Below are 57,671 nucleotides of genomic sequence, written 5' to 3' on the forward strand. Positions count from 1 at the left end.
TGAAATAGACAAGTTGTGAACAAGGGAGGGTTTAAATTTAATTCGATGAAAAATATTTTTAGCGTTTATGGGTACCTGGCATTGTTGCTGATCTTGACTGTTGGCCAGGCAAACGGGCAGCAGCTGCCCCAATTCAGTCAGTACATGTTTAACGGCCTGCATGTCAATCCAGCTTATGCAGGGTACAAGGGGGAGCATTATATTCAATCCTCCTACCGGAACCAGTGGGCTGATTTGCCGGGAGCACCTACCACTTTCACGGTGACAGCGGACCTGAGTGCCAACGAGGGGCTGATGGGGTTTGGAGCGAGTATTTTATCCGACCAACTCGGACCGGCAAAGACCAATGCGGCTTTGTTGACCTATGCCTACCGGATTCAGACCGGAGAGGCCTCTTTCTTAGGATTTGGTATCAGCGGAGGCGTTTCTGAATATGCCATTGATGGCTCCCTCTTCGACCCGAACGATTTTGACGATTCGGAGATACCGGAGGGTAGAATCAATGTGTTCACTCCGAACCTAAATGCGGGTATCTTTTACCATAATCCCGGATTTTATGCGGGCTTTAGTGCCTACAACCTGATCGGTAAAAACGTCCTGGAAAACGAAGCAGTTGCCTTGGCCTACCATAACGTGCACTATTACCTGACGGCCGGAGGCCTTGTTCCGCTTTCTACTGAGGTACAATTCAAACCCTCCTTTCTGGTCCGGCATGGGGGAAGTGGACCTACTAACATGGATTTAAACGGCATGTTTTTATTTATGGACGGAATTTGGGCAGGAGCCTCCTACCGAACCAATGTAAAATTGGGTCAGGGTGAGTTGCCCACCGGATTGTCTGCCCGAAACGCCGTGGCCCTGATATTGGAATTGTTTGCCACTGAAAATTTGAGAGTAGGTTATGCGTACGATATACAAACGAATGCTCTCAGTGGGTTACGAAATAACTCGCATGAATTTTCAGTCGGGTACTATATTTCCCCAAGAAAAGTGACAATGAACAACCCAAGATGGTTTTAAATATGAAAAAGATTTTTACCTATCTAATACCCGCTATTTTCCTTGGAATGCTAGGCCTGCACGTTCAGGCCCAGCAGGGACTTTTGAGATATGCTGACAAAAAGGCTGCGGAAGAAAATTATTTTGAGGCTGGACAGGGCTATGTCGATGCCTATTCAAAAGCTCCCTCCTTTCAGGCGGCAAAGGGTGCCGCAAGGGCCTATGGCAATTTGAGAGATTACCAAAAAGCCTATGACTGGTGGAAAAACACCGTGGCCTTTCAGGAGGCAGGACAGGAAGAATTGTTGGCATATATTGCGGCTGCAAATCAGGCTGGCCAGCAAGAAGTGGTCTTTGCAGCGCTGGATACAATGGAAACCCGAGAACACGAAGCCATCGCTAACCTGCACCTGGATTCCCTGCAACACTGGTATGCTGTCGGGGGAAATACCGGCGTGAAAAAGTTGGAGGGGATCAATAGTTCAAATACTGAATTTGGATGGGTAAAAGGTGCTCAGGGAAGGGCCTATTTCTCTTCGGATAGAGGGGAAGCAGGAAATCGTGGTAGAAACAGCGTTCGTATTGATAAAAGCTATAAATATTATACCCAATCTTCAGACTGGACCGGTAGAAATTTTTTGAATATCTATTCCGTGGATGAGGAAGGTAAGATAAGTCTCTTTGATCCCCCGTTGCCGGATGTTTTCCATGCGACCGATCCTTTTCCGCTTCAGGAGCAGGAGGTGCTTTTTTACGCCGTGACCCGGGATATACGCCGTCCGCAGAATTACGAAGTACAATCCGAAATCTATTTCAGCCGGCTCGATGAGGCTGGAAACCCCCTTGATTTTGTAGGCTTGTCGGTGAATTCTCCGCTGGAGTATGGTCTAAAGAGTCCTTTTGTAGACGAGGCGCAAAACCGCCTGTATTTTTCTTCCAATATGCCGGGAGGCCAGGGAGGTTACGATCTGTATTATATGGATTACAATGCGGATTTTGAATTCCAGACTCCGGTAAATTTGGGCCCTTTGATCAACGGCCCTGGAAACGAAATCGATCCTTATATACAGGATGGGAAGCTGTATTTCGCATCCGACGGACACGTGGGAATGGGTGGTCTGGATCTTTTTGTTTCGGATTTCAAGGGAGATGAATTTTTGGGAGTAAAAAACCTGGGTTTGCCATTCAATTCTCCCCAGGATGACTTTGGTTTTTTCGAGACCAATGATGATAAAGTACTGATTTCCTCCAATCGTCTCCAGAGCACCGGTTGGGATGATATATTTGAGCTGGAAACGTTGGAATTGGATTTTCTGGCCAGGGTGTTGGCTTGTGATGGCACAGCCGTAGCAGGCCCTATGGAAGTGAAGTTGGCTGAAGGGGAGGATAAAACCAATGTACCTGTGGAGAAGCAGGGGGAAGGATTGTTTCAGGCAAAAATCAGTCCTGAGGAAGATCAGCAGATCCAAATTTCAAAGGCCGGTTATTTTGCCGTTCAGGATAAGACGATTACGAGCAAAGGATTGGAGAGCGGAACCTTGGAGAAAACCTACCAACTGATCAAAATTCCTTACCAAACAGCCGTACATGTAGATTTGGTTTACTATAATCTGGATGAATCCGCCATTAGAAAAGATGCTGAAAGTGCTTTGGACCGGGTAGGGGAATTGTTACGTTCCTATTCATTCCTGAATATTGTGGTTCGTTCCCATACGGATGAGCGAGCCAGCGACGAATACAACGAGAAGTTGAGTGAAAAACGAGCCGATGCGGTGCGGGAGTACCTGGGAAACTATGGAATTGCCGGTTCCAGGATAGAGGCAGAGTGGCTTGGGGAAACGGAATTGACGGAGGATTGCGGAGAGGGAGTTCCTTGCGCAGAGGATCGTCATCAGCTCAATCGAAGGACAGAGTTATTGTTATTGGCCTTTCCGGAAGTGGGTAAATCCTATCAGGTGCCGCTGGAGTTGCAGGAAGTGGATTTATGTGATGTCAGCAATATGCAACTGCCTACCGAATTGCCCACCATTTATTTTGGATTTGATGAGGCGGGCCTTTCGCTGGCAGACAAGATGGCCTTGGAAAGGGTAGCGCTGATGTTACGAAACATGGTACAGCGTCGTCTAGCCATCACTGGGCATACCGATTCCAGAGGCTCGGCATCCTATAACGAGGAGTTGTCCAAAAGGAGGGCACTGGTAGTCAAAAATTACCTGGAAGGGAAAGGAATTGCTTCCGACAGGTTGGTGTATGAGTTTTTCGGAAAGACCAAACCCGTGAACGACTGTGATGAGGTTCCTTGCACCGAAGAGATGCACCGGCAAAACCGAAGGACGGAACTGCAGGTTCCCAGTAGCAGCCTCCCCAATTTGAAAAAAAGTTGGTCCATCGAGAAATAGCATAGTATCTATTGAAATAAAAAAAAGGAGCTGATTCAGCTCCTTTTTTTGTTTCTCGGATTATTGGTTGGGGATTTTTCCAATTACCCATCGAAAACTTTTAATGTATCGGCTGGGAATGCATTGTTTTTTTCGCTTTCCAATCAGTTTACAACTACTCATTTTTAAGTCGGTTTTCAAATATTTCGGCCCTTCCCGATACCTGGGACAAGATCAGGCCTAATACCTCATTCAGGATTCTTCAAAGTGAAATAACGCATATTATTTGGAATACCATTTTAGCCATTGGCCGATAGAAAACTGTCTTAAACGCTCAAAATATTTGAATAGCTTAATTTTAACTTTGATAAGTAAAAAAACCTGATCGACAAAAATTAAACTTTTAAAAATCGGAATAAAATAATATGAAATAAATTTTAACAGAATATAAATCCGTAATTAAGCAAAATAAGGAAAATATACTAAATGTGATTTATATAGTTTAAAAAATAACCTGTTAGTAACAAAAATACATAAATATTAGAAAACTAGGTCTATAATAAAACCTAATAACAGTATAAAAACGATAAAAATGTAATTGTAGGGTAAAAAAACACCTTTAATATCAAAAATATGAAAATAATATAATTAGGAAATTAATAAAATATAACATTTTTTAATTGTATTAATAGCATATTTATAATTTAAAAAAATAATAAAAGCAATAAAATATTTAAATTAAAGTTTAGTATAGAAAAATCATTGATATCTTAGTTTAAAAAAATAATAGATGGTTTATTTTTTTGTTTTCCTTCTTGCCTATATATTTGATCAAGAAGGGTTTAGCAGCTGCCCAAATCTAAAGATTTAATTAGATCCAGACATTACAATCCTACTGTTTTTGTTATCTGATTAACTCACCTTCCTTCTAGCCCAATTTAACCTTACCCGGAATAATCGTTCAAACCTGAACTCAAGATTGCCTATACTAAATCCGGACTAATCCGGAAAATGCAATTTTATTAAACACTAACCACTAACAAATTATGAAAAATTTTACTCACGGAAGGAAACATTCTTCCGTTGGAATTAGACCATTGGGGATGGCTATTCTAATTCTAATTGGATGTTTCGTTTTTAATTCACTCCACGCGCAGGAGAAGACTGTGACTGGAAAAGTAATTGACGAAAATGGAGAGTCGATTCCCGGGGCCAGTGTACTGGTAAAGGGAACGACGAAAGGTGTAGCAACGGATATTAACGGTGAGTTCACCTTGAATTTATCGGAGTCGGAAAATGAATTGGAAGTTTCCTTTATCGGCTACAATCAAAAGGAAGTTAAGGTTAACAACCAAAGCAACATTACCATTTCACTCAGCTCTGAAGAGACCGCTTTGTCCGAAGTGGTGGTAACCGCATTGGGAGTAAAGCGGGATGAACGGGCCTTGGGATATACCGTGCAGCAAGTTGATACACAGGGGCTGGATGAGGCCAAAGAGACCAATATTGTTAACTCACTTACCGGAAAAATCGCTGGAGTTCAAATATCAAATTCCTCGGGAAACATAGGAGGTTCCTCTCGTATTACGATTAGGGGAATTAATTCAATCTCCGGCAATAACCAGCCATTATTTGTAGTGGATGGGACCCCTATAGATAATTCCAACTACAATTCTGACGATCAAGTATCTGGAAATGGTGGTAGGGATTATGGCAATGCGGCTCAGGATATTAATCCAGATGACATTGAGTCAATTTCTGTACTTAAAGGTCCAAGTGCCTCAGCCCTGTATGGATCCAGAGCCTCCAACGGTGTCATTTTGATTACGACCAAAAGCGGTGAGGCAAGGAAAGGAATCGGTGTAAGCATCAATTCATCCACCATGTTTAGCAATGTGTTTTTACTACCAGAAATGCAAAATGAGTACGGGGGTGGTTTTGCGCTTACATTTGATGAAGCCGTGGACCCGCTAGATGGACAAACGTATAAGGTGGTCAATACCAACGCAAATAACAGTTGGGGGCCAAGATTTGATGGTACCTTGGTACGGCACTGGGACAGCATGTACCCAGGAGAACCCAACTATGGTGAAGTTCGTCCATGGGTGGCTACACCCAATAATATTAAAGATTTCTTTGAGACCGGAGTCACTTTATCCAATAATGTGTCTATTAGTGGAGGCAATGACAAAAGCTCTTTTAGGCTATCCTATACCAATTTGGACCAGACGGGGACCATGCCCAATAGTTCTCTCAATAGGAATACCATTGCTGTAAGCGCGAATAGCCAGCTTTCTGATAAGTTTTCAGCCGGGGCGAAAGTCAATTACATTCGAACAGAGGCGTTAGGACGACCTGCCACAGGAGATTGGTCTCCCGAGAGACCTGTGAATGTATTAACCTACTGGTACGCCTGGACACAGCGACAGATTGATCCGGCCAGACTGCGAAACTATAAATCAGACAGGTATTACCATATGACCTGGAATACCCAAGGTTTGGGACGCCATTTGGAACAGAGTTATAACAATAATCCCTACTTTACCCTTTATGAAAGCTACAATAATGACTTGAAGGACAGGGTGTTTGGGAATATAAATATCTCCTATCAGATCCTGCCGGAGCTATCTTTGACGCTTTTTGCCAGAACGGATTTCTACACGGACTCAAGAGAAGACAGGGCATCGATTGGAGGGTATCTTCAAAATGCTTATGAAAAAGATCTTTATCATTTTCGGGAGGATAACTTTGAACTACTTGGTCAGTATAATGGTGACCTTGGCGACGATTTTAGTTTGGGGGTTACCTTTGGTGGAAATATTAGGAAAAACACCTTCAAAAATAACTATACAAGAACCCAAGGGGGCTTGAGCGTGCCTAATTTTTACAATCTGGTGGCATCCCTTCAGCGCCCGGAGATTAGAGACTTTACATCTGAGCGAGAGGTTCAGAGTGTCTATGCAAGCGGTAATATCGGCTACAGGGACTACCTCTTTTTCGAAGCCTCGCTTCGAAATGATTGGTCTTCCACGCTGCCGGTCGATAATAACTCCTATCTGTATCCAGCGGTTTCCAGTAGCTTTGTTTTTTCCAATTTGATGACCGGAGCCGATTTCTTTTCCTTTGGTAAAATGAGGATCGGCTGGGCTCAGGTGGGGAATGATACGGATCCCTATCGTTTGATCAATACCTACGCAAACGGCGACCCCTACGGCAATACCTCCGTATTCACGGTAGATGACGTATTGAAAAACAGTAACCTGAAACCAGAGATCGTTTCGAATATTGAGGCAGGTCTGGATTTAAGGTTTTTGGAAAACAGAATTGGGTTGGACTTTACTCTTTATAAAGTGAATACCTTTAATCAGATTCTGGCCCTTCCTGTTTCATCTACTACCGGATTTAAATCACTGATTGTAAATGCGGGGGAAATGGAGAATAAAGGAATCGAAGTAATGCTTAAGGGTACCCCGGTGGATCGAAGCAGTTTCTCCTGGGATGTAAACCTTAACCTGGCCCGAAACCGGAACATGGTCTTGGAGCTCGCCGAAGGTCAGGATAATTTTGAATTAGGTGGCAGGGACGGTACTAATTCGGTCAATGCAACGGTGGGACAACCCTATGGAACAATCATCACGCCTAACGTAATTTATCATGAAGAAACCGGGAAGCCAATCGTAGGAAGCAATGGATTTTACTTACGAAATCCAGGAGAGGTGGTAGGGAACATCATGCCGGACGTTACGGGTGGTTTTTCCAATACATTTACCTATCGGGGGATTAGCCTTAGTGCGCTGATAGATTTTCAGTCCGGTGGCGATTTTTGGTCCGAAACCGTTCAAAATGGTATTGCAAACGGCCAGTTTATCGAATCTGTGGGGGATAATGACAGAGGTGTTCCCATGAGAAACCCCGTTTCAGAGGGAGGAGGAATAAAAGCCGATGCTGTTTTCGAAAACGGAGAACCCAATACCGTATACCTGGAGGCCCAAAATTATTTAAAGCAGCAGTACAGTCTGGACGGGTTAAATGTCTACGATGCCTCCTATGTCAAATTACGTGAAGTGAGATTAGGGTACAGTTTACCAAGCAGGATGCTGAACAATATGTTTATTACCGCCCTTAGACTTTCCGTTTTTTCCCGAAACGTAGCATTATTACATAGCAATGTGCCTCATATTGACCCCTCAGAGATAGCCTATGGGTCGAGTAATATGCAAGGTCTAGAGGGAGCATCTTTACCTGCTCCCAGGGTGATTGGTTTTAATATCAACATAAAGCTATAATATTTTTGCGCGATGCAGTGTGCAGGGATTTTCTACTATCCCCTTGTACAACACTAGTTTAACATCTAAGAAACACTGAAATGAAAAAAATAATCAATATAAATTTGATCGTGCTGGCTGCAGGGTGTTCACTTTTCCTGTCTGCTTGTACAGAAGGCTTTGAGGAATTGAATATCGATCCCAATCAGCCTGTAATAGTGCCGACTTCAAGTCTGCTGACCGGTGCCCAGCGGGAATTGGTGGCAGATATATTTGGGAATCATAACGAGCTTGGTGGAGTTGGTTTGCCAGGTATGATCTATACCCAGCAAATGGCCAATTTAAGAGGGGGCTTTGACGATATTTATGCGACAGTCGAGGAAGATTTTTCCACGTTTTACACGAATGGCTTGAGGGATTTGCAAGAGATCATCGCACTCAACACCAATGCCGAAACGATGACCAATGCAGCGCTCTCAGGTCCAAATAATAACCAGATAGCCGTGGCCCGGATTCTTAAAGCCTGGGCCTTCCAGAACATTACGGATGTATGGGGGGATGTTCCCTACACGGAGACCTTGCAGGGAAATGAGTTTCCCCTTCCGATCTACGATACACAGGAATTCATTTATATGGATTTGCTGAAGGAATTAAGCGAGGCAGTCGAAATGATTGATGTAGCAGATGGGGATATCGCTGGCGATATTATCTATAACGGGGATATGGAAAAGTGGTTAAAGTTTGCAAACAGCCTTAAAATGCGTGTCGCCCTGCGGTTATCAAATGTGGCACCAGGAGTTGCAGCGAATTCCCTTTCGGAAGCACTTTCAGCAGGGCCGATGACTTCAGCAGAAGATAATGCTTTCTACCAGTTTTTGGAATCTCAACCCAATAACAACCCCTGGTATTTTAGATATGAATTGAGCGTACCCAATTACGGTATAGGAAGTACAATGGTAGACATGCTTAAATCACTAGACGACCCACGGCTTGAGAAATTTGCTGATCCAGCTTTAAATAGCAATTTAGGCGGTGGATATATCGGACAACCTGTGGGTTTAGATCGAGCCTCAGGTAGTGCCATCAGTGATTTTGCCGTATCCTGGCCGGATGCCGAAAATATATTACAACCTACTTCAATATTCACTATTATGTCCTATTCCGAGGTCGGCTTTATCCTGGCGGAAGCGGCAGAACGGGGTTGGATAACAGGTAGTGCGTCTGATTACTATACCACCGCCATCACTGCCTCTATGGAGCAATGGGGGATTTCAGACCCCGAGGTTATTACTGCTTATCTGGCTCAGGAAGAAGTAGTCTATGATACTTCCGATCCTATCAAATCTATTGGAAACCAAAAGTGGATATCGCTTTTCATGCAGGGTGTGCAATCCTGGAGCGAATGGAGAAGACTTCAAATCCCTGAGTTGGACATAGCAAGAGATGCGGTAATTGATGGGATCCCTAGAAGGAAAGGCTATCCACCAAGTGAAATCAATTTGAATAAGTCCAACTATGAGGCTGCAGTAGCCAGGCAAGGTACAGATGATCTCCTGACCAGAGTGTGGTGGGATAAGTAATAAGATCGTTTGAACCAAAATAGATAGTTGATATGACATTAAAAAAGAAAAATAGCAGGAGAGATTTCATAAGTTCGTCTTTTATGTTGTTTGGTAGCGGGGGGCTTGGGTTGAAGCCTCCCGTAACTACCGCAACTGCTTACAAAAAATCAGCTCGTTTTTATAAATCGAATCACCGCACCGAAGACCTCAAGTTTGCTTCTGTAGTTCAGATGGCTCAAATGATTCGTGAGAAAGAAATTTCTTCTGTCGAGCTGGTAACTACCATGTACAATCGGATCGCAGAAGTCAATCCACAGATCAACGCAGTTGTATTGACCTGTAAAGAGCGAGCGCTTGAGGAAGCTAAGAAAGCGGATGAGCTTCTAGCTAGAGGAAAGGTCTTGGGACCGTTGCACGGCGTTCCGATGACCATTAAGGATTCCCTCGAGACAGCTGGAATAATCAGCACCGGAGGTACCCTGGGCAGAAAAGATTACATTCCTGCTAAAGATGCTACCATAGTTGCCAGACTACGAGGCAGCGGAGCCATCCTTATGGGTAAAACCAATACGCCTGAATTTACCTTGTCCGGAACCACCGCCAACTTGATTTACGGCATGACGAGTAACCCCTACAAGGAGGGATATAGTTCCGGTGGAAGCAGTGGCGGGGCGGGAGCTGTAGTGGCAGCTGGAGGTTCGCCCTTTGATATCGGATCGGATTTTGGCGGGAGTATCAGGGGGCCTGCTCACTTCAATGGGATTGCCGGGATCAAACCGACAACGGGTTTGGTGCCCCGGACCGGTCATATAGTAGACTATGGTGGCCTATTCGATGCCTATCAGGTGCTTGGACCACTAGCCCGGTATGTGGAAGACTTGAAACTTATTCTTCCAATCATTCTTGGACCGGATCAGATTGACGCAGCCATTCATCCCGTTCCCTGGAATGATCCGGAATCTGTTCAATTAAAGAATTTAAAATACGCTTGGTTTATTGAGCATGGAAGCTCCAAGGATTGCGCCGAAGAAACCGTGGAAGCCATTGGAAAAGCTGTTGCCTCTTTGGAGTCGGCGGGGATACAACTAAAGGAAGATGCCCCTATTGAAGAAATCAAAGAAGCCGAGGAGGTTCGGTATGAGCTTTTCGGTGCCGATGGGCGGGCCTGGGTGAGTAGGCTGACTGAAAAATACGGCACTACGCAAACGCATCCGCTTCTTCGATTATCGGATCCGTCTACGGCCATTTCATCAGAAGAATTTACAGAATTGGTGGAAAAACTGGATGCCTGTCGTAGCAAGCTATTGCAATGGATGCAAGATTACGATATTGTCATCTGTCCGGTTCATTTTGACGGAGCAGCTCCTAATCCGGATGTGTTTGAGAAATCATCCTGGTCTGCCGACGAGTATGGCTACATGGGAATTTTCAACCTTACAGGTTGGCCAGCAGCAGTCGTAAGAGCGGGGACGAGCAAGGAAGGCTTGCCTATAGGGGTTCAGATTGTTGGACAGCCGTTCCAGGATCATAAAGTATTGGCGGTTGCCGAATATTTAGAAGCGCAATTGGGAGGCTGGCAAGCCCCACCGATGTGATTTTTCAACCCTAACCAAGTATTTCTCAAAAAAAAAATTAATGGAAAACCTGAAAAAAAGTGTCGCTAAAAAAGTAATAAAGGGCCATTCCAGAAGGGCTTTTATGAGCAAACTATCGGCAGGAGCCCTCGCCACAGCCTGCTTACCAGGTATTGCCAGGGGGGCTAGTAAGCCTTTGCTTATCCGGGAATTTGGTAAACCTGCCGAACCCTCTGAGATACAATATAAATCCGTAACGGCAATCGCAGAGATGATTCGGGAAAAGGAAGTATCTGCCCTAGAAGTGGTGCAGACCTATATCGCCCGAATCGAAGATGTGAATTACCAGCTTAATGCGGTGGTGATGGAATGTTTCGACAGGGCCATCGAAGAAGCTAAAAAGGCAGATAATGAAATTTCAAAAGGAAATGTCTTGGGAAAGCTCCATGGGGTCCCCTTGACTATCAAAGATTCCTTTATGACAGAAGGGGTGGTAAGCACCGGGGGTACGATTGGTAAAATGAATTTTGTGCCGGAGGAAGACGCTACTGTTGTTGCCCGTTTACGGAATGCAGGTGGAATGATGTTGGGCAAAACGAATACGCCTGAATTTACATTGATTGGCGGTGTTTTAGGAGTCAACTCTACCAATAATATCCTGTATGGGATCAGTAAAAACCCTTATGATCTAAATAAAACGACCTCTGGAAGTAGCGGAGGTGCCGGGGCGATTGTCGCTGCAGGTGGAGCTGCTTTCGATGTTGGTACCGATTGGGGCGGAAGTGTTAGGGGACCTTCCTGCACCAATGGCATTGCAGGTATAAAGCCGACGTCGGTAAGGTTGCCACGGACGGGTCATATCGTCGACTACGGTGGGCTTTTTGATTCCTGGCAACAGCCGGGACCGATGGCCAGATACGTTAAGGATCTTGACTTACTCACACCTATCATGGCGGGTCCTGATTTTAAGGATGCTGCTGTGGTGCCCATGCCTTGGCCGGATTACCAGAAAGTGGATATCTCCCAATTGAAAGTCGCGTTTTTCCCGGAAAACGGAATAGCCGATACAGACCCAGATACTATTGAGACTGTGAGAAAGGCAGCAAAGTGGATGGATGAGGTAGCACTGGATGTCACGGAAGATTGTCCACGGGAGCTATTGGTGGAGTTGGGTACGATTCGTCGGGAATTGATCATTGGAGACGGTTGGCAATGGCTTAAAAGAGCAACGGAACGAGCAGGTTCCAAGACCTATGGAGCATCCCTGAGAGAACGACTTGAGAATCAGGGAGCGGTCATTTCTACGGCGGAATACACTAAACTTTTGGAAATGCAAGATGCTAATAGAAGCAGAATGCTCCAATGGTTTTCTCAATACGATGTGATTATTTGCCCGACCACCAGTTCGCCAGCAGGGGATATCAATAGTGGCTATAACGAGGAATCCAGGTACATGGATAACCCCGGGGAGAGCTATACTAAACCCTTTAATACCTGTGGCTGGCCGGGTGCAGTGGTCAGGTGTGGTCAGAGTGCGGATGGTCTTCCCATTGGCGTGCAGGTAGTGGCACAGCCCTGGCGGGAGGATGTAGCACTTGCCGTAGCCAGTTACCTTGAATCTAAGTCAGGAGGATGGAAAAGGCCACCGATATAAAAATGATAAGTGCTTTTTAAAATAAGGCAAAACAAATTAACAGAGATGTAAGCAGGATGTGATTGAAATTCAAACCCTTTCTGTAAAGATCTCCCAAACCAAAACCAAATGAAAAAACAAACCACCAACAACCGAAGAAAATTTATTACTACGCTAGGTATGGGATCACTGGGAACGGTGCTTCCAACCTTTGGAAAGCAGCTGCCGAAGGGGGTAGTGCTTCCTCAGAAACAATTTGTCTCCTCAGATGAGACTGACGAACTTTTATACATGTCTGCTACAAAGGTAGCGGGGATGATCAGAAACAAAGAAATAAGCAGCCAGGAGGTAGTGGAGCTGTGTTTGGCTAGAATAGATGAGGTTAACCCCCAAATCAATGCGGTGGTTCAAATAGCCAGAGAACGAGCACTCCTGGAGGCCAAGAAGGCAGATGAAGCTGTCAGAGCAGGCAAAACCTTGGGGCTACTACATGGTGTGCCCATGACGATCAAAGATTCCTTTGAAACCGCTGGTATTATTTCGACCGCGGGCACCATGGGACGCAAAAATTACATGCCCGGAACCGATGCCACGGTGGTTAAACGACTGCGGGAAGAAGGAGCCATTTTACTAGGTAAAACCAATACTCCCGAATTTACCATGTCTTCTCACACCTTTAATCTAATATATGGTCAGACGCTGAATCCCTACGACCTTACTACCCACCCATCCGGGAGCAGTGGGGGTGCAGCGGCCATATTGGCAGCAGGGGGGGCTTATTTTGACATAGGTACCGATTCCGGGGGTAGTGTACGTGCACCTGCGCACGTTTGCGGTTTGGCAAGTATAAAACCCACTAGTGGCAGGATACCACAAACGGGTCATTTGCCGGATTATGGTGACCGATTCGGGAGCTACCAACAACCTGGTCCAATGGCCAGGAGAGTGGAAGATTTGTATTTGTTGTTATCCATTCTTTCGGGTCCTGATTATATGGATGCCAGCATCAGTCCGGTGCCTCTCAATGACCCCGCCGATGTGGATCTTTCAACATTGCGAATTGCCTATTACACAACCAACGATGTGGCGGAACCCATTCCTGAAATCAAAAAGATGGTAGTTGATTGTGCCAATCAGCTCAAACCATCCGTGAGCAGTGTATCAGAAGCCCGTCCACCGGCGCTTAAGGCACTTTCAGATAAAAGGTCCGAACTAAATAGCGCAGATGGTAAGGCTCACATTAAGCGACTTATCAAGGCTTGCGGTACCAAAGTTATTTCTCCGAACCTAAATATATCCGGTGAGGTGGTCTCCGCAAAAGAATACACGAAACTGGTTGAGGAGATTGATGCTTTAAAAAGTCAAATGCTTCAATTTATGGATGATTATGACATCATGCTCTGCCCGGTTACTTCGACAGCAGCGATGAAAGTAGAAGCCGAAAGGTTCCCGGGACATTGGTATACCTCCGAGTACAATGCTACCGGATGGCCTGCAGCGGTCGTTCGAGCGGGCACCTCCAATGATGGTTTGCCCCTCGGGATCCAAATTGTAGGTAAACCCTGGACGGAAGACAAGGTTCTGGCAGTGGCCGCTAACCTGGAAGAAACATTTGGAGGATATTCCAAACCGGAAAATATTTAACAACCCTTTCCAAGTCAATCTCAATGATTAATAATTTAAAACTGTACCCAAATGAAAAATAATATATCTGTACAAGGCAAAAGCAATCCGTCAAGAAGAAAATTTTTGGCACTGATGGGAGCAAGCAGTGCTGCGGCCATGACGTTTTCTCCTGCAAATCTTGCGGCCTCCAGTCTATCATCCAATTCTCCATACCGTGTCTCAAAGGATGAAACAGACGAATTGATATTTATGTCTGTGACAAAACTTTCAGAAATGATCCGAACCAAAAAGGTTTCGTCTGTAGAGCTGACTCAAGCGTATATTGATCGCATCGAAAAAGTCAATTACCACCTCAATGCAGTAGTGATGCAGTGTTTTGATAGGGCACTGGAAGAAGCCAAAGCCGCAGATGCCGCATTAAAGAAAAAGCAAATTAGGGGGCCATTGCACGGAGTACCCATGACTCTTAAAGATTCGTTTGAAGCGGAAGGTGTAATCAGTACGGGGGGTACACTTGGCAGGATCGATTATGTGGGTAAAAAGGACGCTACGGTATTGGCCAGGATGAGACAAAACGGAGCCATTCTTTTGGGGAAAACCAATACGCCTGAATTTACGCTGGCCGGTGGTGGTATGAGAGGTGTGCGTACTACGGGCAATATCATCTATGGTCTGAGCAAAAACCCTTATGATCTTACAAGAGGCACTTCCGGAAGTAGCGGGGGTGCGGGATCCATTGTAGCAGCAGGAGGTTCAGGGTTCGATATCGGCACAGACTGGGGAGGGAGTGTGCGATTGCCATCAAGCACCAATGGTATAGCGGGGCTCAAGCCTACCTCTGTCCGTTGTCCGCGTACGGGTCATATCGTTGATTATGGGGGCGTATTTGATTCCTGGCAACAGCCAGGGCCAATGGCTCGTAAGGTAGAAGATTTGATGTTGCTTACTCCATTAATGAGTGGTCCTGACGGTATGGACGCTGCGGTGGTACCTATGCCCTGGCCGGATCCCGAGCAAATTGACATTAAAAAGCTTAAGGTAGCCTATTACCCTTCTAATTTAATTGCAGATACAGCCGAGGAAACCCAAAATACCATTAAACAAGCGGCTAAGTGGATGGAAGAGGCAGGAGCAGAAGTCACCGAGGACATGCCTCTGGAAATTTTTACCGAGCTGGGAGAGATAAGAAGGGAGTTGGTTTCTGGAGATGCCTGGGCGTTTTTGAAAAGGGCAGGTGATTTACACGGAAGCAAAACCCTGAGTGAATCCATCCAAAATAGACTTGACAACGGCACACCAATCTCCGCAGACCGGTACTCTGAACTTTTGACGCTTCAAGATAAAAACAGGACAAGGATGCTGCAATGGTTTCAAAAATATGATGTAATTCTTTGTCCGACTACCTCTACACCTGCAGAAGAAATCGATCAAGGAATCGGTAGCGAATGGACTAGCAGCAAGCCCGGGGCAAGCTACTGTGGTCCTTACAATACTACCGGCTGGCCAGTCACCGTGGTAAGGGGTGATACCAACGGCACCTTGCCGGTTGGGGTGCAATGCGTGGCCCACCCCTGGAGAGAGGATGTTTCCCTGGCGGTAGCCCAATACCTTGAAAGCAGATCAGGGGGTTGGAGAAGACCCATGATTTGACAACCGACCTGCTTGATTATTTCCGGTTCGGATGTCATTACCTGTTTAGAATTGGCGTAATAATATTTTGTTCCTATCGAAATAAAATATGCCAATAGCCAGGTGATGGGTTAATCAACGCTTTGGTTTGAAAAAAAGCCAGGTCATTTAGAAGTTTCAGTTATTCGAAAGACATAAAATTAATTGTATAAAAATATGGAAATTAAAAATTCAAGAAGGGATTTTTTAGAAAAGTCGATCTTCGGAGGCACCCTTGCCCTTAGCGGATTACCTGGATTGGTTCTTGGCAAAGGGCTCAATAAATTTCCCGATAAAATTGGAAACCAACCTACCGGGAAGATCAAACCCGATAAGATTCTTCGCTCGTTTCCTGAAAATATGGTTTGGGGTTATTTTGGAGCGGATGTACCTCCAAAACTCACCGTAAAAGAAGGAGAAATAGTAGAAATTCATTCGATAAGTACCTCGGGTGTTTCCAGGGAAGACCCGGAGTCTTTTTTCAGGGAAAACAACCTGCCTTTGGACGATCATGCGAAAGAACTTATTGATATTATCCATAATGTAGCTCCGGAGCCTTCAGGGATTAGAGGGCATATGTTGACAGGCCCGGTCTTCATTGAGGGTGCAATGCCAGGCGATAGTATCGAAATACGTATCCATGATGTTCGGTTGAGAAGTGATTTCGGTGTAAATCATGTAAGGCCAGGCAGCCGGGATGATGTCCCACTGGAAATTACTAACCAGGAAAGCTTCGTTTATAAATACAATAAAAAAAGAACCAGTGCGGAGTTGCTTCCAGGGGTGGAAATACCATTAAAGCCCTTCATGGGAGTTATGGCGCTTTCGCCACCTTCTGAGACGGGACGTGTAAGCTCCATTCCACCTGATTTTTTTGGGGGGAACCTGGATTTAAAGCACTTGGTAAAAGGTACTTCCCTCACCTTGCCGGTGTCTGTAGAAGGCGGACTTTTCACAACTGGGGATGCTCATGGCGCACAGGGCAACGGGGAGGTGAGTGGCACGGCCATAGAAACTTCTATGATACTCGTGGCCGAATTCATTATACACAAAAAGACCATTCAACTGCCAGTGGCCGAAACGCCGGATCATTTCATCGTTTTTGGTCTTAATCCTGATTTGGACGAGGCAATGAAACAAGCACTCCGGCAATCCGTGGTTTTCATCCATGAAAAACTTGGCTTCACTTATGAAGAGGCCATGTCCATTTCAAGTACTGCGGTAGATTTTGAAATTACGCAAGTTGTTGATCGTACCGAGGGAGTGCACGGTATGATCCCTAAATCCATTTTCACCAACCACAAATTTGATTACTGGTACTCCTCTTAAACTCCACTAAGCATATGCAAACCACCAACCGATTTAGTATTTGCAATAAATTCGTACTATTCCTTCTGCTCTTTATTTGCTACAAAGTAGGTTATTCTCAGGAAAAGCCGCGTTTGGCGATCTTTTCCGGTCCCACTGCGACCATTCAGAACAGCTATCCGCTGATCACTAGTAACAAGGCGAGGGAGGAAAATGAACTGCCTTTGTTGACCAGCAGTGAGGGCGAAAAGATGCCTTTTGATCGATTATATTATCAACGGATAGCCGCCCCGGTAACGGTATATGTAGAAATGTTCACCGCCCATCCCCTGGAAAGTGATGTCAAAGAATTGTATGGGGCACCTGACGGGTACGTCGGCAAAGACCGAAAATTTCGAAAAACCAGAAGGGATCCTTCAGACAAGCCTGTTCTAAAAGTGGAATTAAAACCGGAAGACGGTTTGTACCCATTGCCGTACATGGCGGTTCAAACCAACGGTAAACCCTGGGACGCTACCTCTGCTTACCCGGGCTCGCCGTTTTCAGAGTCCAGACAGACCTTTTATCCCAATGCTTCCAGAATATTCGAGGAGATTGAACGGGCTGGTGGGAATATCTATGGAATGGCAGACTTTGACTTTTACAGGCCGGCTCCGGCTGGGGGATATACCAAAGGATTAGCAGCTGAAGAGCGAACAGATAATGGAGAAGGGGATATTCCACCCGAAACCTTGGGCAAAGACTTTTTCACTTATGGCCCCTATGGTGCCTCACAAAACCGCATGCAACTGGCAAAAGCCACAAATATGGTTCAGCGGGTGATGGAGTCCGGTGACTATGATGGCTCCATCTGGCTGGAAGGAAGTCCCAGCATTGAAAATACTTCTTATTGGATGGGCTTACTTATCGATTCGGAAGCCCCTCTGGTATTCAATGCCGCACAGCGAATGCGTGGTCTGGTGAGTGCCGATGGGGATCAAAATATTATTGATGGTATTCATTTCATTACTTCCGGCGTTTGGGCAGATGAAAAAGGGGTTAGCCGGATTGGCTCGGTAATGATCCAGGATCAGATAATATTTTCTTCCCGGGAAGTACAGAAGGGAGATGCAAGACCTGGAGGATATGTGATTACAGGTGGTTATGGCGGTATTATCGGATCCATGGGCTATGGCCCCAAATTGACCTTTTTGCCCTTAAGAAAACATACGCACCTTTCTGAAGTGAACTTCAACCGGATACCTGAATCCGTTCCAGGTATTACCGTATCGAATGAAGGGTCGCTTTCAAATGCGGAGGTTGCGGTGAAGGATGAAAATGGAGACTTAATTCCCGAGTCCATGCCGATGGTTACGATCTATAAAAGCGCGCGTTGGAAAACAGAGGATGACGGCAGCGACGATCCTGCGAGTGAAGTGGACATTCTTGCCAGAATACAGGATAATCTCAGCAAATATCCGCTTGCGGGATTTGTTGGAGAAGGAATGGCGCCCTATGGATCTATGATATCGCCAATGGATGCAGCACTCGAACTAGCGGCACTTCATGGGTACCCGGTTCTCAAGGCAGCCCGGGGCAATGCAGATGGATTTATGGATACCAACCCCGACAATTTATTTATTGAGGGGCATAATACCACCTCCACCAAAGGCAGGGTACTGCTAATGGCCTGTATTCTTCGGTTTGGAACCTATCCGCCGGCAAAAGACCCATCCAATCCTACCCCAGAAGAACTTGATGCCATCAAGGAAAAAATTAAACTGTATCAGGAAGTCTTCCACACTCACTAATATCAACTATGCGTACCAAAAATAAACTAATACAAATCTCGTTGGTTGGACTTCTGTTTTGGGTTAGTTGTACTTCCCCGGATAAAGAGGCAACCGATTTTCCTCTAGCTGAGGCCACCATAGCGGATATCCATGCAGCCATGGAGCGTGGCGATGTCACTGCTCACTATTTAGTCGAAGGCTATCTGGAGCGAATTGAGGCGTACGATAAACAGGGACCTTCCATCAATTCCATTATTTCAATCAACCCGGAAGCAATGGCTACTGCCAAATACCTGGATAGCATTTATGCAGAGAGTGGTATGGTAGGTCCCCTTCACGGCATCCCTATTATTGTTAAGGATAACTATGATTTTTTTGGCATGCCCACCAGCAATGGAACACTCGCATTAAAAGCGTCCTACCCGCCTGATGATGCTTTTCAAGTTAAAAAACTGCGTGAAGCTGGTGCCATTATTATCGCCAAGGCAAATTTGGCAGAATTTGCCTCCAGCGGTGAATTCTCGGTGAGCTCTGTCCTGCCTGGCTATTCCCGTAATCCCTATGATACCCGCAGAACCACTGCTGGTTCCAGCGGGGGTACCGGTGCATCCATTGCTGCAAGCTTGGCGGTCGTGGGTTTGGGCACCGATACCGGAAGCTCTATCAGGGGGCCTTCTGCCCACCAGGCCTTGGTTGGAATCAGGTCTACTATGGGCTTAACCAGCCGGGATGGCATCGTTCCACTGGCACTGACCAATGATATCGGTGGCCCAATGGCGAGAACTGTGGAAGATGCGGTGAGGGTGTTTGATGTCATTGCCGGATATGATGAGGCAGATACCGTCACTAAAGCTAGTATCGAGTCCAAAGAGGATTCCTATTTGCCTTTTTTGGATGCAAATGCCCTTGAGGGAAAGAGAATTGGTGTTCTCCATCAACTTTTTCCAAAATCTGATTCCGATAGCAGTGTTTATTCATTGATGACCGGCGCGCTGGAAGATCTGAAGAAGGGAGGAGCCATTTTACTCGATAGTGTGGAGATCCGGGATCTAGATTCATTGAATGAATCAGGTACACGTATCCGTCAACTCAAAAGGGACTACAATGCCTATCTTGCCAGCTTGGGAGATAGTTCGAAGTACAAAACGCTTCAAGATATCATCGACTCCGATGATTATCATCCCTATTTGGAAAAGAGGTTAATTGATGCCCAGGCTGAAGTGGACATACCGGAGGAACATCCCGATTGGGACAAAAATATGGCACTGAGACAAACGCTCCGGGAACGCGTGTTGGGAGTGATGGATAGTTTAAACCTGGATGCCCTTATTTACCCTGCTTTCACCTATCCTCCCCGGTTGATTGGCGATCTCAATGGGCCCAGGGGCGATACCAGCGGCAAGCTGTCGCCACCAACGGGTTTCCCTGCCGTAGCCGTACCTATGGGCTATTCCTACGGAAAATATCCGGCAGGTTTTCAACTTCTGGGTAGGCCTTTTAGTGAAGGCGTTCTATTTGCCATAGCCTACGGCTATGAACAGCAAACCAAGCATAGACGAGCTCCCGACGGTTTTGAAGAGCTTGACAAGTAGATGCATACCAACAGGTGACTCTTCTCCAGAAATCCAGTCCGGTTAAATTCACCGGGCTGGATTTTTAGTAGTTGGGTTTCGAGCACTGAACATCCGATCGATCGAAGTCCATTAAAATCTTGGATAATAACCCGATTCACTCAGGAATGACTAGTCAGATAAACCGTAAATCGGAAATGAGGCAAGAAAATGGTTCGGGTGTTACGTGTTTGGCTACCTGTGGCTACTTTTCAATTTTTTCTACTCACCCGAGAAAACTAGTATGTTTTTTAAGGTTTTGACGAGTTCTTTGACCAACAAAAAAAGGAGCTGATTCAGCTCCTTTTTTTGTTTCAGGTCAATTGGAATGGAAGTTCCAGATCTATTTTAATCCTGCTCGTTTGGATTCTGGGGATTGGGAGCCCTGACCTCCAGCACCAAGGTACCGAATCCCGGGAGGTTGGTATAAAATTGTGCATACCTACCGGTATAGCGGCCATCCAGGGAGGGATTGTAATTGAAGTACTGACCGTACTGTGAAAATTGCAGGCCTTCGCTGGTCGTAATTTCATACGTAATCCGAAATTCATCCCGGGATAGGTTAGCATCTGCTATCGAAGCCGGTGTCTCTCCAAAATACGCATAAGCCTCCGCTCCGGTCATGGAGATGGAAGAAGGAAAATCAGTAAAGCTGCCCAGGGAAACCTGATTGGAACCTCTGTTCAGAAACAATTCAATGGATGAAGCCGTGTGAACACCAAAACCTTCGTAGTTCAAATCAAAGGAGACTTCAGATTCTTCGAGTGCTTGAATATTAAACCAGTATTTTCCTGGTTCCAGGGTTGCATTTGCAATGATGCCCACTTCGTAATCAGGCTCTTTGATCGAACCCTCTTCCAGGCAGCTACTAAATACCAGGGCCAGGGCAACAATTATAATATAGGAATGTAGTTTCATTTTCTTTTGATTAAAGTGAGTGGATGATCGATCAAGGTTGGTCCCAGAATACCGGTTCAAATGGGTCCGGAGTATAGTCTGCCAGCGAAGGATTGGTTTCCAATTCTGAAACGGGGATGATAAATCGTTGCGGATAGGGCGGACTTCCCATGACCGGGGAAGTTTCTGCAAAATCAGGATACCCGGTCCTTCTGAAATTGGTGTAAGCCTCGATTCCATTGCCCCATAATGCCAATTGGTATTCGGTCATGATGATATTGAGTTTTTCCTCATCGCTGGCGGCAGCAGAATACTGGGACTGTACCTCGCTAATATAAGCAGAAACAGCTGCGTCTGACATTTCAAACGAGCTACCGGCTATGGAAGGCATTTCTTCAGAGCCGTAGTTTTTCACTTTCTGCATGGACAGTTCTATGCCTTCGCTTAAGAGGGCCAGTGGGTCTCCTTCCACGGCAGTGGTCAGGGCCATTTCAGCATGCAGAAATTTGATCATAAAGGATGTGAGCATGGGGAAAATCCCACGTCCGGTACCATCGGAAGCGGTGACGGTTTTTGGGGCATCTGTGTCGACCAGCCCACCAACGGGATATACCCCAAAAGTGGCGATAAGGGCACCTTCATTAGAAAAAGCCGAAGGATCACCAGCATCCCTTCCCAAATATCCGTTGCCGATCAGGCCTATGGGGCAGCCCCCTCCGGCGCAAGTCACCACCGAACCGCCCCCATCTCCCGGTACCTGACGGAAGACGTAATACCGAAGCCGGGGATCTTCCACGTTTCGATAGGATACAGGAAGGCCGGTTACACCGCTGATGGTACCGTCATTCAGTAAATTGGCCATGGTCCAATTGTCCATCCAATAGGCAGTAGCTTGATTGTAATGGTTTACGTGCAAGGGATGACGGTTTTGGTTGGGTGTCTGCTGAGAGCCGTACTTTAACTGAAAATCATCGGAAATGGTTGAAATCAGATCGCTGTTCAGCATCTCGGTAAAGCCCTGTACGGAATTAATAGAGGATTCTTTTCTTGTTTGGGCAAATAATTTCAATTTCAGGCTATTGCCCATTTTTACCCATTTAGTTAGATCACCCCCATAAATCATGTCTCCTTGTATGTTTTCAGAAGAACTTGACAATTCCTGAATCGCCTGATCAATTTCCAGCAACAGGTCAGCATAAATGGCTTCTCCACTGTCCACTGAAGGAAAGGTAACCTCAGGGTTCAAGGCTTCAAAATATGGGACGTCTCCGTAGAGATCCACCATGATGCTGAACGTGTACGCTTTTAGCAGCCTGGCAATGCCCCGGTAACCCGGTTCCTGTTCCGAAGTGCCATCCAGCACTGCCTGTAGGTTTGCCAACGGTCGGGAGTACATATTTACCCATGAATCGCTATACGTTCCCTGATTTTGCTCGTAGTTACGGATAGCCGTGGTATACCACATCCGGCTGAAAGAACCTGCATTGGTGTTGGGCTCTTCCAAGAGATTGGATACCAGGGAAACCTGAGCAAAGGCCAGCGTAGTGGGCAAGGCCAATTGGGTGGAGGTGTTGGGGTCATTATTTATGTCCAACAGGTCTTCGCTGCAGGAAAAGACCCCCAGACAGCTACCAATAAGAATTACTATAATAAAATTAAAATATCTGTTCATCTTAGCGATTTTTTAAAAGGTCACGGATAAATTCATGCTGTATCTTCTGGCCGAAGGAACGCCGATAAAGTCAATCCCTCTAAGTCCGGGAAACGAACTGGTTTCCGGATCTAGATTTAAGCCATCGTGAAAATTGGGTGTAACAAACCACAGATTTCTTCCGGACATGCCCAGACTGGCCGTGCCAAAGGGAGTTTTGTCCAGCCATTGTGATGGGAAGGTATAGCTCAAGGCTACCTCTCGTAGCCGGAAGACGGTGGCATCAAAGGTGTGAAACTCCTCTGCTGCGTTCCACCCGAAGCCTCCCCGGTCATACCACCAGTTGAAATTCGTAAGATTGATCGTATTCCGAATACGGTTTCCATTGGCATCCACTGCAGCCAGGTAATTTCCGTTTTCATCCCTTACCAGGCTTCCGTCTCCATTTCTTGCGGCGATGTACCCCGGCATAATCCGGGAAACCATCCGGTCACCAGCATCGTTTGTCAAACCCCTACCGACAATTTCACGGTTGGATTTAGAGTAGAGGTCTCCTCCCTGAACCCAGTCCAGCACAACTGAAAGTTGCAGGCCTTTGTAGGAAAAATCATTGGTAATGCCCAGCACAAAATCGGGGTTGGGATCACCGATTACCTGTGGCTCGGGGTTGTCGATGTATTTTCCGTAGGTAGTTCCCGGTAATCCGTCAATAAGCAAATTTCCTTCGGCATCCCGGAGGGCTTTTCGCCCTATCAGGATCCCAAAGGGTTGTCCGGTACGGTGCGCTATCTGAACAATTTCACTGCTACCGGCACTACTTGTGAGGACAATCTGGTCAACCCCATCCTGGAGTTCTAATACCTCGTTTCTATTCCGGGTGAAGGCAGTGAAAATGTCCCAGTTAAGGCCATTTTCCCGTTGCAGGACTTTTAGATTGAGCCCCACTTCCACACCTCTGTTCCGCACCTTTCCTATGTTTACTACCTGTGTGGCCGATCCGCTGGATGGAGGAACATTGATTGCCGTGATTCCGTTTTCAGTGGTTCGGTTGTAATAGGTGACATCCAGACCGATGCGTTGATTGAAGAATAGCAGTTCGGTGCCCAGTTCGGTTTCGGTTGTTAATTCTGGTTTCAGTAGTGGGTTTCCCCGGTTACTATTGATTGCAGAGCCGTTGGTGGTACCGTATCCATTCACAAAGGGAAACTGAGTGCTCCCTCCGGAGCTGTTTACCGGTTGATTTAGCAAAAAGTTATTTGTGGTTAGGTAGGGATCGGCATCGTTTCCTACCTGCCCCACTCCGGCCCTGATTTTAGCATAATCCAGATAAGAATTGTTCCATTCCAGCGCATCACTCAGAATAATGGAGGTACTGAGTCCAGGGTAAAAGTAACTTCTATTGTCTTCCGGCAAGGTGGATGACCAGTCGTTTCTGGCGGTCAGATTAACAAACGCCCATTCCTGATAAGCCAGGGAAATATCGGTGAACAGGCCGGCAAATCTCCTTTGAACAAAACGATCTTCGATGATAAATTGGGCAGAGGTATTGGAAAAGGACCGAATGCCTCTTTCAATAATGCCATTGCCACCAAAACGACTGGTGGAGTTCGTTCGTTGGTTGATATTCCATCCGGTAATGGTTCTTAGGTAAAAATCATCTGATAGGGCCTTGTTGATATTGATCAACAGGTTTCCATCCAATTCCGCATTGGAAAAGGTAGACCGCCGCATGAAGCCGGATTGCTGAATGGCAGACCCAAATCCTCCGGGCTCCATCATGAAAAACCGACGATCAGTGTAGGCATTGTAGCCGAGCTGGTACGCAACGGACAGCCAGTCAGTGATATCGTAACTCGCTTTGATATTTCCAAAATACCGATCCACGTTACTTTCATTCAGTGAATTATCGGCCACCCAATAGGGATTATTTGCCGTTCGGTAGTACATAGCACCCCCATCTTCTTCCCGCTGGTAGGGATATCCATCCAGATTGAAACTGGTAGGCATCCAAAGTACCAGTTGGGCAGCCGATTGATTGAAGCCTCCAAAATTTCCGCTGCCCAGTGCCGGATTACTTTGAACCGTACTGACATAATTCAGAGAGGCATTTAATTTCAATCCATTATCCAATTCCGCATTTCCGCCCACGTTCGCTGAAATCCGGTTGATGGATGAATTGGGAATGATACCCGAATTGTCCATCCAGGAAAGACCGGCAGAAAGGGATGTTTTTTCGCCGCCTGACTGGATGGATACCGCATGTTCCTGAAGCTTACCGGAATTGAAAAAATTCCGGTATTTGTCGGTAAAAGGTTGGTAGCGTACGTTGTCGCCCCTGCTGGCTACGTTTTGATAAGAAGGGGTGTTGAGGTAAGGGCCAAGCGCGGGATTGGTATAAGGGTGGGGAACTGAATCGTAGGCACTGTAGGGAGCACCGAAGGATCCGAAATAATTTTCAATATACACGTTTCCATTACCACCTTGTCCGTATTCATTTTGATAATCAGGAAGTTTGGCTACTTCTTCTACTCCAAACGAGGTGCTGTAGCTTACCTCCATTCCTTTGCGGGAGACACCGCTCCCGCTTTTGGTGGTAATGATTACCACACCGTTTTGCGCTCTTGAGCCATACAGGGCAGCCGCAGCCGCTCCTTTCAGGACGGTGACCGAAGCTACTATATTTGGATCAATGTCGAAAGATCGGTTGGTTACGCTATTTCCTTCCGAGTTTGAAAAACCCTGGGTGGAGTTATCGAAGGGGATACCATCTACTACAAACAGGGGTTGGTTATTTCCAGTAAGTGATGAACTTCCTCGGATGGTAATGTTGGTATTTCCTCCGGTGACACCACCTGATCCCTGAATAAGTACGCCGGCGACTTTTCCGTTCAAGGCCCGGACCACATCCGGTTCGGATCGTTGAGTGATGTCATCGGAATCCACTTCCGAAACGGCATAGCCCAGGGCTTTCTTTTCCCGCTCTATGCCTATTGCTGTAACGACAACCTCATTCAGGGCATTCGTACTGGGAGCCATGACTACATCAATGACGGATCGGTCGCCAATAGGCTCTTCCTGGGTTGTCATGCCAATAAAGGAATATACCAGCGTGGTAGCTTGCGAGGATACGTCAAGGGAGTAGTTGCCGTCCAAATCGGAAACGGTTCCAGTGGTGGATCCTTTGACCAGTATACTTACCCCTGGTATGGGGTAATTGTCTTCAGCGGATAGGATAGTCCCGCTGATCCGTTGGGTCTGTGCAAAAGAAAATTGCACAAAAGACCATAATAATAAAATTATTGGTAATTTCTTTCTCATGTTATAGTTGTTAGTGGAAGATTGAATTTAATCAATGTTTGAAATTATCAACCATTTTGAGATCAAAACTTGGTCTTTTGACAAAAAAAATGCTTTAAAAGGCGAAAAAAAGGGGTGTAGGATTTAAAAAGAGAAACGATCCGGGCGCCATAAAAAAATCATAAAACTTAAAATTAATGCATGAATCCCTACGGTACGGATAAAAAAATACGAAATTAAAATCTGTAGAAATGATTTTTAAATATATTATAGTTTTTATTTACTATAATATAAAGAATAATATATTTTATATGTAACGGTGGTTTAAAATAAACCCCTTCGAATTTAGACTAGGAAGGTAGGAAGAATTAAATAGAAGGAGATATAAAATAATCAGAATAATAATAGAATGGGGTCAAACGTTTGATGTCAATGGAGTTTCAACCGAATTATTAGTATTTCACTAATCAGAATGGCTGTTTATAAATAAAAAATGAATTTACAGCTGCGTTAAAAAATAAACTGAAAACACCCGTTGAGATGCTATTTTTTATCCCAACGGGTATTTTTTAAACCGGGCTACTTCGAGTAGCTACTTGTAAGTAATTCTGTTTTTTCGGTATAAGGGATAGCAGATAGTTTTCCTATTTTTTCTACTTTCACTTGTTCAAAAGCCTGTAGGTTTTCTGGTGCAATAGGTTCCGCAGGGGGGATGTCTTCCCGAAGCCAATCCACCTGTTTGCCATGTTTCCAGAAACGAAAGCAAAGATGCGGGCCAGTGGCAAGTCCCGTGCTGCCCACGTATCCGATGACCTGACCTTGCTTTACACGAGTGCCTTTTCGGATCCCCTTACCAATTTTAGACATGTGCAGGTACTGGGTAGAATAGGTGCCATTGTGTTTTATTTTGACATAATTTCCATTGCCACGGCTGTATCCGGCCTCCAGGACCGTGCCATCGCCCACGGTACGGATTTCAGTACCTCTGGGGGCGGCATAATCGGTGCCCAGATGGGCTTTATAGCGTTTTTGAACGGGATGGAATCGGCTTAGACTGTACCGGGAGCTAATCCGTGTGAATCGCAGGGGATCCCGGAGAAAGGCCTTCTTGAGGCTATTCCCTTCCTGATCAAAATAAGAAACGATCCCGTTTTGCTCAAAGGGAATGGCATGGTATCCCTGTCCCATATGCTCAAAATAGGCTGCCTCAATGTCCTCTATGCCAACTGTCTGGTTTTCAACCAGTTGCTCTTTGAATACTACTTTAAATTTATCGCCTTTTTGCAGGCGTTGGAAATCTACCACCCAGCCATACAAATCAGCAAATTGGTCAATGAGATCAGGGGTCAGCCCTAATTGGGTCATGTTTACGTAGAGGGAGGAATTGATCGTTCCGCCAATCTCCCTGTTAACAATTTCCATCGGCTTACTTTCCAGATAAATTTCCGGCCGGTCCAGCTTGAATACCACAAACTCGGTGGGATTGGGTTCGTAGATGAAAAATTGTGCCTGTAGCGAATCTTTTGGAGTCAGGACGGTATATTTTTTATTAAAAGCGATTTTTTTAACGTCAAAAATTTCTGCAGATTTCCTGGCTATTTCGTCTATTATCTGATAGGGAACATTAAAAGGAGCTAAAATGGTAGATAACGTTTGGTTTCGTTTAACAATCCCTTCGATAATATCCAACTCATCCACATTGATGCCATATAGGAGGTTTTCTTCTACGGGCACTATTTCTTCGACCAGCACTTTCTCTTCGGTTTCTACTTCCGAAGCAGGAATTTCCTTTTTCTGACTTATCCAATAGCCCATCCCAATAATCAATAGGATTCCACCGTATGTCCAAAATTTTTTCATAAAATCAAGATTAAATAATAAATGTTACACAAAATAAGTCAATTATCTTGATAAATTTCAATCCAATAGCCTTTTTCTTTTTAAATATACGCTTTTTCACTTATTTCAAAGCAGCCAATTGCTTCATCAAACGGGTAAAATAGCCCTTCTATTGCTTTATCTTTAACCTAAAATAGCAATCTCTCCATTGAATGTTTATCTTTGGCGATTAATTGCAAATAAACAGAATTATTTATGCTTAGAACACATACTTGTGGGGAATTGCGGTTGGAGGATTTGAATAAAAAAGTAACCCTTGCCGGCTGGGTGCAACGGGTGAGAAACAAAGGAGGCCTAATTTGGGTAGATTTGAGGGACAGGTATGGAATAACCCAGTTGATATTTGAAGAAGGAGAAGCGGATGCTGCGCTGCTGAAAAGTGCCGGGTCTCTGGGCAGGGAGTTTGTCGTGCAGGCCCATGGCAAAGTCATTGAGCGTACGGCAAAAAACACTAAAATTCCTACAGGGGAGATCGAGATAAAAGTAAGTGACCTGCAGGTACTGAACAAAGCGAAGGTACCTCCTTTCATCATTGAAGACGATACGGATGGAGGCGAAGACCTGAGGATGAAATACCGGTATCTGGACTTGAGAAGAAATATTATCCGGGAAAAATTGCACCTGAGGCACCGAATGATGCAGGAAACCCGAAAATACATGGATCTGGCCAATTTCATGGAAGTAGAAACGCCTGTGCTCATCAAATCCACTCCGGAAGGAGCCAGGGATTTTGTAGTTCCCAGCCGGATTCATGGCGGCGAATTTTACGCCCTTCCCCAGTCGCCGCAAACCTTCAAACAGCTATTGATGGTCAGCGGTTTTGACCGTTATTTTCAGATTGTAAAATGCTTTAGGGATGAAGACCTACGCGCAGACCGGCAACCCGAGTTTACGCAGATCGACTGTGAAATGTCTTTTGTGGAACAGGAGGATATCCTGGAACTATTTGAGGGCTTGATGCGGCATCTTTTTCAAGAGGTCAAAGGCATGGAGCTGGATGAAGTGCAGCGCATGAGCTATGCAGATGCCATGAGGCTGTATGGGAATGACAAGCCGGACCTGAGGTTTGGAATGACTTTCGTTGAGTTAAATGAATTGGCCCAGGGAAAAGGGTTTAATGTCTTCGATTCGGCAGAACTGGTAGCAGGAATATGTGCCAAAGGAGCCGCCGACTACACCCGAAAACAACTGGACGAACTTACCAATTGGGTGAAAAGGCCTCAGATTGGAGCCAAAGGCCTGGTCTATGTCAAGTGTAATTTAGACGGAACCTTTAAATCCTCTGTGGATAAATTCTATAGCCAGGAAGACTTGAAAAGCTGGGCTGAAAAGGCAGGAGCGGCCGCCGGAGATCTGTTATTGGTTTTGTCCGGAGCGCTTGATGCTACCCGAAAGCAGCTATCTGAATTGCGACTCAGAATGGGAGACGATTTGGGATTGAGGGATAGATCGGTATACAAAGCACTTTGGGTGTTGGATTTTCCATTATTGGAATGGGATGAAGAAACGGCCCGGTACCACGCCATGCATCACCCGTTTACCTCTCCCAAAACGGAAGACATTCCCTTGCTGGAAGCGGATCCGGGAAAAGTACGTGCCAATGCTTATGATTTGGTGATCAATGGGGTAGAAATAGGGGGTGGTTCCATTCGTATTCACGACAGGGAACGACAGCAACTCATGTTCAAACACTTGGGGTTTACAGAGGAAGAAGCCCAGTCCCAGTTTGGATTCCTGATGGAGGCGTTTGAATACGGCGCGCCGCCTCATGGCGGAATTGCCTTTGGGTTTGACAGGCTTTGCGCGATTTTTGGCGGGAGCGATTCGATCAGAGACTACATCGCCTTTCCAAAAAACAATGCGGGAAGAGATGTTATGATTAATTCTCCCAGCAGGATCTCAGACGATCAGTTAACAGAACTGTCACTGGCGATTCATCGGAAGAAAGACTAGGCAAAATCGCCATCTTACCCCGCACACGTGCTAACGCGGAGAAATCAGATGGCTTCGGATACCCATGATGATTAGAAGCTGTGCTAAGGTGTATGTACCCATGATCAGTACATCGCCATCTGGAATGGGTTCAAAGAACCTGTCCAGTGCCAGCAAGCCGTCCGAAATAAAAAACAGAAAGGCACCCAGAAACAATTGCCAAAAGCTGGCCGCATTGGTTCTTCCAAATCGTTCCCGGGCCAGCGTTAGCATCATGACCAGGACCAGTAAATACATCACTACAGGTATTTTTAGCTCATTTAGCTGCTTATGGATCAAAAAATAAACGAAGGCTGCTAAAATGTAAACCGGTAGGTTGTATAAAAACATCTTGATGAAGTTTACCTTCAAGGGATTAAAGAGATGATTCTGCGTAAGCTTGAAAGCGATGATATAGCAAATATGGGTCATAAAAAATGCACCAAGACCATAGAGAAACAAATTGGGGAAGAGGAGTAGGACATCGCCTGCCAGCGAAAAAAACAGTGCAGCAGAAACACTTTTTCTTAGCAGGCTTCCCCGGATAAGGGAGGTGGATTGAAGAAAATAACCCAGCAGGAAAGCCATAAGAAGTGGTTTGCTAAAAATGCGGTATTGGCTTTCAGAGTGGACAATCAATGCCATGTCTGCCAGAGCTGCAACTAAAAAAAGATAGAGCCAGACAATTCCTTTTTTATACATTTTATTGGTTTTCGGTGGGAAATTTCTATTTCGGTCCAAAAGATAAAGACTTTATAGGTAAAAATTCAAACCGGGGGTCGTAGCCGGCAAATTTTCCACAGCGGATTTTGAAAAGGGTTTGTTGAACGGAAATTTTAGGCAAATACCCTGTCAAATTGAAAGGGTATTTAGAAGTTTATAGGGCATTTTTGAAAATTTCAGCATAAAAACACGTTTTAGAAGTAGAATTGTAGGCCTTAAAAAAATTTACTTCTTAATTCTAAAGTTAGGGAATTGTTAACTACTTTTACGGGATAAATTGAAAACATAACAATTCGCAAAAAAGATAGTCTTAATATAAGGTTACCTTTGTACCTGCCCTAATAACCTGATTTCTTAACGAAAGTTTTCTAATTCTACCTAACTACTATTAAAATGAGGCAACTACTACGAAAAAGTCTTTTTGCGATGCTAACCCTTGTATTGATCTCGGGTTTAGCCTATTCGCAGGGAGTGACCACCGCCAGCATGCAGGGAACTGTTTCTGATGACACCGGGGAAACGCTGCCCGGAGCGAATGTGGTCGCGATCCACGAACCTTCCGGAACGCGATATGGTACCGTCACCAATATTGACGGTCGATTTAACCTTCCCAACATGAGAGTAGGAGGCCCGTATACGGTTACCTTTTCTTTCGTAGGTTTCGATGAAAAGGTGTTTGATGGCATTATCCTTTCTTTGGGCCAGAAATACACCATCGATGTTACCTTTACGGATGGGGTGGAGCTCGAAGCCGTAGAGATAATCGGAAGAAGAGACGGGATCATGAACTCCGACAGAACAGGTGCATCTACCTCCCTAAACAATGAACGAATAAACTCCATGCCTACGATCAGCAGGGGTATCAATGATTTCACCCGGCTCACTCCTCAAAGTAACGGTACCAGTTTTGGGGGAGCAGATCAAAGGTATAACAACTACACCATTGATGGGAATTTGTACAACAACAACTTTGGCCTGGGTTCCAGCCAGTTTGCCGGAGGCAATCCCATATCGCTCGACGCGATTGAAGAGGTTCAGGTAAACATTGCTCCTTATGATGTTACCCAAAGTGGGTTCACCGGAGCAAATGTGAATGCGATTACCAAAGCTGGCTCTAACGAATGGAGGGGCACTGCTTACACTCTATTTAGAAATGACCGGCTGCAGGGAATCACCGTAAATGGTGGCCGTGAAGTTCCGTTTTCCGAGTCGCAAACTAATATCCATGGAATTGCTTTTGGAGGCCCCATTATCAAAGATAAGTTATTTTTCTTCGTAAGTGCAGAAACGGAAATCAATGACCTTCCCGGCGACAACAGATTGGCCGCCCGACCGGAACAAGGGCTGCTTCCTGACAATCAGATTGTATCGAGAGTTCCTGCTGAAAGAGCGGAATTTGTCAGCCAGCAACTAGACCAGTTGTATGGATACCAGACCGGTGCTTACGAAAACATACCTTTCGCAGATGATGCGACCAGACTAAATCTTCGCCTGGATTACAATGTCAATGACAGAAATAAATTGACCGTAAGGTATAACCGTTTTCAGCAGTTAAGAGACGTGACGGTAAATGGAAACAGTATCAGGGGCCTTCCCGGAAGCTTACGCTATAGAAACACCAACAGAGGCGGAATCGAGGCATTGACGTTCAGAAACACCCATTACACTTCTGAGAATAATGTGTCGTCTATCGTAGCTGAACTAAATTCAACCCTTGGAGACAACATGGCCAATTCCCTGAATATCGGTTATACCAGTGCGGTCACACAGAGAGGGGTACCGGGCGGTCAGGAATTTCCGATGATCGAGGTGTTGGAATTTGACGGGAACACCCCCCTCTATTATCTTTCTATGGGAACTGAATTGTTTACCAGGGGAAATCTTCTGGACAACAAGACATTCAACCTGACCAACAATTTCAACTACTTTATGGGTAACCATACCTTTACAGCAGGGGTTAATTTCGAATACATGACGTTTGACAATGCCTTTAACCCCACATGGGATTCCTGGTACAGGTACAATTCCTATGACAGTTTTGTAGAGAGTGTGATTAATCAGAACCCGGATGTGATTCCTGATGGATTTGCCATCGGTTTCACTTATGATGCAGACAATCCATTTACCTTGCCTACCGATCAGGTAAGTTTCGGCCAAGTAGGTATGTACATCCAGGATGAATATCAGGCCACCAGAGACTTGAAAATTACCGGAGGTTTGCGGGTAGACTTGCCTTTCTATCCCATTGATGCCCCCAGAAATCCCCGGTTAGATGCTTTAAATATTTCAGTAGAAAACCCCAGGGAGCCTGGTCAGATGATCAGCCCGGATGTGAGTCAGTTTCCTCCGGTAAATCCTGTCTTCTCGCCCAGGTTTGGGTTTAATTGGGATGCCATGAGTGATGGTTCGTTACAGGTAAGAGGGGGTTCGGGATTGTTTGCAGCTAGACCTATTTTCGTTCACCTTTCCAATCAGATCAATGCCAATGGAATCACCAGAGGATTTGTGGGGAGAACCCCAGATCAATGGGCAGAAGGTGAATGGCAGGGCTTCCAGTCTGACATCAATTACTACCGACCAAATCCGGCAGAGCAGGAGCCTGATATCTCCAGCTCTGTAAACGTGACGGATGAAAACTTCAAATTGCCACAAACCTGGAGATCGAATTTGGCCGCAGATTATCAATTCGGAGACGGGTTTATTTTTACCCTGGAAGCCATGCATTCCAGCGACTACAACATGCCATTCTCAGCCAATCTGGCCAGTACCCCAACCGGTGAATCAGTCAATATCGGAGGGAATGCTTACCCAACTTACAGTCAGGGAATCAATGGCACGGGAATCAATGAGCTATTTTTACTAACCAATATCGATGTGGGTACTTACAACGCGCTGACCTTGTCTTTACAAAAGGATTGGGGATCAGGGATTTTTACCAGCCTGGCATACACCAGAAGCCAAAAAAGAGATTTTGGCCTGATCGGTGGCTCACAGGCAGCTTCCTTGTGGCCTACGGGGGTACAGACAGATAGAAATAATCCGGAGGAAGGTTTCAACCGCTTTGACCAACCGAACAGGGTAGTAGGTTTAATCTCTTTCAATACCAAAGGATTAAATGAATACAACAACACCCAAATTTCACTTTTTTATGAGGGTGGAGAGCAAGGCAGATACAGCTACACCTATTCCGGTAATTTTGGTGATGGCGGCGGTATCCGTTTGATGTATGTTCCTGAAAGCCTTGAAGATGCCCAGTTAGTGGACCGTGTCTCAGGAGGGGTAATCACCCAGACGGCTGCAGAGCAATGGGATATTTTGGATCAGTACATAGAAAATGATCCTTATTTACGAGCCAATAGAGGACAGGTAACCGAAAGAAACGGTGCCATGTTGCCCTGGTTGCACCGATTTGATTTCAGGTTGATACAGGATCTTCACCTGACCAAGGATACCAATCAGCATAAACTTCAGATTTCCCTGGATATCTTAAATGTCGGGAACCTATTGAAGGATTCATGGGGAGTAGGTCGGCAGGTGATACAAAGTAACCTGTTGGATCTTAATGGAGTAGATGACAACGGCAATGCCCAGTTTACCTTAAATAGTATTCAAGGTCAGTCCGGTGTTTATCCTACCCAGGTTTCCCAGTCCCTTTTTAACCTGAACCAGACCTGGAATGCCCAGGTTGGCTTAAGGTATATTTTCAAATAATCTGTGGTCCAAAGAAAACATTCCTATTATGAATCATACGTTTAATAATATCCTATTTCTTCTGGCAGCGGGCATACTGATGGCTGGCTGTATCGATGCGAATTACGAGGAGCCCGTGGCAGGGCGAACCGAAGACCAACTTCTCAGCAACTTGGTTGCGGCCCAATCAGAGTTGAGTATTTTCAATGAATTTCTGGACAGCGAAGGCTTACTGCCTTTGTTGGTGAGTCGGCAAACCCAGGATCAGCGGGCAGTCTTTGCTCCTACAGATGCTGCTATTGAGGCGTTTATGTCAGAAAATGGTTTTGAATCGGCAGATGATATTGAAGGCCTGGAAAATGTTCTGGCGTATCACATTGCAGAGCCGAATATCAGGCAATCTGATCTGAGTGATACCAATTATAATTTCATTCAAACCAATGCCGACCAGAATATCTTTGTCAACCGATCCGGAGGCGAGGTGAGATTTAACAACCAGACTGTCAATATCCTGCGTTCTGAACGTGGAAATGGAACGGTACACCTGATTGATGAAGTATTGCTCCCGAGGTCAAATGCCATGGCAGCCTTCCTGGATGAAAATCCGGAGCTGAGTGTATTTAAGCAAGTGGTTGAACTTTTAGGGCTGAACTCACAATTATCTACTAATTTCAGGACGTTATTTATTCCAGACAATCAGGCCTTTGCAGACTTATTGACTGCACTTGGAGCAGGGTCGTTGGAAGAATTGGTGGAGATGGTTGGCGAAGAAGCATTGGAAGAGATTGTCAGGTACCATATCGTAAACGATCTGGTCTACTCTGCCAATGTTTCCGATAATCAGACTCTGACTCCTCAGTTTACCGGAGAGGTTATGCCCATGATTTCAATAGATGGAGGGAATGTCATGCTTACCTATGGGGAAGACCATGCATCTTCTACCCTGGTGACCGTGAATGATGATATTTTCCAAACTGGCTTTGTTCACATTATCGATAAGGTGATGCTACCCGTTAGGGAAATTGACTAAAATAGAATTCCCTAATTTCAACTGAGAATACATGGTAATCGGGCCACCTTGATTGAAGCAGGGTGGCCTGATTTTCTGCTTATATGGTAGAACCTCCGATACCTGCTCGATTACGGGGCATTTATTACCCGCCATTGGTGTTCTCGATTTGCCTCTCGTGTTTATTTATTTCCTTATAATAAAAATATCAGTTAGTTTAGTAGTTCGTTGGAATGTTTTCAGAAGTAATCTGTTGCTTTTCTATATAGGAAGGCAGATGAAAAAATTTTAATTTCCAAAACGTTAAACAAAAGCGAGAAAATTTGATTCTTGTATAGTACCCATTTAGCCACTAAACCTAATTTTATACCAGCACCCGTAATGAAAAAACAGACCAAAATTATTTTGATAGTTATCATCGTCTTGGTGATAGGTGTCTTATTTTTTTACCCCAGAATGGATATTTTTAGCGGAGGGGAGGAAAAAGCGACCACTTCTCAAAACGGTGAAAATCAATCCAGTCTGCCGGTGAACGTGGTAGAACTTAAGCAGGAAAAGCTGGAAAATAACCTGAATATTACCGGTTCCTTGATCCCCAATGAAATTGTCACCTTGAGGCCGGAAGTAGCCGGGCTGGTAGAAAAAGTAGCCTTCAATGAAGGACAGTTTGTCAGAAAGGGGACCCCCTTACTTTACCTGAATGACGAGGAGCTGGATGCCCAGCGGGAAAGGCTGAGCTATACCAAAAAATTGTACGAAAGCCAGGAGAACAGGCAAAAGGAATTGTTGTCCCGGGAGGCGATCAGCCAGGAAGAATATGACATCGTCCTAAATCAGTACAATACCAATCTGGCTGATTTAAGGCTTATTGAGGCGCAATTAAGCAAGATGGTTATTCGCGCCCCATTTGATGGGGAATTGGGATTCCGGCAGGTTTCCGAGGGAAGCGTTATCGGAACTACGGACGTGATTTCCAATATTGTCAATGTGGATCCGATCAAGATCGAATTTTCTATACCGGAACGGTATGTCAATGAAATCAAACCGGGTTCACTCGTTTACTTTCGGGCAAACAACAGCAGTGAGGAGGCCGAGGGAAAAGTATATGCCATAGAGCCTAATGTGGATGCCGCCACCAGAACCCTTAAAATCAGGGCAAGGAGTCCTAATAAGGAAAAGAAATTTTTGCCTGGGATGTTTGTAAGGGTAAGGTTGGTATTAAATGAAATAGACAATGCGATCATGATACCATCTGAATCCCTTATACCCGAATTGGAGGGGTATAAGGTATTCATAGCCAATGAAGGAAAAATTGAATCCAGAAAGGTGACAATTGGTCAACGGACGGATACCAGGGTTCAAGTTTTAGATGGTCTGGCTCCGGGAGAGCTGGTGTTAACTACCGGTGTATTGCAAGCCCGGGAAGGTATGCCTGTCAACGTCAACCAAATTAATTGATCATCATGTCCAGTTTATCCACTATCAGTATCCGAAGGCCGGTATTGTCCATCGTCATGTCCTTAACCATCATCATTTTTGGTATTATAGGGATATCCTATTTGGGCGTCAGGGAATTTCCAAGTGTGGACCCTCCGGTGGTTAATGTCAGGACCACCTACGTGGGAGCCAATGCCGATGTAATAGAGGCCCAGATTACAGAACCCCTGGAAGAAGGGATCAATGGGATATCCGGAATCAAAAGCCTAACGTCCATCTCCAACGATGGAGGAAGCAGCATCACGGTGGAATTTGAAGTCGGAGCCGACATGGAGGCGGCGGCCAATGATGTCAGGGACCGGGTCTCCAGGGCCCGGCGTAATCTCCCCATAGATGCCGAACCCCCTATCGTTACCAAGCAGGATGCAGACACCCAGCCCATTGTTTTTCTGAATATCCAAAGCGATCAACGGAGCTTACTGGAATTATCAGACATTGCGGCCAATATTTTTAAAGAGCGGCTTCAGACCATCGACGGGGTAAGTGAGATACGGATCTGGGGAGAAAAGGAATATGCGATCAGGTTAAGGATGGATCCCCTGAGGATGGCATCCTATGGGATTACTCCCCTGGATGTGCTTACCAAAGTACAAAGTGAGAATGTGGAGCTGCCTACAGGAAGTATTGAAGGCCAGTCGATAGAACTTTCGGTGAGGACCAGGAGCCGGATGAGCACCCCTGAGGAATTCAACCGGCTGATTATCAAAGAAGAGGAAAACAATGTAGTACGATTTCAGGATATTGGCAATGCCGAATTGGCTCCCCTCAATGAACGAACGGTATTGAAAAGAGATGGAGTGCCCATGGTCGGGGTTGCCCTCGTTCCGCTTCCGGGTTCGAATAGCATCGAAATCATGGATGAATTCTACCGAAGATTGGAGTTTATTCAAAAAGATTTGCCCGAGGACATAAAATTGGGAATCGGCTTTGACACCACCAAATACATCCGAAGCTCTATCAGTGAAGTCCAGGAAACGATCTTTTTGGCTTTTGTGCTGGTAGTGCTGATCATTTTTATCTTTCTCCGGGATTGGAGGACCACGTTCATACCGGTGCTGACCATTCCGATCAGTTTGATCGGCGTATTCTTCATCATGTACTTTGCAGGGTTTTCGATCAACGTACTCACCTTACTAGGCATCGTGTTGTCCATTGGATTGGTGGTGGATGATGCCATCGTGGTATTGGAGAATATCTACACAAAAATTGAAGGGGGAGAAGATCCCGATAAAGCGGCTGAAAAAGGTGCTGAGGAGATATTTTTCGCTGTAATTGCTACCACCGTAGCCTTGGCTGCTGTGTTCTTGCCGGTTATTTTCCTGACGGGTACTACTGGTAGGTTGTTTAGGGAATTTGGTGTGGTGGTGGCCGGAGCGGTGATCATTTCTTCTTTTGTGGCCCTCACCATGACCCCCATGCTAAGTTCCAAATTGCTTAAGAAAAGGGAGAAGAAAAATTGGCTTTATACCAAAACAGAACCTTTCTTTTTATGGTTGAATGACCTTTATGCAGGAGCCTTATCCCGTTTTATGAAAGTAAAGTGGCTTTCCTTCGTGTTATTAGCCATTATGGGTTTTGGAACGTACCTTCTTTTCAATGATATACCTTCCGAATTGGCTCCCATAGAGGACAGGGGACAAATAAGGATCAACCTTGCCGGGCCGGAAGGAGCTACTTTTGGCTATATGGACCGGGTCATTGATGAAATGACGGAAGAATTGATGAATTTGGTGCCGGATGAGGAAAGAGCGGGATTAATTTCAGTGACATCCCCAGGATTTGGAACGGCCAGCACCAACTCAGGTTTTGTGCGGGTAGCGCTCGTAGATGCGGATGAACGGGCAAGGTCCCAACAGGAGATTTTTGATGAGGTTTCGGAATACCTGAAAACCAAAACGGCAGTTCGGGCCTTTGGGGCACAAGAACCCTCTATTGGCGACCGCAGGGCGGGGTTACCCATACAGTATGTCCTTCAGGCACAGACCTTGGAGAAATTAAAAGACATTATTCCAGTCTTTATGGAACGGGTAGGGCAAAATCCGGCATTTAGCTTTTCGGATGTCAACCTGAAATTTACCAAGCCAGAAATTGAAGTGGAGATAGACCGGGAAAAAGCCAGGAATATTGGTGTATCGGTTCAGGAAATCGCCAGAACCCTTCAGTTAAGTTATTCCGGTCAGCGCTTTGATTACTTTATCATGAATGGAAAGCAATACCAGGTGGTGGGAGAAATGCGATTGGAAGACAGAAATGAACCCATCAATCTTCGAATGCTTTATGTCAGAGGAGAAGACGGGCAGCTGGTGCAAATGGATAACTTGGTGACCATTTCAGAAAGAAGCACCCCACCGCAGCTTTACCGATTCAATCGTTTTGTCAGTGCCACCGTTCAGGCCCAGTTGGCACCGGGCGAAACCGTGGGATCAGGATTGGAGGAAATGGATAAAATTGCGGCTGAAGTTTTAGATGAAACGTATTCCACTGATGTGGCAGGCTTGTCCAAGGAATACCGGGATAGTTCCAGCAGTTTGGTGTTTGCCTTTATCTTTGCTCTTGTGTTGATTTACCTGGTGCTTTCGGCCCAGTTTGAAAGTTTTATGGATCCGCTGACCATCATGTTTACGGTTCCCCTGGCGATATTCGGAGCATTGTTTTCCTTATGGGTATTTGATTTTACCCTTAATGTGTTTAGTCAGATCGGAATCATTATGCTTATCGGACTGGTCACCAAAAACGGTATCCTGATAGTGGAGTTTGCCAACCAGCGGAAAGCGGCCGGGATGAGTATTGCTGAAGCCATAGAAGGGGCTGCTGCGGCTCGTTTCCGACCCATTTTGATGACCAGTTTATCCACCATTTTGGGAATTCTTCCAATTGCCTTGGCTCTGGGAGCCGGTTCCGAAGGAAGGGTTCCTATGGGCGTTGCGGTTATTGGCGGATTGCTATTGGCTACCATTCTGACGCTTTTTGTAATTCCAGGCATTTATACTTATTTGACATCTAAAGAGGGCAGATTAGCAAGAGTCTAGTATGAAGAAATTTTTATTGTTAAGTATATGGATCGTTTTTTCCTCCAGGCTGCTGGCGCAGGAAAAAGAGTTATTGACTTTTGAAAAAGCGGTTGAGATCGGGTTGGAAAACAACTTTGACGTTAAAATAGCCACCAACCAGGTTTTGTTGACAGAAAATGACCGGAGGATAGGGACTAGTGTCTTGATGCCTACCCTTGACCTGAACAATACCAGGGGTTACCGACGAGAGGATACCGAGCAGGCCTTTGTCAACGACCCGGAAAACCCCAGGATCATTCCCGGAGCGCAAACCAGAACCAATAATTACAGCCTGGTAGCCATTTACGGGTTTAGTGCGGATGCCGTGGTAGCCCTGCAGAGGTTAGGAAAATTGGCAGAGGTGAGTGAACTGGAGGCCAAAGTGGTGATTGAGAATACAGTAGCGGCAATCGCAACGGCTTATTACAGGTTGGTTCTGGAGCAGCAAAGGTATGATGTGTTGAACAATACCCTGGAGCTTTCGGACGAACGGCTGGAAATTGCCAAAGCCCAATATGAATTTGGTAGGGCATCTAAGCGGGATTTTCTGGCTGCTCAGGTAGACTACAATGCCGACCTTACCGCTTTGGTTACCCAGGAACAGGTAATTCAAAATTCCAGAGTAAACCTGAATGAGTTACTGGCTTTGGGTATGGACGATAATTTTGCCGTAAAAGATACCATTACCATCAAGGAAGACCTATCCATGGAGGAGTTGCGGGAAAATGCCTATAACCAGAACAAGATGTTTTTGGTGACTCAGCGCATGGAAAATGTAGCCTACCTGCAGCTCAAGGAATTGAGAGCACAACGCTTGCCCACCATTACTTTAAATGGTTCCTACAATGACAATACGCTGAATTCAGATGCCGGATTCCTGTTGAGCAACGAACAACAGGGAATTAACCTGGGGGCGACCATTAGCTTAAATCTTTTCAGTGGTCTTTCTCTGAACCGGCAAATTCAGGGAGCCAAGATTCAAATCAATAACCAACGGCATTTGATGGAACAATACGAGAACCAGATGCTTTCGGATTTGCAGCGGACCTTCAACACTTATCAAAATAGCAAAAGGTTACTGGAAATCGAAAAGAATAACTACGAAGTGGCGATTGAAAATGCAGATATCACCTTGGATCGTTTTCGGCTGGGAATTACCAATTACCTGGAATTCCGTGACGCACAGGTAAATCGCTTGCAGGCAGAAAGCCGGTTGATCGAGTCGCTATTTGCAATCAAGGAAAATGAAATTGAATTAATGCGGCTTTCCGGGAAAATTTATTTCCCCGACACGGAAAACTAAGACATTTTGTTTGAAACGTATTTAATGATGAGCCAGGGGTAATCCTCCGGGCTTTTTTGTTTTATTAAGGATAAAAAGCTATTATTGAATATACCAACGTCCTTTTGGGACTGCCTGTTGTATGTCAAATACCTGTTTCTTTTTTCAGTTCGTGGTTTTTCTGGTCATCGGATTAAGCGCTTGCAATTCCACTGAAAATGCCGATCCCGAACCTGAATTTTGGGAGTCACCCGCTGAAATTGACTTTGATGCCATTAAAAGCAGGGGATACTTAAGGGCCATTGTGGATAATTCATCCACCAGCTACTATATCTATCGGGGGAGGACCATGGGGTACGAGTTTGAAATGCTTCGTAACCTGGCCAATCAACTTGGAGTAGGGCTGCGTTTGATTGTCAGGCACGATCTGGAAGATGCCTTTCGGTTGTTAAATAAAGGAAGAGCAGATATTGTTGCCATTAATTTTGAAGTGAATGAACGGCGAAAAAAATACGCTGCATTTACAGACCCGGTGGGGCAAATGAAAACCGTTCTGGTGCAACGAAAAGATCAGACACATTTGGATAGTTTGGAGCAATTGGACGGAAAAGAAGTTTTCATTAAAAAAGGAACGGTTTACCAATCCCGGTTATCGGCACTGCAGGATTCCCTTCAGTTGGATTTTGCCCTTCAGGAAGAAAACACTAGCCTCGAAAACCTGATTACCCAGGTCGTGCGGGAAGAAATTGATTATACCGTAGTAGATGATGACATCGCGCTGGTAAATGCCACTTATTACGACAACCTTGATGTCAGCCTCATGGTCAGCCCCGCCAATCCCGTTTCCTGGGCAGTGAGGAAAACTTCTCCTGAATTATTGGGAAAAATCAACGAATGGGTGGAGCGAATCAAGCGAACAGGCTACCAGGCCATTCTTTACAATAAATATTTCCTCAACAAAAAGAACAGTTTCTACCGGTCCTCTTCAGCCTTTTCATCGGTCTCAGGAGGGAGTATTTCTCCCTACGATGAAATCATTAAAGCCGGTGCAGATCAACTGGGCTGGGACTGGCGGCTTCTCTCTGCATTGGTTTACAAAGAAAGTAGGTTTAATACTTCTGCCGTATCCTATGCAGGTGCAGTAGGCTTATTACAACTCATGCCCGTTACCCTTCAACGCTTTGGCGTAAGCGACCCTAACAATCCCAATGAAAGTTTAAGAGGGGGAGTGAACTACCTGAAGTACCTGGATGGTTTCTGGATGGAAAGGGTGCCGGATAATACCCAACGGATAAAATTCATATTGGCCTCCTATAATGTCGGCCATGGTCACGTTCAGGACGCGTGGCGATTGGCCTACAAATATGGGAAGGATACGCGCCGCTGGGAAAATGTGGCCTATTACCTGGAAAGGAAATCCCAACCGGAAATTTACCGTGATCCCTGGGTGAAAAGCGGTTATGCCAAAGGTCACGTAACCGTACGCTATGTCCGGGAAGTGTATGGCTTGTATGAATCCTATAAAGTTTTGGTTGATCCTTGATTTTCCGGAATCATGTCAGCCATTATTTTGGCAGATAACAAGCAAAGCGGAATGCCTCCACCCGGATGCACACTTCCTCCGCAAAAATACAAACCCTTAATTCGGGAGTGATTAGCATGCCGCAAAAAGGCAGCGTACCGATTATTAGAGCTGTTTCCATAGAGGGCCCCATTTGCGGAAGCGGTTTTTGTTTCAATGGTAATCGGGTCCAGTAGTTCCTCCACCTCAATCAATGGTTCAATATCGGTGTTCAGGGTACGGTTGATTTTTGCAATGATAGCTGTTCGGGCCCTGGATGTTAACAATTCCCAATCCTGCCCCTGATTATTGGGGACATTGATCATCGTAAACCAGTTCATGCAGTCGGCAGGGGCATCGTCTTTTTTATAAACAGATGTGATGTTAATGTAAACGGTAGGATCCCCATAAATCGTTTGTTTTGAGAAAATATGGTCAAACTCCTCCTTATAGTTCTCACTAAATAAAATATTATGCAGGTCCAGTTCGGGAAAGTTTTTTTTGATTCCCCAGTAAAAAATCAAAGCCGAGCTTGATTTGGGTTGCTGTAACAGTCGCGTAGGTTGTTGCTGGTCTTTAAGAAGGGTGTTATAGGCATTTACCATATCCATATTGTTGACCAGCAAATCAGCCTTATGGACCTTACCGTTTACCTGGATCCCTTTAGCCCGATTTTTTTCAACCACTATTTTTTCCACTTTCTGGTTAAAATGGAATTGAACGCCAAGTTCACGCGCTAGTTTGTAAAGGCTTTCCGTGATGGCATGCATGCCCTTTTCCGGAAAATAGGCTCCTCTGTTAAACTCCAGATGGGGAATAATATTCAAGGTGGCGGGCGTTTGGTAAGGGTTAGACCCGTTGTAGGTAGCATAACGGTTAAACAATTGAACCGTCTTAGGATGGGTAAATTGCTTTTGGTTAGACTCGTTCATGGTCTGAAATAGACCCAGCTTCCCCAAACGCATATACGCTTTCAACGCATTGCTACCAACCCAGGTACCGATCCGGTGTAGGGATCGGTGCATAAAGAGGGGGGAAAGGTATTTGTAGATATAGGAAGCATTTTCAAGGGCCTGAAGAATATTTTCGCGTTTTTCCCCCAATTTCGATGCTACTTCTTCAGCAAATTTACCGGTATCGGAATGGGCTTTTATGTGGGTTCCGTCTTCCCAGAAATAGTGGCAGTTTATGGGCAACCTAATGTATCTGAAATGATCCTGGGGGTTTTTACCCGAGAGGGCAAACAATTCTTCCACTTGTTCCGGCAAGGTGAATAATGAAGGCCCGGTATCAAACCGGTAGCCACCCTGCGTAATCTCAGACAACTTTCCTCCGGGATAAGCATTGGCCTCAAATACCTGGACCTGGTATCCTTTATTGGCAAGCCGGATGCTGCTGGCCAGTCCGGCTATGCCTGAACCAATTATGATTACTTGGTTTTTCATAAGGGTAAAACTAAAAGAAATCCAAAGAGTTCATCTCTCTTCGATTGCATCATTTTATTTCTCAAACGCCTGCTTCAGGGTTTTGGAAAACACGCTCAAATCCTGGGCCCCGCTGATGGCATATTTTCTGTCAAAGACAAAAAACGGAACGCCCTTCACTCCTAACTGGCGGGATTCCAGGATGTCTTCACGAACATCCAACGCGTATTCATCGCTATCAAGTACTTTCTCGGAATTAGTGAGACCGATGTCCTTTGCCAATTCCAGCAGCGTATTCCTATCATCGATATTTTTACCTTCTGTAAAGTATGCTTTTAGAAGCTTTTCTTTCGTTTCTACCTGTTTCCCCTGATTTTTTGCATGGTGAAGCAGGCGGTGAGCCCGTAGGGTATTGGCCACCACGGCATTGTCCAGGCGATAACGTAAGTCCAGGGCTGCTGCCTGTTCGGTAACGTACTCGTTCATCTGCCGGGCCTGGTCCAGGCTCATTCCCTTCTCTCTGGCAAGAAACGCATTGATAGAAAGTCCCGGTTCGGTTTTTACATGCGGCATTAACTGATAGCTTTTATAAACTACATCGATGGAATCCCGATGTTCAAACCCCTCCATGGCTTTTTCTAATTTTCGCTTTCCCAAATAGCAAAAAGGACAAACAATATCACTCCAAATTTCTATAGTCATTGAATTATTATAATTTTGTTTTAGACAACTCTACTGCAGGTTTTCTACGATCAAAGGGATAACACCCTGCCGCTGGGATGGGTTCTTACTTCGGTGTAGATCTTACCACTCGGGATACCCGGATCATTCGGGTAAAGGGAATTTTTGCAGTAGGTTCTCTCATCTATTTTTTTGAAAAAGATTCTTTATATTACTAATAGCAAGGTTTTTGTGAGGTAAAATAGTAACTTAATTTGTAAATGAGATCATTCACCACTAAATCGATATGATGGAAATCATTTCTACCCTAAAGAAACTAATTGAAGTAAGGTTTAATATCATAAAATCTGAAATAACGGATCAGATCAGCAGCATGGCCGCCCGAGTGGGGGTATTGGTGATGATGGTCTTGTCGGCATCTTTTATCCTGCTGTTTGGCAGTATCTCTCTGGCCTTTTATTTTAGTGAGATTTATGGAAGCAGTTCCGTGGGCTTTTTGTTACTGACGGGAATATATTTGGCACTATTTATTGTCTTGTACCTGTTAAGAAATGCCTCCTTTTTTCAAAAGCTATTAAAAAATTCGCTTTCCAAATACGTGTTTTTATTTGATAATAAAAAGGACTGAGACTGATAATGGATGAGGCATTAAAAAGGCAATCGGAGGAGCTGGAGCAGACCCTTCAGAAACAACTTGAATTACTGAAACAGGATTCGCAAGTTTATGTGAAAGTAGCGGGCATTGCACTGCTGGGAGGGCTTCTGGCAGTGGGATCGGTTAAGCTGCTTTCCAGAAGCAGCAAGCGTGACGATCATAAAAAGAAGATCAAAAAGAAAAAGAAAAGAGGGTACTCCTTTTTTCGAAACATCCGGAACAGGCTTTTTTGGATGGCATTTGATTACGGCAAAGCTCGGCTGGTAGAGAATTTTGTAGCCAACATGGGCAAAGAGGATGAGTGAGAGTATTGAGTTGAAGGAATTGCTTTACCAGCGAAGCAAGGAAGGTACTAAAAGTCTGGCCTTGCTGATCGATCCTGAAAAGATGGACAGGCATGATTATTGGCTGATACAAGCCGAAAAATATGCCGCCTTCCCGCTGGATTATTTTTTTGTCGGTGGCAGTTTGGTCAATCCGGAAAAGCTGGCAATCTGTATAAAAAAATTAAAGCAGGTTAACGAATCCGGAGTACCGGTGGTGCTTTTTCCGGGAAGTGCCATGCAGGTTTCTGAAGAAGCAGATGCCATCTTGTTTTTATCGCTCATTTCCGGAAGAAACCCTGAATTACTGATAGGACAACACGTTCTTGCGGCACCCGCCCTTTTCAGGAGCGGATTAGAGATCCTGCCTACAGGTTACATGCTGGTAAACGGTGGGCGGCCCACGAGCGTAGAGTACATTAGCCAAACCATACCCATTCCCAGGGATAAAGAAGATTTAGCAGTAGCGACGGCACTTGCCGGGAAATTCCTCGGCCTGTCCCTGTTTTATCTGGATGCCGGAAGTGGTGCCCACCTTCCGGTTCCGCCCGAAATGATCCGGGCAGTGCGTAAAAGTACTGGTTCCCCGCTGATTGTAGGAGGCGGTATTAATTCCCTGTCCAAAGCACAAAACGCCTGGGAAGCAGGTGCCGACTTGGTGGTCATAGGGAATGGGGCAGAAAAAAACCCCGGATTGATAGCCGAGGTTTTTCATTTTTTGCGATGTTATAACGCCTCATTGAACGTTAATTAGAGATTCTCTTCTTCTCATTTTCCCTGCAGGAAGTCCGTACATCATTTTAAATCTTCGGCAGAAATAGGCGGTGTCCTTATACCCTACTTCTTTTCCAATATCCCGAATGCTTTTCTTGGTGGTCCGCAACAATTCTACCGCTGCTTCCATTCGTTGGTATTCGATGTAGTCCTGAGGGTTGATCCCCGTGAGCATTTTGAAATACTGTCCCACATAATCTTCGGACACGTTGGCCACTTTTGCCAATACCTTATTGGAAAGATCCCCTCCAATGTTCTTTTTGATGTAATTGAACATGTCGATGAGTCTTGGGTCCTTGAAGTAGGTGCTGTTGGTCGATAGTTCTTCCACGAACAGCCTGTTTTTCAGGATATGGCGAACCAATTCTACGACTAATAGCTCCGTGTACAGCTTGATGACCCGTTCTTTACCGGGTGTATTCTGCTCGGATTCTTTTACCACATCTTCCAGAATGGAGGCAATTCGGTCATTAAATCGAATGACAAAGGCAGGTATGCCCAATGAATTAAAGAAATTGACTACATCAAAAACCTTTGCTTCAAATGTAACGGAGGTGATGCAATCGTCCTCCACGTTTTTGATGTCTTTAAAGCTAATGGTTTGTAGGTATTTTTTCTTATTCTCCAGAAAACTTTCGTTATTGGTTTCATTTCTCTTGGTTACGGTGCCAAAAGAAACACGAGTAGACCTTCCAGCAGGTATAAAAAGTATTTCCCCTTCATTAACAGATTCTTGATCATCCCCGAAGTTTAGCGAACCCCTGTGAAGCAGGATGGCTGTGTTTTCAGAATCTGCATAGTCGGTGATGGTTACTGGCCGCTCTATCTTGAAGTTATTTCCTTTAACGTACCTTACCCCAACCGACTCAATCACCTTATTGTAATATTCCATGATCAGTGCCTTTAGGTTTATTTTTGTAAAAGTATATTTTTTTTCTGATTTGTGATGACAATTATAGATAAAAAATTAGAATAAACTAAATTTCGATATGAAAATTAATATATATTTTTAAAAATCCACAGCTTATACAATTATCTTAAAATGTTTCTCGATATAACTATTTTTTGAATTTCTGAGGTGCCTTCATAGATTTGTGTAATTTTCGCGTCCCGCATCATGCGCTCTACCTGGTATTCCCTCACATATCCATACCCTCCGTGGATCTGAATAGCCTCTGAGGTGACTTCCATCGCCACCTTTGAGGAGTACAATTTGGCCATGGCGCTCCATTTTGAGTAGTCCCTTCCCCGGTCTTTGGCAAAGGCAGCCTCGTAACACAGCAGTCTGGCCGCTTCAATTTCGGTAGCCATGTCGGCGAGTTTAAACTGAATGGCCTGGTGTTCACAGATGGGTTTGCCAAAGGTTTTTCGCTCTTTGGAATAATCCAGTGCCCTTTCGTATGCTCCTGCCGCAATGCCAAGTGCCTGTGCTGCAATTCCAATTCTGCCTCCGTCCAGGGTTTCCATCGCGTACCGGAAACCAATGCCCTCCTCACCGATTCGATTTTCTTTCGGGACTTTGACATTGGTAAACATCAGCGAATGGGTGTCGGATGCCCGAATGCCCATTTTATCTTCCTTAATGCCCACTTCAAACCCTGCCCATCCTTTCTCTACGATAAATACAGACATGCCCCGATGTCCCTTGGATGGATCGGTTTGTGCCAGGACCAAACAGATAGCGGAAGACTTTCCATTGGTGATCCAGTTTTTTGTTCCATTGAGCAGGTAATGGTCTCCCATGTCTACCGCGGTGGTCTTTTGAGAAGTGGCATCTGATCCAGCTTCTGGCTCGGACAAGGCGAAGGCTCCCAGTAATTTTCCGCTTGCCAAGGGGATCAGGTACTTCTTTTTTTGTTGCTCGCTGGCATATTTTTCAATTCCCCAGCATACCAGGGAATTATTGACAGACATGATTACACCGGCAGAAGCATCGATTTTGGAAATCTCCTCCATGGCCAGGACGTAGGAAATGGTGTCCATTCCCCCACCGCCATATTCAGGTCGTGTCATCATCCCCATAAAGCCCATTTCCCCCATCATCGCTGTCAGTTCCTTAGGGAATGTGGCATTGATATCTCTTTCGACGACACCGGGCAACAGGTGAGTTTTTGCAAAATCCCGGGCAGCCTCCATTACGGCCAGGTGCTCTTCGGTCAAATCGAAATCCATAGACGAGGGGATTAAAGGTTAGTTGGTATTAATAATACGCTAAAAACAAAAAAGGGGCAATCATTGCCCCTTTAAAGTTTTGGTAAAATATTGGTTTTTAGTCCCTTCCGCCGAAGAAAATAAAGAAATAATAAGCCAACGTTGCCAGAGAAGCAAGGGCAGCTACCACATACGTCATGGCGGCCCATTTTAAGGCATCCTTAGACATGCCGTATTCCTGAGGAGTCACGATATTACGCTCCTTGACCCAGGCCAGTGCGCGATTGCTGGCATCGAATTCTACGGGCAAGGTCACCAGACTGAATAAGGTCAGCATGCTAAAAGAACCTACGACTATCACGCCCACGGCCTCATAAGGAAGACCGAGTAATGCAATACCACCGAAAAGCGAAGCGATTAAAACAAAGTTTAGAATCTTTCCACTGATATTCTGAATCGGCACCAGTGCGGATCGTAGCTTCAGCCAGGCATACGACTGGGCATGCTGCACCGCATGACCACATTCGTGGGCAGCCACTGCAGAAGCGGCAGCGTTTCGGCCATAATACACGTCCGGACTCAGATTCACCGTTTTGTTCATAGGGTTGTAATGGTCAGATAGCTGCCCTTCCACGCAATTGACACTGACATTGTGGATACCATGATCTGCCAACATCAGTTCCGCTATTTCCTTACCGGAAAGATTGGCCTTCAGGGATGTTTCAGAATACTTCCTGAATTTACTTTTGAGTTTGTTACTTACAACGTAACCCAAAATTCCGAATAACACTACTATTAATATAATTCCCATTTTTTTTGTTTAATTATTTTCTTGCTAATAAACGTTTCTTTCTTCGCTAAGGTTACTTATTCTTTTTGGTAAAAAATAAAGCAAACCGATTCCTCCCAATACCAAAATGGTTATCATTTGGGAAGCATGAACCACCATTGCAAATATCTTGCCCTGCTCCTCTGAAATACCATAAAACAATAGTATAAAGGCGACCATGGCATGGAAGGTGCCAATGCCACCCTGTACCGGTGCTACCATGCCGATGCTGCCCATTACCAATACCATTAACACCGAACCCATTGATAATGAGTTGGTAGCGGACATGGCAAGCGCGATCCAATACATCATTAGAAAATAGATAAACCAAATGAGTAAAGAAGCAACCCAAAAACCCCATTGATTTTTCATTTGGTAAACCGTCTCGATGCCACTGACAAATTGTCGCAAAAACTGTCTGATTTTCCCCGCCAAGCGGTGGCTTTTGAATTTTATATACCCCAGGTAAAGAACGACCACGATGCCGAGCAATATCACCATCCCTAGCACAAAATAGCTCTGAACAAACTGGGTCAAAGCAGGAATAGAAACCAGCAGGCCAAAGATCTCCAAAAACACAGCCCCCTGGAGCAAAAAAGCCAGGGTGACCATCAAGAGCATAAAAACCAGGTCTATGGTTCGTTCCAAAACGACCGTTCCAATTAATTTGCCTGTGGAAATGGGGTAAACCCGGGTAACTGCCCCGCACCTTGCCAATTCTCCGGCTCTGGGCACCAGTAAATTGATCAGGTATCCCACCATAAGTGCCCAAAATACAGGGGCTGTTTTTACCGAAACGGCTTCTCGTGTGGCAATCAGCAATTTCCACCGCCAGGCACGGAGCAGGTAACCAATGAGACCAACAAATAGCGAAGCTCCCAGCCAAAACAAATCCGTTTCTCTCAAGGCAGAGAGGATCGTTTCTTTTTCCAGGTCTTTATATAGAAAGTAAAAAATACCCACGGCAATAAGCAGGGGTAGGGTCAGTTGGAGTCCCCTTTTTAATTTTCTATTCAAATCAGCCGGTTTTGTTCGTCTGGGAAAATCACGATCGGTTGATAGCCTTTGGCCTCTTCGAAATCCATGCTGGCATAGGAAATGACGATCACAACGTCTCCGACCTGGGCTTTACGCGCAGCCGGTCCATTGAGACAAACCTGCCCGCTGCCTCTTTCACCCTTGATGACATACGTTTCGAGACGCTCCCCATTATTGATGTTGACGATCTGAACCTTCTCATTGGCAATTATATTGGCGGCATCCATCAGGTCCTCATCGATGGTAATGCTGCCCACATAATGAAGTTCGGCCTGGGTTATCTTTACCCGGTGTATTTTCGACTTTAATAGCTGAATGTGCATGACAATGGTTAATTCTGCTTCTCGCTGATGACAATATTGTCAATTAAACGTATATTTTCTATGTAAGCAGCAATGCATATGGCGAATGGGACATGCGGTACTGGAGAGCTTATCAATGAAAACCTGCTTAATTCTACCAATTCCAGGTAATCCGGTTCAATCGACGCCGGCCGGAGTTTTCGTTCAATTACCTCATTTTTAAGGGATAACCAATCTTGTCCTTTCAATAGTTCATCCTTGCAAGAAATCAGGGTTTCGTAAAGTAGGGAAGCGGTTTTTCTTCCTTTCTCCGAAAGCCGAAGATTTCTGGAGGAAAGTGCCAGTCCGCTTTCTTCTCTTACGGTAGCCACCGTTACAATGGAGGTAGGAAAAGAGAGGTCTTTGACAAGCCGTCGAATCAGGGTTACTTGTTGCAGATCTTTCTGACCGAAATAAGCCCGATCAGGTTGTAGGATATGAAAGAGTTTGGAAACCACGATGCCTACCCCGTTGAAATGACCGGGACGAAATCGCCCCTCCAGAACCTGTTCGATAGGGCCGAAATCGAATTCGGTACTGACCGCTTCCGGGTACATTTCCTTTTCATCCGGGATAAAAAGCAGATCAACTCCTTCCTCAGAGAGCATTTGCATGTCCTGACGCAGGTTTTTTGGGTAGTTTGCCAGATCCTCCGGGCTGTTAAATTGGATGGGATTAACAAATATGGAGACAATGGTAACCTCCATCTCCTCCTTTGATCGGCGAATCAATTCCAAATGGCCCCGGTGAAGGGCTCCCATGGTAGGCACCAGCCCTATGGACTTTCCCAGGCCTCTTAATCTCTTTACATGCTGTCTGACAGCGGGTATGGTGTCAAATTTCTCCAAGTGCTGCGTTGGGGTAGTTTAGGAAAATAGGTGCAAAAGTATATTATTCTGAATAAAAACAATGGGATTTGCTGATTTTTTTTGTAATTTTGTAGTCCCGTTATATCCCTTTAACAAAACACACTAGATATGTCTAAACTTCGTATTCTTTACGTAGCAAGTGAAATCAATCCTTTTCTTCAAACTTCAGAAGTAGCCAATTTTGTGAGGGCCTTGCCTCAGGCAATGCAGGAAAAAGGAATGGAAATTCGAATTTTGGTTCCCAGGTTTGGATTAATCAACGAAAGAAAGAATAGGTTGCATGAGGTAGTAAGGCTTTCCGGAATCAATATCTCTGTTGGAGAAGAGGAAAAGCCGCTGATTATTAAGGTGGCATCCATTCCCAATGCCAAGCTCCAGGTTTATTTCATCGATAATGAAGACTATTTTCAGCGGAAAAGCGTTTTCTTTGATAAGCAAAATAAATTTTACGCAGACAATGACGAACGAGCGATTTTCTTTTGTAAAGGGGTACTGGAAACAGTCAAAAAACTAGGCTGGGCGCCTGATGTGGTGCATTGCAACGACTGGATGACCAGTTTGATACCTTTGTACCTGAAAACAACCTACAAGAACGAGCCCCTTTTCAAGGAAACAAAATCCGTATTCGCTATCTATAATAACGGATTTAGTCATAAATTTGGGGACGATTTATTTGAAAAAATAAAAATGGTGGATATTGACGACAAGCTCCTGGCCCCCCTGAAGTCCAAAGATTATGAAGGATTTCTAAAATTGGGTATGGAATATGCTGATGTCGTTGTTAAAGGTGAGGATATTTCCGAAAGCCTGACTACCATGATACAGGAATCATCAAAAGACAAGCAGTTTGAAATTAACAGTGAAGAAAAAGACCAGCTTTTTGAAAGTTATTACAATATCTACACGGACCTTGCTGGCTAACGTCCATGGATTTTTAATCGCCTTACTTATTTTCACAAGTGCTTGCTCCGACCCGTCCGAAATAGGATTGGTGCTGGAGCCGGATTCAAACCAGATAGGGGTTTTCTATGAAGAAATACCCCTTTCTCCTTATTTGGTTCTTGCCGATTCATTCAATACCACCAGTCAGGGTAGGTTATTGGTAGGGGGAGACCAGAGCGAGTTCTTTGGAACCACCCAGGCCATTGGATATAGCCGGCTTTCTTTTAATCCCAACGGCATCCCCCCGGAGCCCGATGCCTTGTTTGATTCCGCCGTATTCACCATGAATGTGGTGGACTTGATAGGAGAAGACTTTGACGAAGAAAAAGCTTTCCGGGTACATCGGCTCACCGAACCAATCCTTGACACGGCCTATTACAACTTCAATCACCTTTCATTTGAGGAGGACAAAACCATCGCCTCCGGATCCTTTCTCTTGGAACCGGATACGGTAAACCAACTGAGAATGGACGTTTCTCCGGATCTGTCTGCCGAACTTTTTGAAAAACTCACTACTGATGATCCGGTATTCGATGATATATTTGCTTTTCGGGATTATTTTCCGGGCATTGCCATCACGGGTGATCCCGGGCAAAACACCTCGCTTTCTCTTGCTACCGGTAGCGGAACGGGCATGGTATTGTATTACCATTACGATGGAGATACGGTGTCCACTGCGTATCCAATCAATACCATTCAATCCCGTCATTTCAACGGCATTTTAAATGACCGGCAGGGTTCGGACATTAGTTCTGTTGTAGAAAGAGGAGAAGCATATGAGGTACCTGGAGAACGAGTTGGTACGAAGGCCGGTTTGGGACTTATGGTCAAACTGGACATGAGTGCTTTACATGGGTTTTTGGATACACTCGAAAACATAACCTTCAACCAGATCATGCTGGAGGTAGGACCCGTTGAGGAATATCCTGAGTTTAAAGCTCCCTACAATCCCCTCGTCATGTATTTTGCCACCGAAGATAATGAAATCTACCGTAGGTTTGATGGGGAAAAAGTAGCCATTCAAGCCGAAGGGCAGGGGCATACAGGCCTGGATCCGGAAGGGAATGTGGTCCCTACCACCAACAATCAAACCGGCTTGATATATAATTCCGAAGACCGGTTGTATGCCAATCAGATTACTTCCTACGTAAATGCGATATACCGTTCCGGATTGGTGCGAACGGATTTATTCTTTTACCCCAATATTCCCAGCACAGAAAGAAATCCGGTAACCTCGGATGCCTTCAAGCGCTCGCTTCGGGAATTCAAGCTGCCGAAAGAAAATATTAAATTAAAAGTTTATTATACCAGAATCAGGTAACAACATACCAACAATCAAGGCGTTTTTGTAAAAAGCAACGCTGCCCATTGATGGTTTGTTTTCTGGCCGACAGGTTTTAGGTTGTAAAGACCTGCCTCCCTGCGGATATCTTCGCTATCCCCTTCGTAAAAGCCACTCAACAAAAGTTGGCCGCCGGGAGTTAGTTTAGTGCTGTAGGTTTTTATTTCATCCAATAGCACGTTTTTATTGATGTTGGCCAATATCAAATCAAATTGCCCGGGAGCTTCCACAGTGGTAACGCTGCCTTTTTGCATATACAAACCGGTTAGCCCGTTTATTTCAAAATTTTCATTTCCATTTTCCACGCTCCATTCGTCTATATCAAAGGCGATCACCTCTTTGGCTCCCAGTTTTTTAGCCATAATAGCCAGAATACCCGTTCCTGATCCAGCATCCATGACTTTCTTAGCCTGAAGGTCCAGGGAAAGCATCCATTCCAACATAAGGAAGGTGGTGGCATGGTGTCCGGTACCAAAAGACATCTTTGGGTTAATGATGATTTCGTGAATGAATTCATCTTTCCTGCTCGGATGAAAAGTCGCTCGGACATATACTTTGTCAGTCAGGCTAATGGGGTCGTAATTTTTTTCCCATTCTTCATTCCAATTCATTTTTGGTAAACGCCTTTCGTTTACCTTAATCTGTGCGGGATTTTCGTACCGTTCAAGAAAGTTTTTCCAAAGGGAAGTATCCAATGTCCCTGACAAAATACAGGCATCAAAACCCGTTTCTGTTTCCAGAAAGGAATCAAAGCCTATGTCAGCCAACTCGGCTATTAGTATGTCTTTGTATTCAGACGTGCAAGTGATGTTAAATTCCTGATACTCCACAGATGAAAGGGTTAAATAGCCGGTTAAAAAAAACCCGGACAGGATGTCCGGGCGTTAACGAGTGCCGAATACTAAAAGGATTGAACAATCGCTACAAAGTCTCTGGATTTCAGAGAAGCTCCTCCTATTAAACCTCCGTCAACATCTGGCTTGGAGAATATTTCCTTGGCGTTGTCAGGCTTGCAGCTGCCCCCATAGAGAATGGAAATTTCATTGGCGGTGGCATCTCCGTATTTTCCAGCCAGATGGCTTCGGATGGCGGCATGCATATCCTGTGCTTGCTCTGAAGAAGCCGTTTTGCCGGTGCCGATCGCCCATATGGGTTCGTATGCAATGACTATCTTTTTTAGTTCCTCCTCCGTGAAGTTAAAAAGGCTTGCGGTAAGTTGGTCCTTTACATAGGTTTCGTGCGTTCCGGCTTCCCGGATTTCCAGTGGTTCCCCACAACAAAATATCGGTTGCAAGCCGTTATCCAGTGCCTGCCGGGTTTTTGCGGTCAACAACTCATTGGTCTCGTTGAAATACTGCCTTCTTTCGCTGTGACCAATAATGACATAGCTAGCGCCAAAAGAGGCCAACATGCCCGCAGAGACTTCTCCTGTAAAGGCTCCGGATGCCTGATCCGAACAATTCTGACCGCCTAAATGCACCCGGTCCACACCTGCTATCAATTTATTTACGGCATGTAGGTGTACATATGGTGGGTTCAATACCACGGTTACATCGGCTGTCGGTTCATCTTTTATCATATTCACAATCTCCGAAGTCAGTTTTTGCCCTTCTTCCTGGAGACAGTTCATTTTCCAATTTCCTGCTACAATTTTTTTTCGCATGATATATTAGTTAAGATTTATATATTTGGTCAGGATTATCCCGTTGGTAAACCAAAAGCTAAAAATACGTAAAATGTCAGTTCCAGAAAAAGGAAATGCAGCTTCTGGCTCAAAAAAGAAAATGAGCTTTTCTCAGGGCCTAAAAAAAATCTCCTCTTATTGTGCTTACCAGGAACGCTGTCTTATGGAGGTTCAGAATAAGCTGGAAGAATGGGGATTGTCTTCCTCAGATACGGAAAAAATCATCGGCAAACTCGTGGAAAACGATTTTCTTAATGAAAGCCGCTTCGTGGAAAGTTATGTGCGGGGAAAATTCGGTCTCAAGAAATGGGGGAAGGTACGCATCCGACAGGAATTGAAAATGCGGGAAATATCCAATGAATTGATAAGGGAGGCCCTGGATGCGATTGATGAATCGGAATACCAGGAAACCTTAAAATTTTTGGCCGAAAGGAAATGGAAGTTGACCGGAGAGCCGGATTTATACAAAAAGAAAGCAAAAGTTGCCCGCTTTTTAGCTTTCAGGGGCTTCGAAGCCGACCTGATCCGGGACATTGTGGATGACCTGGCTAATGCTTAGGTACATACCGATCCTCCAACTCTCGTGGGATCACGTCAATCACATTGGCCAATACCAGCTTTACCAGGGTTCTGGAGGCTATGTAAACCGGTATTTTGGCCAGTGCCATGTACTCTTTTAATGTGATGTGTGGGCGGGAGACCAGGGCTTTCAGCAGGAGTTCCTCCTTCTTGCCATATTTGAATACAATGTCTTCTTGTCGTTGTTTGCGTTTCATGATCTCCCACATTTCCCTGCTGGCCTGTATGCTTTTATCTGCTACCCGGACAAAAGCTTTTTTACGCCGATTTTCCAGGATGTAATGTGGGGCGGATTTGCTTTTTCTGATCTCATAGACAGCAACCCCCTTTTTAGGGCTTAGATCAATCACATATTTTTTCAAATGAAGGGCAGGCAAAATCAATTCCTGAATGGCTTTGTCCATGGCATAGACTTCTTCCTCTATGTACCGTTGCCCGCTGACAGTGCCATCATCGTCCACACCAATTAGCAGATGACCTCCCTCCGTATTGGCCATGGCCACAATTTCCTTGACGATTTTTTCGGGATGGGCTGCTTTCTTTTTGAATTCTACGCGCAGGCCTTCTCCTTTCTGTGCTATTTTCCCAATGTCCTGAACCGTCATTCCCGTTAATTTATCAATACTGCAATGGCCACCCTTAGCCCCAGGGTGCTTTCATGTATATAATAATCCACCATGCTTTCCAGTCGCATCCGGTAGGTAAAGTTGTGGGTGTATCCCAGCCCGACTCCTATATCTGCCTCGTTGCCGACCAGGGCTCTGGCTCTGATGAATACCGGTTCCAACGGATACCAGCGAATTCCTCCGGTAACCTGATTGGAGCGGTTTAAATTGTATTCGTAACCTCCCGAAAAGGAAAGGTGATGTAGGTAGAAATAATTGACCTCCCCACCGAATTGGGCTCTTTCCATCACCTGGTTCAGGTCGGACCGAACCAGGTCCAATCCCGCACTGACCAAGAAACTACCGCCCGCCTGCTGAGCTTGCACCCGGTTTATTCCAAGGGATAGCATCAGTAGTGAAAAAACGATTAATCCGGACTTTTTCATGAGGAACCTCCATTCAGGGTTTCAAGTCGCTTCTGCAGTCCCATCCACTCGTCCCGAAGACGGGCG

Annotated in this window: 43 protein-coding genes (2 of these 43 cut by a window edge); 25 read left to right on the forward strand and 18 right to left on the reverse strand. The window is 45.2% G+C overall.

Features of this window, described 5'->3' with window-relative positions; translation table 11 throughout:
• From GJQ68_RS15690 to GJQ68_RS15745, 12 genes are all read left to right on the forward strand, one after another.
• Nucleotides 1-8: the 3' end of an Ig-like domain-containing protein gene (locus GJQ68_RS15690; RefSeq protein ID WP_162418257.1), read on the forward strand. Its footprint begins 2,929 nt before the window's first position; 8 of the gene's 2,937 nt are visible here — the last part of the coding sequence; its start codon lies off the left edge, out of view; its stop codon occupies nucleotides 6-8.
• 37 nt (nucleotides 9-45) lie between these two features.
• A complete protein-coding gene (locus GJQ68_RS15695; protein WP_162418258.1) occupies nucleotides 46-1,020 on the forward strand; it encodes a PorP/SprF family type IX secretion system membrane protein in 975 nt (324 codons plus the stop codon).
• A 2-nt stretch (nucleotides 1,021-1,022) separates the two neighbouring features.
• Nucleotides 1,023-3,398: an OmpA family protein gene (locus GJQ68_RS15700; protein WP_162418259.1), complete on the forward strand. Its 2,376-nt coding sequence runs from the start codon at nucleotides 1,023-1,025 to the stop codon at nucleotides 3,396-3,398.
• Nucleotides 3,399-4,423: 1,025 nt separating this feature from the next.
• On the forward strand, nucleotides 4,424-7,663 hold the full coding sequence (locus tag GJQ68_RS15705; protein WP_235941602.1) for a SusC/RagA family TonB-linked outer membrane protein: 3,240 nt from the start codon (nucleotides 4,424-4,426) through the stop codon (nucleotides 7,661-7,663).
• Between the two features lie 80 nt (nucleotides 7,664-7,743).
• Nucleotides 7,744-9,222, forward strand: a complete 1,479-nt coding sequence (locus tag GJQ68_RS15710; protein WP_162418260.1) for a SusD/RagB family nutrient-binding outer membrane lipoprotein — start codon at nucleotides 7,744-7,746, stop codon at nucleotides 9,220-9,222.
• Nucleotides 9,223-9,254: 32 nt separating this feature from the next.
• Nucleotides 9,255-10,799: an amidase gene (locus tag GJQ68_RS15715; RefSeq protein WP_162418261.1), complete on the forward strand. Its 1,545-nt coding sequence runs from the start codon at nucleotides 9,255-9,257 to the stop codon at nucleotides 10,797-10,799.
• Between the two features lie 40 nt (nucleotides 10,800-10,839).
• Nucleotides 10,840-12,432, forward strand: a complete 1,593-nt coding sequence (locus GJQ68_RS15720; RefSeq protein ID WP_162418262.1) for an amidase — start codon at nucleotides 10,840-10,842, stop codon at nucleotides 12,430-12,432.
• 108 nt (nucleotides 12,433-12,540) lie between these two features.
• On the forward strand, nucleotides 12,541-14,055 hold the full coding sequence (locus GJQ68_RS15725) for an amidase (protein WP_162418263.1): 1,515 nt from the start codon (nucleotides 12,541-12,543) through the stop codon (nucleotides 14,053-14,055).
• 51 nt (nucleotides 14,056-14,106) lie between these two features.
• On the forward strand, nucleotides 14,107-15,687 hold the full coding sequence (locus GJQ68_RS15730) for an amidase (protein WP_162418264.1): 1,581 nt from the start codon (nucleotides 14,107-14,109) through the stop codon (nucleotides 15,685-15,687).
• A gap of 195 nt (nucleotides 15,688-15,882) precedes the next feature.
• Nucleotides 15,883-17,034 carry an acetamidase/formamidase family protein gene (locus GJQ68_RS15735; protein WP_162418265.1) on the forward strand — a complete coding sequence of 384 codons (1,152 nt, stop codon included), beginning with the start codon at nucleotides 15,883-15,885 and terminating at the stop codon, nucleotides 17,032-17,034.
• 14 nt (nucleotides 17,035-17,048) lie between these two features.
• Entirely contained in the window at nucleotides 17,049-18,803 is a 1,755-nt protein-coding gene (locus GJQ68_RS15740) for an asparaginase domain-containing protein (RefSeq protein ID WP_162418266.1), read from the forward strand.
• An 8-nt stretch (nucleotides 18,804-18,811) separates the two neighbouring features.
• On the forward strand, nucleotides 18,812-20,377 hold the full coding sequence (locus tag GJQ68_RS15745) for an amidase family protein (protein ID WP_162418267.1): 1,566 nt from the start codon (nucleotides 18,812-18,814) through the stop codon (nucleotides 20,375-20,377).
• Between the two features lie 366 nt (nucleotides 20,378-20,743).
• On the opposite strand, the gene GJQ68_RS15750 is transcribed toward GJQ68_RS15745, so the two are convergent.
• The 4 genes from GJQ68_RS15750 to GJQ68_RS15765 form a co-directional block, all read right to left on the reverse strand.
• Nucleotides 20,744-21,313, reverse strand: a complete 570-nt coding sequence (locus tag GJQ68_RS15750; protein WP_162418268.1) for a hypothetical protein — start codon at nucleotides 21,311-21,313, stop codon at nucleotides 20,744-20,746.
• Nucleotides 21,314-21,344: 31 nt separating this feature from the next.
• A complete protein-coding gene (locus GJQ68_RS15755; protein ID WP_162418269.1) occupies nucleotides 21,345-22,964 on the reverse strand; it encodes a SusD/RagB family nutrient-binding outer membrane lipoprotein in 1,620 nt (539 codons plus the stop codon).
• Nucleotides 22,965-22,976: 12 nt separating this feature from the next.
• Entirely contained in the window at nucleotides 22,977-26,261 is a 3,285-nt protein-coding gene (locus GJQ68_RS15760; protein WP_162418270.1) for a SusC/RagA family TonB-linked outer membrane protein, read from the reverse strand.
• A gap of 558 nt (nucleotides 26,262-26,819) precedes the next feature.
• Nucleotides 26,820-28,100 carry a M23 family metallopeptidase gene (locus GJQ68_RS15765; RefSeq protein WP_162418271.1) on the reverse strand — a complete coding sequence of 427 codons (1,281 nt, stop codon included), beginning with the start codon at nucleotides 28,098-28,100 and terminating at the stop codon, nucleotides 26,820-26,822.
• 234 nt (nucleotides 28,101-28,334) lie between these two features.
• On the opposite strand from GJQ68_RS15765, the gene aspS reads away from it, so the two are divergent.
• Nucleotides 28,335-30,092 (forward strand): aspartate--tRNA ligase, encoded by a 1,758-nt coding sequence (aspS, locus tag GJQ68_RS15770; RefSeq protein WP_162418272.1) that lies wholly within the window; start codon nucleotides 28,335-28,337, stop codon nucleotides 30,090-30,092.
• Between the two features lie 30 nt (nucleotides 30,093-30,122).
• On the opposite strand, the gene GJQ68_RS15775 is transcribed toward aspS, so the two are convergent.
• Complete coding sequence (locus tag GJQ68_RS15775) at nucleotides 30,123-30,812, reverse strand: lysoplasmalogenase (protein WP_162418273.1); 690 nt, start codon at nucleotides 30,810-30,812, stop codon at nucleotides 30,123-30,125.
• Nucleotides 30,813-31,226: 414 nt separating this feature from the next.
• Between GJQ68_RS15775 and GJQ68_RS15780 the strand changes: the two genes are divergently transcribed.
• The 6 genes from GJQ68_RS15780 (at nucleotide 31,227) to GJQ68_RS15805 (ending at nucleotide 42,904) form a co-directional block, all read left to right on the forward strand.
• A complete protein-coding gene (locus GJQ68_RS15780) occupies nucleotides 31,227-34,544 on the forward strand; it encodes a TonB-dependent receptor (protein ID WP_162418274.1) in 3,318 nt (1,105 codons plus the stop codon).
• A 28-nt stretch (nucleotides 34,545-34,572) separates the two neighbouring features.
• Complete coding sequence (locus tag GJQ68_RS15785) at nucleotides 34,573-35,553, forward strand: fasciclin domain-containing protein (RefSeq protein ID WP_162418275.1); 981 nt, start codon at nucleotides 34,573-34,575, stop codon at nucleotides 35,551-35,553.
• 360 nt (nucleotides 35,554-35,913) lie between these two features.
• Nucleotides 35,914-36,990 carry an efflux RND transporter periplasmic adaptor subunit gene (locus GJQ68_RS15790; RefSeq protein WP_162418276.1) on the forward strand — a complete coding sequence of 359 codons (1,077 nt, stop codon included), beginning with the start codon at nucleotides 35,914-35,916 and terminating at the stop codon, nucleotides 36,988-36,990.
• A gap of 5 nt (nucleotides 36,991-36,995) precedes the next feature.
• On the forward strand, nucleotides 36,996-40,058 hold the full coding sequence (locus GJQ68_RS15795; RefSeq protein WP_162418277.1) for an efflux RND transporter permease subunit: 3,063 nt from the start codon (nucleotides 36,996-36,998) through the stop codon (nucleotides 40,056-40,058).
• Between the two features lies 1 nt (nucleotide 40,059).
• Entirely contained in the window at nucleotides 40,060-41,382 is a 1,323-nt protein-coding gene (locus GJQ68_RS15800; RefSeq protein ID WP_162418278.1) for a TolC family protein, read from the forward strand.
• Nucleotides 41,383-41,503: 121 nt separating this feature from the next.
• Complete coding sequence (locus tag GJQ68_RS15805) at nucleotides 41,504-42,904, forward strand: MltF family protein (RefSeq protein ID WP_162418279.1); 1,401 nt, start codon at nucleotides 41,504-41,506, stop codon at nucleotides 42,902-42,904.
• Here GJQ68_RS15805 and crtD read toward each other — a convergent pair.
• Together crtD and GJQ68_RS15815 are read right to left on the reverse strand one after the other, a co-directional pair.
• Nucleotides 42,880-44,367, reverse strand: a complete 1,488-nt coding sequence (gene crtD / locus GJQ68_RS15810) for a 1-hydroxycarotenoid 3,4-desaturase CrtD (RefSeq protein ID WP_162418280.1) — start codon at nucleotides 44,365-44,367, stop codon at nucleotides 42,880-42,882. The genes GJQ68_RS15805 and crtD overlap by 25 nt on opposite strands.
• A gap of 54 nt (nucleotides 44,368-44,421) precedes the next feature.
• The gene (locus tag GJQ68_RS15815) at nucleotides 44,422-45,048 is read right to left on the reverse strand and encodes a DsbA family oxidoreductase (protein WP_162418281.1); all 627 of its coding nucleotides are present in this window, start codon (nucleotides 45,046-45,048) and stop codon (nucleotides 44,422-44,424) included.
• 265 nt (nucleotides 45,049-45,313) lie between these two features.
• Here GJQ68_RS15815 and GJQ68_RS15820 point away from each other — a divergent pair, with 265 nt between their 5' ends.
• The 3 genes from GJQ68_RS15820 to GJQ68_RS15830 are packed head-to-tail and all read left to right on the forward strand — an operon-like array spanning nucleotide 45,314 to nucleotide 46,759.
• Entirely contained in the window at nucleotides 45,314-45,655 is a 342-nt protein-coding gene (locus tag GJQ68_RS15820) for a phage holin family protein (protein ID WP_162418282.1), read from the forward strand.
• A gap of 8 nt (nucleotides 45,656-45,663) precedes the next feature.
• Nucleotides 45,664-45,987 (forward strand): hypothetical protein, encoded by a 324-nt coding sequence (locus tag GJQ68_RS15825; RefSeq protein WP_162418283.1) that lies wholly within the window; start codon nucleotides 45,664-45,666, stop codon nucleotides 45,985-45,987.
• On the forward strand, nucleotides 45,980-46,759 hold the full coding sequence (locus GJQ68_RS15830; RefSeq protein WP_162418284.1) for a geranylgeranylglyceryl/heptaprenylglyceryl phosphate synthase: 780 nt from the start codon (nucleotides 45,980-45,982) through the stop codon (nucleotides 46,757-46,759). Before GJQ68_RS15825 ends, GJQ68_RS15830 begins: the two co-directional genes overlap by 8 nt.
• Here the strand turns inward: GJQ68_RS15830 and GJQ68_RS15835 are convergent.
• The 6 genes from GJQ68_RS15835 to panC all read right to left on the reverse strand — a co-directional run bounded on the left by GJQ68_RS15835 (nucleotide 46,742) and on the right by panC (nucleotide 51,986).
• The gene (locus GJQ68_RS15835; protein WP_162343401.1) at nucleotides 46,742-47,671 is read right to left on the reverse strand and encodes a helix-turn-helix domain-containing protein; all 930 of its coding nucleotides are present in this window, start codon (nucleotides 47,669-47,671) and stop codon (nucleotides 46,742-46,744) included. The genes GJQ68_RS15830 and GJQ68_RS15835 overlap by 18 nt on opposite strands.
• A gap of 140 nt (nucleotides 47,672-47,811) precedes the next feature.
• Nucleotides 47,812-48,951, reverse strand: a complete 1,140-nt coding sequence (locus GJQ68_RS15840) for an acyl-CoA dehydrogenase family protein (protein ID WP_162418285.1) — start codon at nucleotides 48,949-48,951, stop codon at nucleotides 47,812-47,814.
• A 97-nt stretch (nucleotides 48,952-49,048) separates the two neighbouring features.
• Nucleotides 49,049-49,741, reverse strand: coding sequence for a zinc metallopeptidase (locus GJQ68_RS15845; protein WP_162418286.1), 693 nt, complete (start codon nucleotides 49,739-49,741; stop codon nucleotides 49,049-49,051).
• 24 nt (nucleotides 49,742-49,765) lie between these two features.
• A complete protein-coding gene (locus tag GJQ68_RS15850; RefSeq protein WP_162418287.1) occupies nucleotides 49,766-50,776 on the reverse strand; it encodes a lysylphosphatidylglycerol synthase transmembrane domain-containing protein in 1,011 nt (336 codons plus the stop codon).
• The gene (gene panD / locus GJQ68_RS15855; protein ID WP_162418288.1) at nucleotides 50,773-51,120 is read right to left on the reverse strand and encodes an aspartate 1-decarboxylase; all 348 of its coding nucleotides are present in this window, start codon (nucleotides 51,118-51,120) and stop codon (nucleotides 50,773-50,775) included. Before panD ends, GJQ68_RS15850 begins: the two co-directional genes overlap by 4 nt.
• 8 nt (nucleotides 51,121-51,128) lie before the next feature.
• Nucleotides 51,129-51,986 (reverse strand): pantoate--beta-alanine ligase, encoded by an 858-nt coding sequence (gene panC / locus GJQ68_RS15860; RefSeq protein WP_162418289.1) that lies wholly within the window; start codon nucleotides 51,984-51,986, stop codon nucleotides 51,129-51,131.
• Nucleotides 51,987-52,115: 129 nt separating this feature from the next.
• On the opposite strand from panC, the gene GJQ68_RS15865 reads away from it, so the two are divergent.
• On the forward strand, nucleotides 52,116-52,928 hold the full coding sequence (locus GJQ68_RS15865; RefSeq protein WP_162418290.1) for a glycogen/starch synthase: 813 nt from the start codon (nucleotides 52,116-52,118) through the stop codon (nucleotides 52,926-52,928).
• Nucleotides 52,888-54,270: a DUF4270 family protein gene (locus tag GJQ68_RS15870; protein WP_235941605.1), complete on the forward strand. Its 1,383-nt coding sequence runs from the start codon at nucleotides 52,888-52,890 to the stop codon at nucleotides 54,268-54,270. Before GJQ68_RS15865 ends, GJQ68_RS15870 begins: the two co-directional genes overlap by 41 nt.
• A 14-nt stretch (nucleotides 54,271-54,284) precedes the next feature.
• On the opposite strand, the gene prmA is transcribed toward GJQ68_RS15870, so the two are convergent.
• Together prmA and tpiA are read right to left on the reverse strand one after the other, a co-directional pair.
• Complete coding sequence (gene prmA / locus GJQ68_RS15875) at nucleotides 54,285-55,121, reverse strand: 50S ribosomal protein L11 methyltransferase (protein WP_162418291.1); 837 nt, start codon at nucleotides 55,119-55,121, stop codon at nucleotides 54,285-54,287.
• Nucleotides 55,122-55,192: 71 nt separating this feature from the next.
• Nucleotides 55,193-55,954 carry a triose-phosphate isomerase gene (tpiA, locus tag GJQ68_RS15880; RefSeq protein ID WP_162418292.1) on the reverse strand — a complete coding sequence of 254 codons (762 nt, stop codon included), beginning with the start codon at nucleotides 55,952-55,954 and terminating at the stop codon, nucleotides 55,193-55,195.
• 73 nt (nucleotides 55,955-56,027) lie between these two features.
• Between tpiA and GJQ68_RS15885 the strand changes: the two genes are divergently transcribed.
• Nucleotides 56,028-56,534: a regulatory protein RecX gene (locus tag GJQ68_RS15885; RefSeq protein WP_162418293.1), complete on the forward strand. Its 507-nt coding sequence runs from the start codon at nucleotides 56,028-56,030 to the stop codon at nucleotides 56,532-56,534.
• Here the strand turns inward: GJQ68_RS15885 and GJQ68_RS15890 are convergent.
• The 3 genes in view from GJQ68_RS15890 to uvrB are tightly spaced (at most 5 nt apart) and all read right to left on the reverse strand, a layout consistent with a single transcriptional unit that may run on beyond the window.
• Entirely contained in the window at nucleotides 56,524-57,159 is a 636-nt protein-coding gene (locus GJQ68_RS15890) for an AlbA family DNA-binding domain-containing protein (RefSeq protein ID WP_162418294.1), read from the reverse strand. The genes GJQ68_RS15885 and GJQ68_RS15890 overlap by 11 nt on opposite strands.
• A gap of 5 nt (nucleotides 57,160-57,164) precedes the next feature.
• Nucleotides 57,165-57,605 (reverse strand): hypothetical protein, encoded by a 441-nt coding sequence (locus GJQ68_RS15895; protein ID WP_162418295.1) that lies wholly within the window; start codon nucleotides 57,603-57,605, stop codon nucleotides 57,165-57,167.
• On the reverse strand, nucleotides 57,602-57,671 hold the final stretch of the coding sequence (gene uvrB, locus GJQ68_RS15900) for an excinuclease ABC subunit UvrB (RefSeq protein ID WP_162418296.1). The gene runs 1,970 nt beyond the window's last position; 70 of the gene's 2,040 nt are visible here — the last part of the coding sequence; its start codon lies beyond the right edge, outside the window — the gene reads right to left on this strand; it ends in the stop codon at nucleotides 57,602-57,604. Before uvrB ends, GJQ68_RS15895 begins: the two co-directional genes overlap by 4 nt.

Origin of the sequence: Cyclobacterium roseum (assembly GCF_010119225.1) — a bacterium.
In the GTDB taxonomy this organism is placed as follows: domain Bacteria; phylum Bacteroidota; class Bacteroidia; order Cytophagales; family Cyclobacteriaceae; genus Cyclobacterium; species Cyclobacterium roseum.

Bases quoted from the DNA above. Each gene is read 5' to 3' on its own strand.
- GJQ68_RS15695 (WP_162418258.1), top strand. From the start codon at position 46: ATGAAAAATATTTTTAGCGTTTATGGGTACCTGGCATTGTTGCTGATC.
- GJQ68_RS15700 (WP_162418259.1), top strand. From the start codon at position 1,023: ATGAAAAAGATTTTTACCTATCTAATACCCGCTATTTTCCTTGGAATG.
- GJQ68_RS15705 (WP_235941602.1), top strand. From the start codon at position 4,424: ATGAAAAATTTTACTCACGGAAGGAAACATTCTTCCGTTGGAATTAGA.
- GJQ68_RS15710 (WP_162418260.1), top strand. From the start codon at position 7,744: ATGAAAAAAATAATCAATATAAATTTGATCGTGCTGGCTGCAGGGTGT.
- GJQ68_RS15715 (WP_162418261.1), top strand. From the start codon at position 9,255: ATGACATTAAAAAAGAAAAATAGCAGGAGAGATTTCATAAGTTCGTCT.
- GJQ68_RS15720 (WP_162418262.1), top strand. From the start codon at position 10,840: ATGGAAAACCTGAAAAAAAGTGTCGCTAAAAAAGTAATAAAGGGCCAT.
- GJQ68_RS15725 (WP_162418263.1), top strand. From the start codon at position 12,541: ATGAAAAAACAAACCACCAACAACCGAAGAAAATTTATTACTACGCTA.
- GJQ68_RS15730 (WP_162418264.1), top strand. From the start codon at position 14,107: ATGAAAAATAATATATCTGTACAAGGCAAAAGCAATCCGTCAAGAAGA.
- GJQ68_RS15735 (WP_162418265.1), top strand. From the start codon at position 15,883: ATGGAAATTAAAAATTCAAGAAGGGATTTTTTAGAAAAGTCGATCTTC.
- GJQ68_RS15740 (WP_162418266.1), top strand. From the start codon at position 17,049: ATGCAAACCACCAACCGATTTAGTATTTGCAATAAATTCGTACTATTC.
- GJQ68_RS15745 (WP_162418267.1), top strand. From the start codon at position 18,812: ATGCGTACCAAAAATAAACTAATACAAATCTCGTTGGTTGGACTTCTG.
- GJQ68_RS15750 (WP_162418268.1), bottom strand. From the start codon at position 21,313: ATGAAACTACATTCCTATATTATAATTGTTGCCCTGGCCCTGGTATTT.
- GJQ68_RS15755 (WP_162418269.1), bottom strand. From the start codon at position 22,964: ATGAACAGATATTTTAATTTTATTATAGTAATTCTTATTGGTAGCTGT.
- GJQ68_RS15760 (WP_162418270.1), bottom strand. From the start codon at position 26,261: ATGAGAAAGAAATTACCAATAATTTTATTATTATGGTCTTTTGTGCAA.
- GJQ68_RS15765 (WP_162418271.1), bottom strand. From the start codon at position 28,100: ATGAAAAAATTTTGGACATACGGTGGAATCCTATTGATTATTGGGATG.
- aspS (WP_162418272.1), top strand. From the start codon at position 28,335: ATGCTTAGAACACATACTTGTGGGGAATTGCGGTTGGAGGATTTGAAT.
- GJQ68_RS15775 (WP_162418273.1), bottom strand. From the start codon at position 30,812: ATGTATAAAAAAGGAATTGTCTGGCTCTATCTTTTTTTAGTTGCAGCT.
- GJQ68_RS15780 (WP_162418274.1), top strand. From the start codon at position 31,227: ATGAGGCAACTACTACGAAAAAGTCTTTTTGCGATGCTAACCCTTGTA.
- GJQ68_RS15785 (WP_162418275.1), top strand. From the start codon at position 34,573: ATGAATCATACGTTTAATAATATCCTATTTCTTCTGGCAGCGGGCATA.
- GJQ68_RS15790 (WP_162418276.1), top strand. From the start codon at position 35,914: ATGAAAAAACAGACCAAAATTATTTTGATAGTTATCATCGTCTTGGTG.
- GJQ68_RS15795 (WP_162418277.1), top strand. From the start codon at position 36,996: ATGTCCAGTTTATCCACTATCAGTATCCGAAGGCCGGTATTGTCCATC.
- GJQ68_RS15800 (WP_162418278.1), top strand. From the start codon at position 40,060: ATGAAGAAATTTTTATTGTTAAGTATATGGATCGTTTTTTCCTCCAGG.
- GJQ68_RS15805 (WP_162418279.1), top strand. From the start codon at position 41,504: ATGTCAAATACCTGTTTCTTTTTTCAGTTCGTGGTTTTTCTGGTCATC.
- crtD (WP_162418280.1), bottom strand. From the start codon at position 44,367: ATGAAAAACCAAGTAATCATAATTGGTTCAGGCATAGCCGGACTGGCC.
- GJQ68_RS15815 (WP_162418281.1), bottom strand. From the start codon at position 45,048: ATGACTATAGAAATTTGGAGTGATATTGTTTGTCCTTTTTGCTATTTG.
- GJQ68_RS15820 (WP_162418282.1), top strand. From the start codon at position 45,314: ATGATGGAAATCATTTCTACCCTAAAGAAACTAATTGAAGTAAGGTTT.
- GJQ68_RS15825 (WP_162418283.1), top strand. From the start codon at position 45,664: ATGGATGAGGCATTAAAAAGGCAATCGGAGGAGCTGGAGCAGACCCTT.
- GJQ68_RS15830 (WP_162418284.1), top strand. From the start codon at position 45,980: ATGAGTGAGAGTATTGAGTTGAAGGAATTGCTTTACCAGCGAAGCAAG.
- GJQ68_RS15835 (WP_162343401.1), bottom strand. From the start codon at position 47,671: ATGGAATATTACAATAAGGTGATTGAGTCGGTTGGGGTAAGGTACGTT.
- GJQ68_RS15840 (WP_162418285.1), bottom strand. From the start codon at position 48,951: ATGGATTTCGATTTGACCGAAGAGCACCTGGCCGTAATGGAGGCTGCC.
- GJQ68_RS15845 (WP_162418286.1), bottom strand. From the start codon at position 49,741: ATGGGAATTATATTAATAGTAGTGTTATTCGGAATTTTGGGTTACGTT.
- panD (WP_162418288.1), bottom strand. From the start codon at position 51,120: ATGCACATTCAGCTATTAAAGTCGAAAATACACCGGGTAAAGATAACC.
- GJQ68_RS15865 (WP_162418290.1), top strand. From the start codon at position 52,116: ATGTCTAAACTTCGTATTCTTTACGTAGCAAGTGAAATCAATCCTTTT.
- tpiA (WP_162418292.1), bottom strand. From the start codon at position 55,954: ATGCGAAAAAAAATTGTAGCAGGAAATTGGAAAATGAACTGTCTCCAG.
- GJQ68_RS15885 (WP_162418293.1), top strand. From the start codon at position 56,028: ATGTCAGTTCCAGAAAAAGGAAATGCAGCTTCTGGCTCAAAAAAGAAA.
- GJQ68_RS15890 (WP_162418294.1), bottom strand. From the start codon at position 57,159: ATGACGGTTCAGGACATTGGGAAAATAGCACAGAAAGGAGAAGGCCTG.
- GJQ68_RS15895 (WP_162418295.1), bottom strand. From the start codon at position 57,605: ATGAAAAAGTCCGGATTAATCGTTTTTTCACTACTGATGCTATCCCTT.